Annotated in this window: 51 protein-coding genes, 1 tRNA gene and 2 pseudogenes; 19 read left to right on the top strand and 35 right to left on the bottom strand. The window is 59.1% G+C overall.

What is annotated here, in order from left to right; genetic code table 11:
• Window positions 1–375: 375 nt before the first annotated feature.
• Together J2W46_RS17300 and J2W46_RS17305 are read right to left on the bottom strand one after the other, a co-directional pair.
• Complete coding sequence (locus J2W46_RS17300; RefSeq protein ID WP_310355264.1) at window positions 376–849, bottom strand: hypothetical protein; 474 nt, start codon at window positions 847–849, stop codon at window positions 376–378.
• Between the two features lie 256 nt (window positions 850–1,105).
• Window positions 1,106–2,488, bottom strand: coding sequence for an MFS transporter (locus tag J2W46_RS17305; protein ID WP_310355266.1), 1,383 nt, complete (start codon window positions 2,486–2,488; stop codon window positions 1,106–1,108).
• Between the two features lie 141 nt (window positions 2,489–2,629).
• Between J2W46_RS17305 and J2W46_RS17310 the strand changes: the two genes are divergently transcribed.
• The 3 genes from J2W46_RS17310 to J2W46_RS17320 all read left to right on the top strand — a co-directional run bounded on the left by J2W46_RS17310 (window position 2,630) and on the right by J2W46_RS17320 (window position 4,958).
• A complete protein-coding gene (locus tag J2W46_RS17310) occupies window positions 2,630–3,382 on the top strand; it encodes an ArsR/SmtB family transcription factor (protein WP_310355268.1) in 753 nt (250 codons plus the stop codon).
• A 270-nt stretch (window positions 3,383–3,652) separates the two neighbouring features.
• The gene (locus J2W46_RS17315; protein WP_310355269.1) at window positions 3,653–3,844 is read left to right on the top strand and encodes a hypothetical protein; all 192 of its coding nucleotides are present in this window, start codon (window positions 3,653–3,655) and stop codon (window positions 3,842–3,844) included.
• Between the two features lie 406 nt (window positions 3,845–4,250).
• A complete protein-coding gene (locus tag J2W46_RS17320) occupies window positions 4,251–4,958 on the top strand; it encodes a DJ-1/PfpI family protein (RefSeq protein WP_310355270.1) in 708 nt (235 codons plus the stop codon).
• Window positions 4,959–5,174: 216 nt separating this feature from the next.
• On the opposite strand, the gene J2W46_RS17325 is transcribed toward J2W46_RS17320, so the two are convergent.
• The 4 genes from J2W46_RS17325 to J2W46_RS17340 all read right to left on the bottom strand — a co-directional run bounded on the left by J2W46_RS17325 (window position 5,175) and on the right by J2W46_RS17340 (window position 8,672).
• Window positions 5,175–6,371 carry an aminotransferase class V-fold PLP-dependent enzyme gene (locus J2W46_RS17325; protein ID WP_310355271.1) on the bottom strand — a complete coding sequence of 399 codons (1,197 nt, stop codon included), beginning with the start codon at window positions 6,369–6,371 and terminating at the stop codon, window positions 5,175–5,177.
• A 35-nt stretch (window positions 6,372–6,406) separates the two neighbouring features.
• Window positions 6,407–6,880, bottom strand: a complete 474-nt coding sequence (locus J2W46_RS17330; protein ID WP_310355272.1) for a RidA family protein — start codon at window positions 6,878–6,880, stop codon at window positions 6,407–6,409.
• Window positions 6,881–6,975: 95 nt separating this feature from the next.
• On the bottom strand, window positions 6,976–7,896 hold the full coding sequence (locus J2W46_RS17335; RefSeq protein WP_310355273.1) for a LysR substrate-binding domain-containing protein: 921 nt from the start codon (window positions 7,894–7,896) through the stop codon (window positions 6,976–6,978).
• A 251-nt stretch (window positions 7,897–8,147) separates the two neighbouring features.
• Window positions 8,148–8,672 (bottom strand): AAA family ATPase, encoded by a 525-nt coding sequence (locus J2W46_RS17340; RefSeq protein ID WP_310355274.1) that lies wholly within the window; start codon window positions 8,670–8,672, stop codon window positions 8,148–8,150.
• 185 nt (window positions 8,673–8,857) lie between these two features.
• On the opposite strand from J2W46_RS17340, the gene J2W46_RS17345 reads away from it, so the two are divergent.
• Window positions 8,858–9,049, top strand: coding sequence for a hypothetical protein (locus J2W46_RS17345; RefSeq protein WP_310355275.1), 192 nt, complete (start codon window positions 8,858–8,860; stop codon window positions 9,047–9,049).
• Between the two features lie 245 nt (window positions 9,050–9,294).
• On the opposite strand, the gene J2W46_RS17350 is transcribed toward J2W46_RS17345, so the two are convergent.
• Window positions 9,295–10,518: an MFS transporter gene (locus tag J2W46_RS17350; RefSeq protein WP_374726842.1), complete on the bottom strand. Its 1,224-nt coding sequence runs from the start codon at window positions 10,516–10,518 to the stop codon at window positions 9,295–9,297.
• A 278-nt stretch (window positions 10,519–10,796) separates the two neighbouring features.
• On the opposite strand from J2W46_RS17350, the gene J2W46_RS17355 reads away from it, so the two are divergent.
• Window positions 10,797–11,195: a VOC family protein gene (locus J2W46_RS17355; protein ID WP_310355277.1), complete on the top strand. Its 399-nt coding sequence runs from the start codon at window positions 10,797–10,799 to the stop codon at window positions 11,193–11,195.
• A gap of 205 nt (window positions 11,196–11,400) precedes the next feature.
• Here J2W46_RS17355 and J2W46_RS17360 read toward each other — a convergent pair whose 3' ends face one another.
• From J2W46_RS17360 to J2W46_RS17390, 7 genes and pseudogenes are all read right to left on the bottom strand, one after another.
• A complete protein-coding gene (locus J2W46_RS17360; protein ID WP_374726847.1) occupies window positions 11,401–12,312 on the bottom strand; it encodes an alpha/beta hydrolase in 912 nt (303 codons plus the stop codon).
• Window positions 12,313–12,403: 91 nt separating this feature from the next.
• Entirely contained in the window at window positions 12,404–12,895 is a 492-nt protein-coding gene (locus tag J2W46_RS17365; protein ID WP_310355279.1) for an NUDIX hydrolase, read from the bottom strand.
• A 229-nt stretch (window positions 12,896–13,124) separates the two neighbouring features.
• Window positions 13,125–13,511 carry a glutathione S-transferase family protein gene (locus J2W46_RS17370; RefSeq protein ID WP_310355280.1) on the bottom strand — a complete coding sequence of 129 codons (387 nt, stop codon included), beginning with the start codon at window positions 13,509–13,511 and terminating at the stop codon, window positions 13,125–13,127.
• A pseudogene (tnpC, locus tag J2W46_RS17375) lies at window positions 13,444–14,362 on the bottom strand (IS66 family transposase); the annotation flags it as partial. The gene J2W46_RS17370 and the pseudogene tnpC, both read right to left, overlap by 68 nt.
• 177 nt (window positions 14,363–14,539) lie before the next feature.
• Window positions 14,540–15,436: a ParB/RepB/Spo0J family partition protein gene (locus J2W46_RS17380; protein ID WP_310355281.1), complete on the bottom strand. Its 897-nt coding sequence runs from the start codon at window positions 15,434–15,436 to the stop codon at window positions 14,540–14,542.
• Complete coding sequence (locus tag J2W46_RS17385; protein WP_310355282.1) at window positions 15,433–16,347, bottom strand: ParB/RepB/Spo0J family partition protein; 915 nt, start codon at window positions 16,345–16,347, stop codon at window positions 15,433–15,435. The genes J2W46_RS17380 and J2W46_RS17385 overlap by 4 nt, the downstream gene beginning before the upstream one ends.
• Complete coding sequence (locus J2W46_RS17390) at window positions 16,340–17,842, bottom strand: recombinase family protein (protein WP_374726848.1); 1,503 nt, start codon at window positions 17,840–17,842, stop codon at window positions 16,340–16,342. The genes J2W46_RS17385 and J2W46_RS17390 overlap by 8 nt, the downstream gene beginning before the upstream one ends.
• 197 nt (window positions 17,843–18,039) lie before the next feature.
• On the opposite strand from J2W46_RS17390, the gene J2W46_RS17395 reads away from it, so the two are divergent.
• From J2W46_RS17395 to J2W46_RS17410, 4 genes and pseudogenes are all read left to right on the top strand, one after another.
• Window positions 18,040–18,381 (top strand): helix-turn-helix domain-containing protein, encoded by a 342-nt coding sequence (locus tag J2W46_RS17395; protein ID WP_310355284.1) that lies wholly within the window; start codon window positions 18,040–18,042, stop codon window positions 18,379–18,381.
• A gap of 580 nt (window positions 18,382–18,961) precedes the next feature.
• Window positions 18,962–19,575: pseudogene (locus tag J2W46_RS17400) on the top strand (hypothetical protein); the annotation flags it as partial.
• Window positions 19,572–19,919: a hypothetical protein gene (locus tag J2W46_RS17405; protein WP_310355285.1), complete on the top strand. Its 348-nt coding sequence runs from the start codon at window positions 19,572–19,574 to the stop codon at window positions 19,917–19,919. The pseudogene J2W46_RS17400 and the gene J2W46_RS17405, both read left to right, overlap by 4 nt.
• Window positions 19,919–20,143 carry a hypothetical protein gene (locus J2W46_RS17410; protein ID WP_310355286.1) on the top strand — a complete coding sequence of 75 codons (225 nt, stop codon included), beginning with the start codon at window positions 19,919–19,921 and terminating at the stop codon, window positions 20,141–20,143. The genes J2W46_RS17405 and J2W46_RS17410 overlap by 1 nt, the downstream gene beginning before the upstream one ends.
• On the opposite strand, the gene J2W46_RS17415 is transcribed toward J2W46_RS17410, so the two are convergent.
• The 4 genes from J2W46_RS17415 to J2W46_RS17430 form a co-directional block, all read right to left on the bottom strand.
• A complete protein-coding gene (locus J2W46_RS17415) occupies window positions 20,144–21,085 on the bottom strand; it encodes a hypothetical protein (RefSeq protein ID WP_310355287.1) in 942 nt (313 codons plus the stop codon).
• Window positions 21,082–22,170, bottom strand: coding sequence for a DUF3696 domain-containing protein (locus J2W46_RS17420; protein ID WP_310355288.1), 1,089 nt, complete (start codon window positions 22,168–22,170; stop codon window positions 21,082–21,084). The genes J2W46_RS17415 and J2W46_RS17420 overlap by 4 nt, the downstream gene beginning before the upstream one ends.
• Window positions 22,167–23,351, bottom strand: a complete 1,185-nt coding sequence (locus J2W46_RS17425) for a DUF262 domain-containing protein (protein WP_310355289.1) — start codon at window positions 23,349–23,351, stop codon at window positions 22,167–22,169. The genes J2W46_RS17420 and J2W46_RS17425 overlap by 4 nt, the downstream gene beginning before the upstream one ends.
• 157 nt (window positions 23,352–23,508) lie before the next feature.
• Window positions 23,509–28,362: a DEAD/DEAH box helicase gene (locus J2W46_RS17430; protein ID WP_310355290.1), complete on the bottom strand. Its 4,854-nt coding sequence runs from the start codon at window positions 28,360–28,362 to the stop codon at window positions 23,509–23,511.
• Between the two features lie 984 nt (window positions 28,363–29,346).
• Between J2W46_RS17430 and J2W46_RS17435 the strand changes: the two genes are divergently transcribed.
• From J2W46_RS17435 to J2W46_RS17445, 3 genes are all read left to right on the top strand, one after another.
• On the top strand, window positions 29,347–29,943 hold the full coding sequence (locus J2W46_RS17435) for a hypothetical protein (protein ID WP_310355291.1): 597 nt from the start codon (window positions 29,347–29,349) through the stop codon (window positions 29,941–29,943).
• Window positions 29,940–31,073, top strand: coding sequence for a helix-turn-helix domain-containing protein (locus J2W46_RS17440; protein WP_310355292.1), 1,134 nt, complete (start codon window positions 29,940–29,942; stop codon window positions 31,071–31,073). Before J2W46_RS17435 ends, J2W46_RS17440 begins: the two co-directional genes overlap by 4 nt.
• A gap of 143 nt (window positions 31,074–31,216) precedes the next feature.
• The gene (locus J2W46_RS17445; protein ID WP_310355293.1) at window positions 31,217–31,603 is read left to right on the top strand and encodes a hypothetical protein; all 387 of its coding nucleotides are present in this window, start codon (window positions 31,217–31,219) and stop codon (window positions 31,601–31,603) included.
• Between the two features lie 142 nt (window positions 31,604–31,745).
• Here J2W46_RS17445 and J2W46_RS17450 read toward each other — a convergent pair whose 3' ends face one another.
• The 8 genes from J2W46_RS17450 to J2W46_RS17485 all read right to left on the bottom strand — a co-directional run bounded on the left by J2W46_RS17450 (window position 31,746) and on the right by J2W46_RS17485 (window position 39,506).
• The gene (locus J2W46_RS17450; protein ID WP_310355294.1) at window positions 31,746–32,204 is read right to left on the bottom strand and encodes a hypothetical protein; all 459 of its coding nucleotides are present in this window, start codon (window positions 32,202–32,204) and stop codon (window positions 31,746–31,748) included.
• A gap of 1,771 nt (window positions 32,205–33,975) precedes the next feature.
• Window positions 33,976–35,463 (bottom strand): YfjI family protein, encoded by a 1,488-nt coding sequence (locus J2W46_RS17455; protein WP_310355295.1) that lies wholly within the window; start codon window positions 35,461–35,463, stop codon window positions 33,976–33,978.
• Window positions 35,464–35,647: 184 nt separating this feature from the next.
• Window positions 35,648–36,346 carry a hypothetical protein gene (locus J2W46_RS17460; RefSeq protein ID WP_310355296.1) on the bottom strand — a complete coding sequence of 233 codons (699 nt, stop codon included), beginning with the start codon at window positions 36,344–36,346 and terminating at the stop codon, window positions 35,648–35,650.
• A gap of 521 nt (window positions 36,347–36,867) precedes the next feature.
• Window positions 36,868–36,943, bottom strand: a tRNA-Ala gene (locus J2W46_RS17465).
• 63 nt (window positions 36,944–37,006) lie between these two features.
• A complete protein-coding gene (locus J2W46_RS17470; RefSeq protein ID WP_310355297.1) occupies window positions 37,007–37,357 on the bottom strand; it encodes a c-type cytochrome in 351 nt (116 codons plus the stop codon).
• Window positions 37,354–38,145, bottom strand: coding sequence for a BON domain-containing protein (locus J2W46_RS17475; RefSeq protein ID WP_087751703.1), 792 nt, complete (start codon window positions 38,143–38,145; stop codon window positions 37,354–37,356). The genes J2W46_RS17470 and J2W46_RS17475 overlap by 4 nt, the downstream gene beginning before the upstream one ends.
• A gap of 25 nt (window positions 38,146–38,170) precedes the next feature.
• Window positions 38,171–38,758 (bottom strand): phosphoheptose isomerase, encoded by a 588-nt coding sequence (locus J2W46_RS17480; RefSeq protein ID WP_020067187.1) that lies wholly within the window; start codon window positions 38,756–38,758, stop codon window positions 38,171–38,173.
• A 238-nt stretch (window positions 38,759–38,996) separates the two neighbouring features.
• A complete protein-coding gene (locus tag J2W46_RS17485; protein ID WP_310355298.1) occupies window positions 38,997–39,506 on the bottom strand; it encodes a YraN family protein in 510 nt (169 codons plus the stop codon).
• Here J2W46_RS17485 and rsmI point away from each other — a divergent pair.
• Window positions 39,505–40,383: a 16S rRNA (cytidine(1402)-2'-O)-methyltransferase gene (rsmI, locus tag J2W46_RS17490; RefSeq protein ID WP_020067189.1), complete on the top strand. Its 879-nt coding sequence runs from the start codon at window positions 39,505–39,507 to the stop codon at window positions 40,381–40,383. The genes J2W46_RS17485 and rsmI overlap by 2 nt on opposite strands.
• Window positions 40,384–40,519: 136 nt before the next feature.
• On the opposite strand, the gene J2W46_RS17495 is transcribed toward rsmI, so the two are convergent.
• Window positions 40,520–41,125 (bottom strand): septal ring lytic transglycosylase RlpA family protein, encoded by a 606-nt coding sequence (locus J2W46_RS17495; RefSeq protein WP_374726843.1) that lies wholly within the window; start codon window positions 41,123–41,125, stop codon window positions 40,520–40,522.
• A 644-nt stretch (window positions 41,126–41,769) separates the two neighbouring features.
• On the opposite strand from J2W46_RS17495, the gene J2W46_RS17500 reads away from it, so the two are divergent.
• The 3 genes from J2W46_RS17500 to J2W46_RS17510 all read left to right on the top strand — a co-directional run bounded on the left by J2W46_RS17500 (window position 41,770) and on the right by J2W46_RS17510 (window position 43,589).
• Window positions 41,770–42,414, top strand: coding sequence for an MBL fold metallo-hydrolase (locus tag J2W46_RS17500; RefSeq protein WP_310355300.1), 645 nt, complete (start codon window positions 41,770–41,772; stop codon window positions 42,412–42,414).
• Window positions 42,411–43,040, top strand: a complete 630-nt coding sequence (locus J2W46_RS17505; protein ID WP_020067193.1) for a 3'-5' exonuclease family protein — start codon at window positions 42,411–42,413, stop codon at window positions 43,038–43,040. Before J2W46_RS17500 ends, J2W46_RS17505 begins: the two co-directional genes overlap by 4 nt.
• A 90-nt stretch (window positions 43,041–43,130) precedes the next feature.
• Window positions 43,131–43,589, top strand: a complete 459-nt coding sequence (locus J2W46_RS17510; protein WP_006050474.1) for an Lrp/AsnC family transcriptional regulator — start codon at window positions 43,131–43,133, stop codon at window positions 43,587–43,589.
• Window positions 43,590–43,739: 150 nt separating this feature from the next.
• Here the strand turns inward: J2W46_RS17510 and J2W46_RS17515 are convergent, their stop codons facing one another.
• From J2W46_RS17515 to J2W46_RS17525, 3 genes are all read right to left on the bottom strand, one after another.
• The gene (locus J2W46_RS17515; RefSeq protein ID WP_310355301.1) at window positions 43,740–44,978 is read right to left on the bottom strand and encodes a cation diffusion facilitator family transporter; all 1,239 of its coding nucleotides are present in this window, start codon (window positions 44,976–44,978) and stop codon (window positions 43,740–43,742) included.
• A gap of 297 nt (window positions 44,979–45,275) precedes the next feature.
• The gene (locus J2W46_RS17520; protein WP_020067195.1) at window positions 45,276–45,578 is read right to left on the bottom strand and encodes an H-NS histone family protein; all 303 of its coding nucleotides are present in this window, start codon (window positions 45,576–45,578) and stop codon (window positions 45,276–45,278) included.
• Between the two features lie 397 nt (window positions 45,579–45,975).
• A complete protein-coding gene (locus tag J2W46_RS17525; protein WP_310355302.1) occupies window positions 45,976–46,638 on the bottom strand; it encodes a HugZ family pyridoxamine 5'-phosphate oxidase in 663 nt (220 codons plus the stop codon).
• A 234-nt stretch (window positions 46,639–46,872) separates the two neighbouring features.
• Between J2W46_RS17525 and J2W46_RS17530 the strand changes: the two genes are divergently transcribed.
• Window positions 46,873–48,084, top strand: coding sequence for an MFS transporter (locus J2W46_RS17530; protein ID WP_027804492.1), 1,212 nt, complete (start codon window positions 46,873–46,875; stop codon window positions 48,082–48,084).
• Between the two features lie 105 nt (window positions 48,085–48,189).
• Here J2W46_RS17530 and J2W46_RS17535 read toward each other — a convergent pair whose 3' ends face one another.
• Entirely contained in the window at window positions 48,190–49,335 is a 1,146-nt protein-coding gene (locus tag J2W46_RS17535; protein ID WP_020067198.1) for a branched-chain amino acid ABC transporter substrate-binding protein, read from the bottom strand.
• 444 nt (window positions 49,336–49,779) lie between these two features.
• The gene (locus tag J2W46_RS17540; protein WP_310355303.1) at window positions 49,780–50,880 is read right to left on the bottom strand and encodes an NAD(P)H-dependent flavin oxidoreductase; all 1,101 of its coding nucleotides are present in this window, start codon (window positions 50,878–50,880) and stop codon (window positions 49,780–49,782) included.
• Between the two features lie 305 nt (window positions 50,881–51,185).
• Here J2W46_RS17540 and J2W46_RS17545 point away from each other — a divergent pair, with 305 nt between their 5' ends.
• Together J2W46_RS17545 and J2W46_RS17550 are read left to right on the top strand one after the other, a co-directional pair.
• Window positions 51,186–51,884: a dienelactone hydrolase family protein gene (locus J2W46_RS17545; protein WP_087751730.1), complete on the top strand. Its 699-nt coding sequence runs from the start codon at window positions 51,186–51,188 to the stop codon at window positions 51,882–51,884.
• Between the two features lie 207 nt (window positions 51,885–52,091).
• Entirely contained in the window at window positions 52,092–53,630 is a 1,539-nt protein-coding gene (locus J2W46_RS17550) for an amidase (RefSeq protein WP_310355567.1), read from the top strand.
• A 279-nt stretch (window positions 53,631–53,909) separates the two neighbouring features.
• Here the strand turns inward: J2W46_RS17550 and J2W46_RS17555 are convergent, their stop codons facing one another.
• The 3 genes from J2W46_RS17555 to J2W46_RS17565 all read right to left on the bottom strand — a co-directional run bounded on the left by J2W46_RS17555 (window position 53,910) and on the right by J2W46_RS17565 (window position 56,703).
• Window positions 53,910–54,221 carry a high-potential iron-sulfur protein gene (locus J2W46_RS17555; protein WP_020067203.1) on the bottom strand — a complete coding sequence of 104 codons (312 nt, stop codon included), beginning with the start codon at window positions 54,219–54,221 and terminating at the stop codon, window positions 53,910–53,912.
• 155 nt (window positions 54,222–54,376) lie between these two features.
• Window positions 54,377–55,483: an NAD(P)/FAD-dependent oxidoreductase gene (locus J2W46_RS17560; protein ID WP_310355304.1), complete on the bottom strand. Its 1,107-nt coding sequence runs from the start codon at window positions 55,481–55,483 to the stop codon at window positions 54,377–54,379.
• Between the two features lie 242 nt (window positions 55,484–55,725).
• Window positions 55,726–56,703: an AAA family ATPase gene (locus tag J2W46_RS17565; RefSeq protein WP_310355305.1), complete on the bottom strand. Its 978-nt coding sequence runs from the start codon at window positions 56,701–56,703 to the stop codon at window positions 55,726–55,728.
• Window positions 56,704–56,846: the final 143 nt, after the last annotated feature.

Genomic DNA, 56,846 nt, shown 5'->3' on the forward strand with positions numbered 1-56,846 from the left:
GCGTTGAAATATCGCTCGCCAAGAGCGTTCCGTCGCGCAATGGATTCAGCAACCTTAGTGTGACGCTGTGTCCGGGATTACAGGGTCAACTCCAGAAGGTATGTGCATTATCCATGGCCGGAGTTAGGAACAGCGTCAGATTGTTATCGATCCTAGGCGCGCTCTCGAATGTCCCAAACAGCCAACGGCTGCCTTATGCGGTCCGCATAGACGACTGCGCGCATGTTCTTGCAGCGATCCACAGCGCGCGACCCTGGATGGTCCCTTAGTCCCCCGCGTTGCGGACACTCGACTCGATACGCTTGGCGACAGGGGAATAGACGCGTTCAGGCCCATGCTACAAGCTGCTTCAATTTTTAAAAGCAGTATGCCGCCTCAACTGTCCGGAAAGCGGCGAAGACGCCATGCGAAACGAACGAAAGCCCAACACACAAAACCACCTACAGCGCCAATGGGCATCACCACCCGGATCAATAGCGGATAAGGCGTCCTGTCAATGGCGCCGTGAGGTCCAGACAAGTAGATTGCCATCACAATACCCGTTGATACCATGGTGCCTAGTGACGAGAAGTAAAGCCAATGCCGAATCCGGAACTTGTTGGCGATTAGCATGCCGCAAGCGTAGAACGGCAGTACTGGAACCGAGAAAACGAAGATCCCCATCATGACTGCGCCTGCTTCTAACTGAATGGAAGCCGAAGCGTTCGAAACAAACCCTTTGCCCGGAAACATAGGCTGCCAGCGTCCGAACTCGAGAAATGGGAAAAATGCCATCGCACCCGCAGTCATTGCGAGCGGATAAGCGATAACTGAGCGCCACAACGTGACGAATCTGTCCTCACTATTCATTGCGCTCCTCTAGGGCAGGCAGCTATCGCTGCATCAATGGGGCACCCGTGGGCAGATGTAAATTGGGGCTCGAATTCCTGACTCAATTGTCGACGATTCTGACACTGGAGTCGAACGTCTCGTGTTGGCCGACCGGCGCCTCACGATCCAGTGCGACGGCCGCCTCGGGCGTGCATCTGATGCAACACACATAAGCCCACCCGCAAGGGACGTTCAGTTTCTCGACATCGGCCATTCATTTGGCCCTTGTAACGACTTAGCGGACGTCAAGTGCGTTGGCGTCACGGGCGCCGTGGCGTGATGCTGCGCGCCAGCATACGGCCGCTGTAAGCGACAGTCCGATCGCGAGGAGGACGGCCATGAGAACGCCTTGCCCGGGTGTCCGCGCCGTGCTCATCAACGCGCCGAAGATCGCCACGCCGAATGCAGAGCCGCTCTGCCTACCCGCATTTAGCACTCCAGCCGCGATTCCGGCACAGCTTTTCTCGACAGTGCTCATCACTGCAACCGTGACAGCCGGCGTTATCACGCCCGCGCCAAACCCGACCGCAGGAAAAAACAACGCCACGCGCCAGTATGGCGTATTGTTCGCCATGCCAAGCAATCCTGAAAAACCTATTACGTAAAGCAGAAATCCCCCGACTACAACATGGCGCGCACTGTAAGCGCTGCAGAGCCGACTTGCTGAAAAACTGCCGCCCGCCACCAGCACGGTAAGCGGCAGAAAGGCGAGACCGGTCTGCCAGGCCGGCCAACCACAGCTCTCCTGAAAATGAAGGCTAAGCAGAAACAATAGTCCATAGAAAATGAACGCCGACACTATCGAGACAAAGGCAGACGCGGAAAACACCGGCACGCGGAACAGGCTGAGTGGGAGCATTGGCTGCATGTGTCGGCGCTCGATCACAACGAAACATAGCCATGCCGCCGTGGCCAGCGCGATGCCGCACAGAATGGGCGCCGATCCCCACCCCAGATTCGCGCCTTCGATAAGGATTGCAATTGAACTTCCGAGCGCGACGATTGCTGCCGCCTGGCCGCCAAGGTCCATTTGCGAACCACCACGACGATCCGATGCGCGCGGGATGCGCAAGGTCAGCCACGCACCGCCCATGGCAAGTGGAACGTTCACGAAAAACATGCTCCGCCAACCGAACCAGTAAATCAGTAGGCCGCCTGCAAGCGGGCCCGCTGCCATGGCGACGCCGCCACAACCAGCCCATACGCTGATCGCGCCAGCCCGCTCCGTGGCGTCACGATAGCCGGTGCTGATGAGGGTTAGAGAACATGGGACCAGAAGCGCCGCGCCGACGCCCTGCAACGTGCGTGCAGCCACTAGCGTCGCCAGATCCGGCGCGGCGCCACACACCGCCGACGCGCCTGCGAACACCAGCAACCCTGTCATACACACGTTCTTTGCACCAAGACGGTCGCCTAGCAGGCCGCCCGTTAGCAATAGGCCTGCGAACGTCAGCGTGTATGCATTCACGACCCACTGCAAACCCAACAAGTCTGAACCTAACGTGGCGGCGATACGCGCGAGCGCGATGTTGACGATTGACGTGTCGAGTATGACAACGACATAGCTAAGGCTCGTCGCCCACAAAATACGCTTCTTGTACTTGACTGTTTCATTCATGGAATGAGGTTCCCGACACAATAGGCTGTTGACTATATGGGGGACGCCATCAACAATGCTTCGACACGTGTCGAAGTATGTTCGAATCACGCGTATCGCGTCGAGAAGCGGAAAGAACCATCGCGTCGATTGGAGGGCGCAGTGAGCCAGCACAACATTTCCACAGTCGCCCACCTGATAGCAGAACCGGTCCGTGCCGTGATCCTGATCACGCTGGCCGACAACTGTGCCCGCGCGGCGAGCGCGCTCGCCGAAGTCGCTGGCGTCACGGCACAGACCGCAAGTTCGCACCTTGCAAAGCTTCTTGACGGCGGCTTGCTGAAGGTGGAGGCCAAGGGTCGGCACCGTTACTACACGCTTGCAGGCCCTCACGTTGCCCGCGTGCTGGAGAGCCTCGCGTCCGTCGGCCCGGTCAGTCAGGCGTGGCGCACAGCGCCGAACAGCTCTGCACGCGAACTGCGTTTCGCGCGCTGCTGCTACGATCATCTCGCGGGCCAGATAGGCGTCGCCGTCACGCGAGGCATGATCGAGCACGCCTATCTTGTTCAGCGCGATGAATACGCGTATGAGTTGACACCGCGCGGGAAATCATGGCTGCAGAAACTCGGCGCGGACGCAAGCGAGCCATTCGCCGATCGCGTTGAACACGCAAACCGTTGCCTGGACTGGACAGAGCGGCAATACCACATTGCCGGTGCTCTCGGGGCCTACCTGATGAACGTATTTCGTTCGAATGGATGGATGACGCGGTTTCATAAGACCCGCGCTCTGACAGTGACGCCGGCGGGCTGGGAGGCACTGCGTCAGCAATTGGGGATTGAGCGAAATGATGAGTTGGACGCGCAGGCGAAGTTCGACACGCTGCCTCTTACCAAGTATCGGGATACCGCTTAACCGTCGCTGCACATTGCTGACGATCTAAGCCATGACGTCTTTATGCGATCGCATAAGCCGGGGGGCATGGCGCTGGTGGCACTGGCAGCGTAGTGCCAGGATTTCGTCGCTCCCGGCGGGTGCCGCCGATTATTAACACTGGGGGAACTGCCCGCTCCTGGCCAGCTACCCCCCGACTCGATCGGCGGAAGCCGAGCCAAATAGCTATCGTTGATGCCCGTGTAGCCGCTGCTACAATCATTCGCTTCCGAATTCTCGCTAGCCGACCCTATGCAATACCGCGTCGCCTACGAGCACAGCCTGCGAAGCGCACCGGACGACTTCATCGTCCACGTCCCCTCGCAGCTCGTCGACAACATTCCAGCGAACATCCCGCGGGCGCTGCTGCCCGAATACATCACAGACATCATTCTGAAGCGCTCATCGCAGATCGCCAAGATCCGCAATCTCCGAATTCTCTGAAGACCAGAACGCTGCTGGTTGCAGCCAGCGTTGACCGTGACACGCGACCGCGCTACCGTGAGCCTACTGCCGCCTCGCGTCAGCGGTTAGCTCAAGGGCAATGCCAGACGCAAACCTTCCCCCCTCGCCGTCTAATACGCGCTCACTCATGGGCCCAGCTCGCCGACCTGCAGCCTTCATTTCATCGTTCTGATGCCCACTTGCTTGATCTGATGGAATCAGACTGCCGACTCCGCGCGCCTATGAACACGCGGTCGGTAGCGCGCGCAACACTTGGCTCTCGCCGACACGAGCACTGGAGGACGGCTACGTTCAGTGCGGTCCGCATCCACAAGCGTGCGGCCTGGCGCTCGCAAGCGATCCGGGACACGCGTGGCCGTTACAATGGGTGCGAACCCCACTGGAGATGATCGTGATTGGTGAAAAAATCCGAGTTGGTCTCGTCCTCTTTCCCGAACTGACACAACTTGATCTGACGGGGCCGGCAGAGGTGTTTGGGCGTATACCCGGTGCTGAAATACATCTGCTGTGGAAAACTCTCGACCCCGTATCGTCCGACCGGGGACTGAGAATTCTGCCCACCACGACATTCGCGGCCTGTCCTGAGTTAGACGTGATCTGCGTTCCAGGCGGCCCGGGCCAGATCGCACTCATGGACGATGAAATTACACTGCATTTCCTCAGGACGGCTGCTGCCCATTGCAAACTGGTTACGTCGGTCTGCACTGGATCGCTAGTTCTGGCAGCCGCGGGCCTGCTCGCCGGCTACCGGGCAACGTGCCACTGGTCCTCTATCGACCAGTTGAGTTTGCTCGGCGTTGAACCCGTACATGAGCGCGTTGTGCGGGACCGCAACCGGATTACGGGCGCTGGCGTGACCTCTGGCATCGACTTCGCCCTGACTGTAGTGGCAGATCTCGTAGGTCATCAAGTCGCTCAGGAAATCCAGCTTCAGATGGAGTACGATCCCGCCCCGCCGTATCAGACAGGATCACCGCGCACCGCTCCGCCAGCACTGACTGAAGCAATCCGCCAGAAAAATGCCTCCTTTATCGAACAGCGCAGGTCTGCTACGAAGCGCGCGGCAGAACACCTTGCGAAGACGCTGGAGTAAGCCCGAATCGCGCGGCTTGCTTGCGATCTTTACGGAGCGTCGAGCGTCCGAAAGTGGCCAGTTGCCGAGGTCCGCTATTCAAGCGACACGCGTCCCCATGCGACCGAGGCTGGAACTTCCGGACGCCATCCACTGGGGCCCTTCAGATCTGCCGGAAGCTGCCGCTCCATCTAGCAGGCACACTGACGCCCTCTGCGCGCCCAGGCACCGCTTGAGTTAGTGCACCAATGCTCGTATTCCCTCAAGTAGTTTGCCGATCTCCACTTCCGTGGTCAGGTAGCTGACCGAGGCGCGCGCGATCTGTTCAAGTCCTCTGGATGCCATATCCATTGGGGTGTAACCGACGCCATTGCTGCCTATCGAGACACCCCGAGCCGCAAGACTGCGCTGCACCGATTGGGCATCCAGCCCCACCACATTGAATGCCACCAGACCGGATAGTTCAACGCCTTGATCGAGCACCGTCACACCCGGAATGTCGGCCAGTTGTATACGCAAGACCTGCGCGATGGCGTCGATCCGCGCGCGGATATTGTCAATCCCGATTTCGAGGGCTTCCTGCAACGCATTGGCAAGTCCGCAGCGCAGCGCCAGCGACGCTTCCGCCGATTCGAACCGCGCAGCATCGTTTCGCAAGACGGGTTCGCCGTTCAGATCAAGTGGAGCGGACCGCCTGTCAACGAACGCCGGCGTCAACCGGGATAGAAAATCCTGCCTGACATACAACAGGCCCGTGCCTCTCGGACCACGCAGTGCTTTCCGACCCGCACCGCTCAGAACATCGCAACCCACCTCAACTACGTCGACAGGGAGTTGGCCCACTGCCTGTGCGGCGTCGATAAAGTACGGGATGCCGTGACGGCGCGCCACCCGCCCGATCGCCGCGGCGGGATTGATCAGGCCGCCGTTCGCCGGTAACCAGGTGAGTGCAATCAGGCGCACCCGATCGTCGAGCATCGCTTCCAGCGCGTGGGGGTCCACTGCACCGCTAATATCGGAGGGAATGGCCTCGATCGACGCGCCCGAGCGCTGAGCGACCAACTGCATTGCGGCGAGATTACCGCCCCACTCATGGCGTCCGACGAGGATGCGATCGCCGGGTTGCCAGGACCCCAGCGCGGCAAATGCGGCCCCCCACCCCGGCGAATTGCCCGTAGTCATCGCTATCTCGGAAGGCTGGGCGTTTAGCAGTTTGGCCGCAAGCAGACGAGCTCGCTCCGTCTGCTCGCTCGCGGCCACCCCCGCCTCCATCGGCCCCAAGGTTGCTTCGCGCCACAGGTGGGCATGAATTGCCTCCAACGTGGCCGAGGACGGCAGCGAAGCGCCCGCGTGATTGAAATGTGTGATGCTTTGCGCGCCAGGAGTGCTTGCACGCAATGCGTCCACGGCAGTTGGCGAAAGGCTGGTAGACATAGGCGGATTCCGGTGGTACGTGGTGAGGATCGGTTTCACGGCTGCGTAAGCGAGACAACGGCCTCCACCTCCACCGCCACGCCTGCGGGCAACGACGCGACACCGACAGCGCTGCGCGCATGACGGCCGACATCGCCGAATACCTCAATCATCAAGTCGGACGCGCCGTTGGCGATTGCGCTTTGGCGATTGAATTCCGGCGTACTAGCCACGAACACATCCAGCCGCACGACACGCGCGACGCGGTTCAGACGATCACCTGTAGCGGCAGCAATCTGGGACAGTACGCCCAACGCCGACAGGCGCGCCGCTTCGATCCCGTCATGGTCGGAAATGTTGTCGCCGAGACGGCCCACGTAAGCCGGCTGATTACCCTTCCGGGAGATCTGGCCTGAGATATAGAGGAGATTGCCGTCCTGCGCGAACGATACGTAGTTGGCAGCAGGAAAGGCGGCGGGCTCAAGCGTGAGTCCCAGTTCGGCAATGCGAGCGGAAATTAATAAGGTCATGGTAGAAGCGTCCGCTCAAGATGGAAGAAGCCCCCATCCTAGTGACCCAGCCATCACGTGACCAATCAATTTTCACGCGCTACTCATGAATAAAACTAATACGTCCGCCCAAGCACACCCTCGCGGGCGGTTTTAGTGAGCCAGGTGCAGAACCCCGAAGCGGCCTTGCTCATGCCAGCCTTCGGCGTCACGAGCCACCAACCGATTCGGGGCTCGTCCAGTACCGTATCGGGTAGCGCCTGAACCAACGCCCCACTCGCTAACTGCAGGCTGATCAGGTTGTGGCGCCCCATGGCGATACCCTGTCCGGCCAGCGTGGCTTCCACGACGATGTTGTAGTCGTGCAGTTGTACCGTCCGTGCATCGCGCAAATCCACGCCGAAGCGATGCGCCCAGGCGTCCCATTCGAATGGCTGTCTGGAATGTGAAGTCAGCACGGGGAAGCGCAAAAGATCTCGCGGCTCACTTGGCGGGTTCGCACCGACAAGCAGGGCGGGCGCACAGACCGCGGACAGACGTTCGGGCATGAGCTGTTGCGCGTGGACATCGGACCATCCTCCGCGGCCATAACGGATTGCAACGTCCACCTCACCGCCGGACACGTCGGCAAGCGAAATTTCCGGCAGCAGTTTTAGGACTATGTTGGGATGGGCCGCATGAAAACTTTCCAGGCGCGGAGCCAACCAACGCGTCGCGAAAGAGGCCAATAGTCCGACGGTCAAGGTCGTCAGTTTGGTCATTGGCGCACGGGCCTCCTGCGTGCCTTGCCGCAGTAGTTCGAACGCTGCGTGAACTCTCGCGTAATAGGTCTGCCCAGCCACCGTCAGTGCGATCGCACGCGCGCGGCGTTCGAATAATGCCACGCCAAGATCGCCTTCCAGCTTCTGAACCTGATGGCTGATGGCACTTTGCGTTACGAACAACTCTTGCGCCGCCAGACTGAAACTCAGGAGTCTCGCAGTTGCTTCAAATGCACGCAGAGATAAAAGGGATGGTAGCTGAGGTGTGGTACGCATAAGGTCCGCAAAATGACCCTGAGTGCGCCATGTAACGCTGATCGTCCCCAGCTCAGCGTACAGTGGTGCTTTGCTCCGAGATTGTCTACGATTCAAGCTCGCGAGTTAAACGCCCTAACTGGCCGAGGCTGCGAATAAACTCGAGCCTGGTCAGGCAGACGGCGCTCCCCCCCTTCCGAACCGATTTTAAGCCCGTACCCGGCGGTCTGGAAAGCCGAGTTCGTTGACCGGCTCGTTCGGCGTTCTTTGCGCTAAACAGTTCGTCCCCCAGGCGGGGTAAGCGGCAGTTGTTGCATGATTCCTTCGATGGCCTGCTCGACCGAACACATTGCAGTGTCGACGACGAGGTGGGGACATTCCCATGGGTCGTATTGACGTTCGAGCACGCTTTGCCATGTCGGCAACTCAAGACCGGGGCTATCGGCCTTTCGCACCTCAACCCTGTGCCGGTGCATTGACGCATCCGAACAAACCAACTCAATTTCGAAAATCTGCACACCTGCGTCGAACGCTACATTTCTCCAGGCGCTACGCGTAATCCGCAACGGGTTGACGGAGTCCGCGACGACAGTCGACCCCAGCCGTAAGTTATCGCAGGCAACCGCATATGCGGCCACATAGCCAGCAGCCTTGGTGTCCGCTCCGCCGCTGTTGCACGACCTGATTGCCTGCTCGAAGGTATCTATGCGTAGATAAACCGCAGCGAGCTTGCGGGCCAGTGTTTGCGCTACCGTCGTCTTGCCAGTGCCGGGTAGTCCGCCGAAGGCGATCAACACTTTCGATGCTCCTCGATCAGTAGACGGAGACACATTGTTACCGCTCCAGGTCACGAGGTCGACTGTGTCCTTGGGGCTCGACTACGGCGCGACGCGATCGGCGGAAGCCCCGCGCCAGGTTGCCATCGTCAATGCTGGTTCAGCTACTACTACAATCATTTGCTTCGAGATCCCTCTGCCTTGCCATGCAATATCGCGTCGCCTACGAGCACAACCTGCGAAGCGCACCGGACGACTTCGTCGTCCACGTGCCGTCGCAGCGTGTCGACGACGTACCGGCCAACATCCCGCGGGCGCTGCTGCCCGAGTACATCACAGACATGATTCTGAAGCGCTCATCGCAAATCGCCAAGATCCGCAATCTTCACGTTCTCTGACTATCGAAACGCCGCTAACGGCAGCAAGCATCTGACATAGCCGGCACGCTCAGATAAAAGAGTTTCAGACGTCCATTTGCTGCGCGCTCTCGGTCTTCCTGGCAGATCGGGATGCGGGGGCCTAGTCCAACAGGCGGGTAGCAGCGCCCCCTGCACTGCCCACGAACCAGAACGTCTGACGTCGGCCGAGGGTCGCGCCTACATATGCCAAACGATAGGCGACAGTTCGAGCATGGCTTTAAATGTCATGCGGCCGGCGCGGCGTTATTCAGCCCAGGGCGCCGACGTGTGAGAACCAACAGCAGAATCAATGCAGTTCCCGAACACAGGATCGCCGCCTCTAATAAGGCTGAGCTTCCAAGCCGGGTCAGTAGTGCAATGAAAAAAGGCGGCGCGGCGGCGCAACTCATGTTCAGAGGTAACGCGATGCGCGATGCTGCCAACGCGTAGTCCGCCTTGTCATAAAACACCAAGGGTATCGTTGCGCGTGCGACCGCGAGTGCTCCGCTACCCAGACCGTAGAAGAGGACAAAGATCGCCACAGCAGTATGCGAACCGTGCTCCAACATGAGCAACACCATCGAAAGTGGAAGAACGATTCCGGCAAGGATTCCCGTCGAAATGCCATCCCATCTGGCTCCGCCCAGGAAGTCTACCGCCCTCGCGCCCACCTGGATTACTCCGAGTGCGGAGCCAAAGGCAACCGCTTGCATCGAAGGCAGTCCTGCCGCTTTGAGTAGTTCGAAAAAAATTGCGCTGAAGCCGAAGGTTACAAATGCATTCAATGTGATCGCCGCTGCAATCAGATAGAACGTACCTTTCCGTGTCGGTGCTCCGACTGTCTCGACGACAAGGCGCCGATTTTGATTGACCGGTGCCGTCGTCGCTGGAAGCCCAAACACATAAAGCGGCAGAGATATGAACATCAGCATTGCAGCATAAACCGTACAGATCGCCTGCCATCCAACCGCGGTGGCCAGTAGTGATGCGATTGGCCAGAAAATGCTGTTCGCCAATCCGGTAGCCAGCATAAGGCCACCGATAGCGCGTTTCGCCCCCTGGCCGTAGAGCTCGTTTAGCATGATGTAGGCTGCCGTTGAGAGCGTGGCACTACCCGCTGTTCCGAGCGTCACCCAGCCAGAGAAATACAACAAAGGCCCGTGACACACGGCCAGCAGGAGGAAACCGAGGGCAGAGAGAATCGTGCCCATGATCATGACGCGCCTCGCACCAAACCGGGCAAAGACCTTGGCCAGAAGTGGAGCCCCAAGCCCCATCACAGCATACAGAACCGAGTTGGCGGCGAAGACAGACGAAATGTCCATCTTCAAATCGTCGGCCATCCGCCTTCCGACGATCGATGGCAAGCCTACTGTTCCCCACCCGATGATCTGCGTTACAGACAACACAAAGAGTGGGATCGCGACCCTTCTGTCAGATAAAGGTATGCGCATCGACTTGTCCGTCATCAATGGGTTTGTGACTAACCGGTTTTGAGCACGCTGGACGCATATTGTCGACGATCCGGAAAATCGTGTCGAACGTCTCTAGTTGCCGCCGATCACCGCCTCATGCAAACGGCATCGAACGCTCGCATCTCACGTCGCCGCGATCGGCAGCACGCAACCGAAAGAGACGCTCGGGGTGTCCGATAGCAGCCATTCATCCTCGATGTCATAGCGGGTGCCGAACGTATCTTGGCCGTGGTAACGTGCAAAGACATCGCGGCCTGAACAGGAAGATCAAGATGATTTCGCATGTTTTCGTGGGCGTTAATGACTTTGACCGTGCCTTCGAATTCTATTCGGTCGTCATGAGCGAACGCGGGCATGAATTGAAGTTTTGTGAGCCAGCTAAACCGTGGGCGGGTTGGATGGCTGAGGGTGCGCCGCGTCCGCTCTTCCTTATCGGCAAGCCATATGACGGTGACTCAGCAGAACGCGGAAACGGTCAAATGATGGCGTTGCTCGCGCCTGATCGTCGTTCAGTCGACAATGCATACGCTTGTGCATTGGCAAACTCAGGTTCTTGCGAAGGCCCTCCCGGCTTACGAACACACTACCACCCCGACTATTACGGGGCGTACGTCCGCGACCCGGACGGAAACAAGATTTGTGTTTGTTGTCACGATCCAGTGAAGCAGTAAATTTTTGCGCGTTCCGTCAAAATGGCTGTTATCGAAACACCCCGGCGACCGTCTCTTGGCCGTGCACTGACTCATGCAAAACGCATCGGCGGCTCGCCCTCCGTTGATCTCGATCGACGCCAGGCGACCCACTTCTGCCACTTGCATTTCTTGAACGCGGACGCTCAGAGGCGGTCCGCCCTCGCCGTCATAGCGGCGAGAGCCATTATCGTGGACTTACCGACGCGCGCTGCAGGAAGGTCGAAATCACGTCTACGACGCCGTCGGCCAACGGAAGATCTGGGTTGCTGTACGTAGAGATGTTTTCTTCTCTGTCGTCCGTTCGAACCGTTTTCAGAACATGATTGGCGTTTGTGACAAGCGCAAGCTCAGCTTGCGGGTTCGCATGCTTTAGCCGCTCTGCATCGCCACGTTTAACCTGAATATCTCGCAGTCCCTGCACAATGAGGACCGGCTTTGCATAGTCGGCTAGCAGTGCAATTGGATCAAGCGTCAGTTCGCTCATTAGAAAGCGCTGTACACGCGGCCTGAACAAAGGCATCAATGCGGGATCGATCTTTGTAGCACTCACCGCTTGTCCAGCTTCGAGGGATTTGAGCACCAACATTGCCTTACCCATGATTGGCGTATTTGCCGGATTCGCTAGCAGCTGTTCCTTCAGCACATCCCCCAAAGGACGTCCCGCTGTCGAAACCAGGATTAGACCGCAAATATCCACCGCGCTCTGTGCTGCCACCAGCGCGACCAACCCGCCTTCGCTATGACCCAACACCCATACGCAGGAAACGCCAGTGCGCTTCCGGATGGTAGTCACCCATGAGCGCACGTCAGTCGCGTAGTCGCCAATTGTCACGTCGTCCGCATCGGATATAGCTGGCGCGCTACCGTACATACCTCTTTTGTCGATGCGGACCGTCGCAATGCCACGGCTTGTCAGCCCCTCGGCCAATAGTTGATATGTCGAGGCATGGAGATCGTTTGGGCCGTTTCCATTCCGATCAGTCGGACCTGAACCAGGAACGATTAGGACCACAGGGACATGATTTACCGCTGGTGACAGCAGAGTGCCCCGCAGCGGACCTGACGGACCCGGCGCAATAATCTCCGTTCGAACGATCTGCGACGAGGCTCCAGAATGGATAGCTGCAGCCATTGCGATAGCGCCAACAATGGTCATACGCAGTAATGGGCCAGCGAGGTGCGCCCGCTCAGTAAGAGATTTCGAAATGCGATTCCCGCTGGATCACGTGTGCCAGCGCGATATGCTCGGCCTGAAGCAATTGACGAAGGAAGGTGGGTCTCACTTCAATTTCAGACAACCGTTGCCGAGAAACCCACGAGAACGTAAGGCGTTTGTTTCCCTCCGAGCCATGATGCGAAACCGCCAAATCTAGCAACGGCGATCCAGATTCTAGGCGTGCAACGAGATAGAGGCCAATCTCATGATTTGTCCGCCCGTTATGGGTGAAGAAGTTCTCGACGACACAGAGCGTTTTCTCGATTTGGACGGAAGCGCCAATCTCCTCATGCATCTCACGGACGACCGTCTGTGCAGCATGCTCGTCAGGCTCGACCCGGCCTCCTGGAAGACACCAGAAGTCATCGCCCTCCACCTGATGAAGTAGCACGTATTCGTCTTGAAAGATGACGGCGGCCGCCCTCAGATTGAAACGATGACTACCGGTGTCAAACGAAATCATGATCTTGAGTTCGAAGATTTGTGAGGCGCCATTTTAGGCTGAGCATATCGGCGCGCGGTCGAATGTAACCGATCTTGGTCCACACGTCGAACGTCTCATGTTGGCCGGGGGTGAGGCAGTTCCCCCGGCAATTTGCTCTCCGGAAACCGGCCATCGCGGGAGTGAGGGCGAGACCTCGGCTCTTAAACTGCACGACGATCTCACAGGCGGCTCATGGCCGCTACGTGCCTCACGCCCGTGTCCGGCACATGCTGCCCCGGGCGGCGAATCGCTGCCACCAGTCGGTCAATTTTTTGTGCCCATTCATCAATAACGTAGACTCGTCCGCTTGCATGAAGCACGCGAAGATAGGCGCGGCGTATAGATCGGCCAATGTCACGGTGTCGCCGATCAAAAATCTGCGGTCATCGGACAGCCGAGTTAGCTCGGACAAGCACACGTCGTCACGAGGCATCGCAGCGGCAATTTTCTGCTCATTTGCTAACCGGCCTTCGCGAGTTGAAACGTAAGCGCGGCACCAGCAACGTCTTGACTGGAGATCGCGATCTTCAGACTGTGGTGCGGAGCTGAGCGGCAACGACCCACGGTGCAAGTTCGTCGATGCGATTGATCGCATGGTCGGCGATGCGTGCAAGCACGTAGCGCAGATACGCCTGAGGTTCGATGCCGTTGAGTTTTGCGGTCCCGATGAGGCTGTAGATCGCGGCGGCACGTTCTCCACCAGAGTCCGCACCAGCGAACAGGTAGTTGCGGCGTCCGATGGGCACACCGCGCAGTGCGCGCTCGACCGCCAGGTTGTCGATCTCCAAGTGTGCATCATCGCAGTAGCGCGTGAGCGCCTCCCACCGGTTCAGGGCATAGAGAATCGCCCGGCTCGTGTCGGACTTGCGCGAGAGCGTCTCCACCATGGCGCTGAGCCACGCATGGAGTTGATCGAGTAGCGGCCAGGCATGGGCGTGCCGATATACGCGCCGCTCATCGGGCGGTTTGCCCCGGACCGCATCCTCGACCCGATACAACGCGCCGATGCGTTCGAGTGCTTCGGTATTGAATGCATTCGGTCGTGCGGCATGCAGTTCGTAGAACTGACGGCGTGCATGCCCAGCATGCTGCTTCAACAACGCGGCCCGTTTCGTAGATGGCCTGATAGCCGCCATACGCATCGGCCTGCAAGGTGCCGCCGAACGATTCAAGATGCTGCTGCGGAAGAATGCCTTTACGGTCGGGGCTGTACGCGAACCATACGGCAGGCGGCGTGATGTCACCCGAGTTCCGGTCATCGCGCATGTACACCCACAAGCGACCGGTCTTCGCCTTGCCGTTGCCCGGCGCGAGCACCGGTACCGGCGTGTCATCGGCGTGGAGTTCCGTTGCCGCCATCACGTGACGACGCAACGCATCGACGAGAGGTTGCAGGAGCGTCGCGGCGTGACCGACCCACTTCGCGACTTGCGAGCGATCAAATGCATAAAGAGCGGCGACCACCTCCTTCAAGGTGGTCGCCGCTTCAGATAGCAGCACAATCCGTCCCGCACTTTCACGTATAACCACAAATAGGCGCTTTAGCATGCGGACCACGCACGCGCAAACGGCATAGATTGCATCAGCGAGACTGCCGGAAACGCGACCAGCGCGAACGTCCTCTCATTCTTGCTCTGATATGCGTTGGTCCGCCGAAATCGCGTCCATTGTCGAAACCAAGCTAGCCAGAGAGTCGCCATGGAAACGTTTAAGGTGGGCGTGAACAGCTTCGTTTCGAATCAGGCGCGTCATGAAACTTTTGGCCACGACAAGTGTGAGCATCGTGTCGCCCACCTCGTCCTCCACTGACTGGCAATCCTGCCGAAGCCGCTCCATCTCGGCCTCCATCTTGGCGAGATCTTCAGGGTTGAAATCCCCTTTCTTTTTTTTTGCGCTGTCGATTAGACCGTCGGGGCGCGTGGTCAACAGTATTGTTGACGCGTAATTCGCCGTGAACTTGTTGGCCGCGATCATCATCTCTGCCGCTTCTATTTGGCGGAACGGCTTCATCTTTTTCAAGGCACGAAACACATGGGGCGCGACTTGTCGATCCTTCAAAAGTGTTGCCACCTCCGGCGCTATTCCGTCAAGCAACGCGACCCGCTCTTTAATTGAGCGCACATCCATACTCAGAACCTCCGCAATCCTTTGTTCCGAGGCGCCCATCGAAAGAGTCTTTCGAATCATCCTGTGCTCTTGAACAACCGCTATGCGCCCGACGTGGCGATTGAATGTGAATGCTTCATCGTCGCTGGACACCATGCACGGCGCAGTCGTTCGTCCAAGGCGCTTCAACGCTTCGAGCCGCAGCCTGCCGTCGAGAAGATCGTAGTCCCCCGGATGCTGCGTCGAAGGAAACACCGCCAGAGGTTCGATCACTCCGAGCTCTGCAATCGAGCTCATGATCGTTCTGAATTTGGCAGTCTCGATTGCCGTCGGCGACAACTGGGAGCCGGGGATGATCGTCTCAATTGCGATCTCAATGATCTTCTGCTCGAATGCATGCTTGATGTGGCTCATGGCATTAGCTCCGGTGGCAAGCGCGTAGCAACAGCCTCAGGAATATCTCGAATGTCTTCCGCTCTAAGTAAAGTTCGAAAGTGTTCATCTGCGAGGAACTTTTTTAATGCCGAAACAATCAGCAAAAGTCGCTGCTGCTGAATGTTCGCGTTTTGCACGATCATTCGTTGTTTGCGCGCCTCGTTTTGGTATGTGCGCAACAACTTTTGGGGGGTGGGCTTGTCGCGGGTCGCGCTGCGCGCCGACAGTTTCTTTCCGCTTGCCTCGCGCTTGCTCAGAATCCGGCGAACCCTCAGCAGCTGATCACCGTTCAGGGTTCCGCCTTCATAAGCGGCAAGCATGGCCGCTTGTACTTCCGCGCTCGGCAAGCGAGCCACCTCGACGGCGAGCCACAAAGGCATCGCGCGCCTTTCAACCGCCTGGATCAGTTTCTCTTCTCCCTTTGCGAGCAGCATCAGAATTCCGCTGACATAGGACGATTCGAGGTTTGTCTTTCGCGCAATCTCTTCGGATGAGTATCCCTTGTTGCGCAGCTCCTGCAACTTGCCCAGCAGCTCAAAGGCGCGGTGCTGGCGCCGAGCGAGATTTTCCGCCAAGGTGATGAGGTGCCGGTCCGCCGCGCTTGCTTCCACCACACAGCAGGGGATCATGGTTTCGCCTAGCGCCCTTAAAGCCTCTAGCCGTCCCTGTCCGCACAAAACCTCATGCCAGTCGCCCTCCACGTCTCGGCCGCCAAAAGCAACCGTGATCGGACGCTTCAACCCCACTGAGGCAATGTTTTCGACCAGTTGGGAGAAGAAGTATTGGTTTCGGACACGAGGATTCAGCACTCGTAGCCGGTCTGCCGAAAGAAGCGTGATCTTGTCGCTGCGCGGGAGCGTAGCGACAAACTTCTCTATGCGATCATTCATAGCCAACTCCTTTGATCAAAGGAACACGGCGCGCGATGCGGCATAGCATCGACAGATCGTCGTATCGATAGCCGTCCAGCCCAAAATCGTTGTGCTCCCCAATTCGCACGAGGTCCGAATGGAAATCTATTGCCGGCAGTAAGTAGTAGTCGCGGATCGTTTTTGCGTCAGCGTCCATTCGAACGGCGACAGTGATATCGGGTCGCAAAGCATTGTCAAAGCGGATAATCCAACGATTCCCGCCCCACTCGGTTCTCCGACAACGCGAGAGCACCAAAGACACGAAGAACTCGCTGTTGACGAGAAGCAGGCCTGGCGCATCTCCCCGCTCCACCGTAGCGCCGACGTCCCTTATCGCGCGCTCCGTGCCTTCAACAACGCCCGGGTGTAGCTCGCGCAGGTGTTTGTTGATCTCCACGTAGGAGTAGTCGCGAGCCGGCGTGTATCCAATCAGGCTGTATGTCCTAAGCAAGCTGCCGAACCGGCTCATGTATGCGCTGCTTGACGGGCAACCCCGCGCTTCGTCGATCACCATCCCCGAGAGGTAGCCGTGCCGCCATAAGACCCGGCGCAGCACTTCGAGCATTTCGGCATCGCTCATTCGATAAGACCGCGCCAAAATCACCTGCCGGGCCGCATCGAACATTAGCTTTTCGACGACAGGCTCAAACGCGTCTTCTTTTCTGATCCATGCAGCCGGCGGATTGCGAATCCGTTCTTGCTTTAACTTAAAGGAAACGCGATTCCAAACGTTGTGCCCGACGTATTTCTCATTGATAAGGATTTGATGGACTGTTCCGCGCGTCCAGGCTGTCCTGCGATCGGTCACCACTCCTCGTTCGTTGAGCTCCGCCGCGATCTCTGATTCGGTGAGCCCGTCCTCGACGAACGAGCGATAGATGCTGCGCACGGTCGCCACCTCGTCAACCGGGCCTGGGACGAGAATCACCCGATCGGTTTGAAGGGCTTTGTGCTCTCCGCGCCCAAGCTCTTGTTGAGGCGCGCCGGTTTGATCCACTCGCATGCGTCTCAAGCCGTATCCTGCCGGACCGCCTTGGCGATGCCCCTCCCGAATGTGTCGGCATTGGCCAGCGTGGACTTTCACGCTCAGCTCCCGGCTGTATTCGCCAGCCATCGTTCGTTTTACGCTTTTTATGATGCTGGAGATCGGGCTGCCATCGTTCTCGAATTGCTCTGCACAGTAGAGGATCTTCACGCCTGCCTGCTTACAGCGGATCTCGTAGCTAGCTGCCATGTCGGGATCTTGGAAGCGCCCCCAGCGGCTTACGTCGTAGACCAAGACAACGGCGAAATTTGCGCCGCCGGATTCGACGTCTGAGATCAGCCGTTTAAGAGAATCCCTGCCGTCCAGGCGCAAGCCGCTTTTCCCTTCATCAGCGTAGACGCGGACAATTTCCAAACCTCGGCTGTCGGCAAAGGTTCGAATAACGTCAAGCTGGTTTTCAGTCGAGTATTGTTGATGCTCGGTCGACATGCGCACATACGCCACCGCCCGGCCGCCGTGGCCGTCTTTCTGGGTCTGCTCTTTGCGCGTCGATCGATTCACACCACCTCCCGACGAAGGCGATGCGGGCGAACGCGGCCGCTCATTTCCAACTCAACATGGATCTGAACGCTGCGCCTTCTATCCGGTGCCTACGTTCAGAAATCTTAGTTTTGGAGGCGCGAAAAATGTTGCCGAAAAACAGCAAAAAGTTGCGCAGCGGTCCAGAAATCTGCGCGGAATATCCGGCTGTCATCGCATTGGCGCTGGCCAGAGAAGTGGGAGACTCGAAACATGCTGTGAAAAGGCTCGCGCGGCTAACCGGTGCAAGCGAGCGCACCGTCCAGAACTGGCTGACCGGGGTGCGGGGACCGAGCGGGCCCCACCTCATCACGCTTTCGATGTATTCGACGGCTGTTCACTGGGCCTATCTGTCGTTGTCCGAGCGTATAGAAGACCCCACTCCCAACGCGAGCGCCTTGGTTGGGCTGCTCAAAGAGGCGCTTGGTCTCCTGACAAATCAGACGTGATATCAATCGTTGTCAACGTCGGGCGCAATTTCCCCTGTCGAAGCAAAAGTCCCCAACTTTGCGAACGGTGATCAGCCGGCGTCGTGACCAAGTAAGCTTCTATGGGGGCGGCCCGGTCGCCGGCGAGCGAGGCTAAGCGGACACGGACTTCATTGACGATGGGCGGTTGCGCGGGGGTCGTGCGGGTATTGGCATGCTCACGCAGGCGATACGACGAGCCCTCAATTTGCACGACGATGCGAGCAGGATATGCCGCATTAAGTCCGGCATCAGTAATTGCCGGCCTGCCCAACAAGCACCGCCAGCCGCGTTAGCGACCAGTGTTGCAGATTGTGAGAGCAACCTGCGCTCGGCATGTCGGAACCACAAACATTTGCATTGATCGTGATGCTCCGTTGACTGCTTTAAGGCGAGCCAGGGTGAAGTGCACCCCGGCCTGTCTTTTTTGTTCCGTCGACGACGAGCCCTCGTCGGACTGCGTCGCCCGGGGCTCCTATACGAACGTGCTCCGCAGTTCCGCGAGCCTCTTCTGCGTCCCCTCAGCCGATTAGTTGTTAGCGCCGATGAAAAATGACCCACCGATGGTTCCTGGACGAGCTGGCTGACGCCCGCGCAGTTGCATCCCTCGTACAACCTGTCCGCGGTCGGTTCGAAGCTGGTCGGTACCGGTCCGACCACCAATGATCAGGTCACGGTTTCGTACCGCATAACGGATGTAAGCGGTCAGCCCCTGTCGCGCGCACTGCAGATCGACTATCGCATTACCGTGCGCGGGACGATGAGAGCAGCAAGTCGGGATGCAACTACAGCAAAGTACCGCTTTCGCTCCCGGTCACGGGCAACTGGTCCGCCTACCCGCGCAATGCCAACGTCATCACGATCTCCCTGCCCAAATGCATCGGCGTGCCGACCATGCCGATTGATGACGATCTCAAGGGCGCGATCAACATGGGCGGCTCGCTGGCGGTCGGTCTGATGAATGGCAAGCTCATGGGCGGCTTCGTGCTGCCGTCCAGTCAGCCATTGACGGTCGCGCAGTTCCCGGCTGCCGTGACCGACTCCATCGCGGCGTCGATGCGGGCCGCGGCTTCCAGCCTTGGCATCCCCCAAGAACCCGTAAGGCAATCCATCTTAATGTTCGCTTCCGGACTTCTCTCCCCGGAAGCGAATTCTTTTTTGCACCCCATCTCATGAACCAGAATTTCTGCCTCCGCGCCACTTCCATTGCGCTCGTCACCGCCGTGACGCTCTCCGCATGCTCGAGCGGTCCCTCCGAAAGCGAAGCAAAGGCCGCCGTCCAGACATCCTTTGGGGATTGCGAGTACCTGTCGATCGGTAGCTTCGAGAAAGTCAACGGCACGCCGCAGGGCCACAACCATTATCTCGTCGACGTGAAGTACACGATCAGGACGAAGCCAACGCCCGACATCAAGGCATACGCCAGCGAAAAATATGCGGCGGAGGTCGACAACCTGAAGCAGCTAGTCGCACACGCACACGACGTCGAGAGCGCATGGAAAGCCGCCGAGCAAGCCTGATGCAGGCCAACCCCGGCCAGGACGAGAGCGCGTACGAAGTCGCCCATCAGGACGGCTGGGCCAAATATCAGAAAGTGATGCCTTCGCTTCTCGGCGGCGATCAACTCGTTAACAATGCGCCACGAACCGCCAAGGCTGCCATGGAGCGCGCCCCAGCGCCCGCTCTGCAGCTGAAGCAGCCTCAAAGATGGGGTTCAACTGCGAGCTTGCAGCTCTACGAGTAATCACTTAAGGTGTCGACAAAAGATCCCGATCAGCAACCTTTCGCCCGTATGCAGGCCATCCGCAGACAGGTGAATACGGTCACAATGGCGTTCTAGCTTCGTATGCCAGAGAAATTCGACGTCTCTTCCATTGATTTCCTTCGTGCGCTCGTTGAGAGCCTCTTTGTCGCTCTTCGTGTTCCCATTTTCGTTTGAAATGTCCACACCCAGTGCTCCAAATTCCGCCGCAATCTGTTCTCTCGGTCCGGAGAATATCCTGGTGCCGTGATCAGACAGAGCCGACAGGTGGTGAACAAGCGGCTTCGCAAGTTCTCTATACGGTTTGCTCATGTCCTTGATACCGCCAAAGCATTCGGCTCGGAATTCCAGGTCTGGAAATGCCGAGTGGCTCAATGCTTCCATTTCGGCGGGACTATCGCTGAAACGCTCGATCAATGCCCTGAAGTAGTTGTTATAGCTTTGACGGGAACTGACGAACCACATATCGCATGTACGGTTTTCGACGGTAACCGGGTAGCACCCAGCCGCCCGGACGGGTTCGAAAACGAGACACGCTGGACCGTTATGCGGCTGATCTGCCGACTGTGCGTGAGCCCAAGCGATAGACGGCGCGAATTCGACGGCCCCTGCCGCGACACAAACATCAAAGCTGTCTGGCAACGACAACTCCTGCCACTTTGGGAGGCGTCCAAAGATACTCGCAATTCGCTCGCGCACGTCGGCAGGAATGAGTAACGGACTGTCCGCGCCACAAAGATCAAAAAAACGTCTGTCGCCCAGTACGTAGACGTCAAAGAGATCCTCGGAGTAACACGAATCGTGGCCCTCAGCGTAAGCATCGTCGATCCTATCCAATAGGACCTCCAGCGCCTCCAGGCAGTCAGGTGCTGATATGCCGTCAAATCGCCAACTGGTCTCCTCGACTACGAGTGTTATTGTCACCGGGGCCTCCGGACGCGCGTCAGAGCAGCGACATCGATCTGATATTGGTCGAAGAACCCACGTGGCCACGCGTCCATACCGCCCGTTTCTGTGAAAGAGAGAAGTCGTGGGGGCGTATCGGCGGCGTCAAAAAAATGCACCACGGCGTCCGGTGCGGCCAGTATTCGATGCTCGCCAATTGCGCGCCGAATCCCGTTGATCAGGTGATCCGAATGCGTTTCGACGACCACCTGAACACCAGCTGCCGCCATCGTTGCGAGGAAGTGGCCCATTTGCGACTGCCCCATTGGGTGCAAATGGGCTTCTGGATTTTCAACGACAACCATGCCACCGAGGCCAGCTGTAAGCGCCGCCACGATGACAGGTAACGCATAGGTCACGCCAAACCCCATATTCGGCGGACGCACCCATTCACTTCCGGGCACACGGAAACGAAGTGCGCTGACGGTTCCGATTGGTAGCGACTCGACATCAATCTGCACTGGTCTCGCGATCCGCGATAGCCAGCGTTCTACCTCAAACTTAAGCAAGGGAGCGGCATCCTCTGGCGCTCCCGGGCACAGCCGCTCTTCTGATACGATTTCGTTGCCGAGCACCTGCAAAACCTGAGCGCAATATTCCCCGTGACTGCCGACTTCAAGGAGTTTCGCCGGAAGTGCAGATGCACCGAGCACGCTTCTCGGCCCGAATCGCTCCGCCGACAGGTACTGGAACATCCGCCCGCCTGCACGGAAGCCTGCGGGAATGGTCTGCGGCGCTTCGATCAGTTCGGCAAACAGAGCCGTCTGACTGCCCTGGAATTTCCAGCGGGACAACACCTCTCCCGTTTCAGTCATCTCAAAGAACATTTCATCAGATGCGTCCCAGTTCTGTATGTCTTCGTAGATGCCGAGATCTAATCCATAGGGACCATTCAGTGGCACCACGCCATCTGAGCGGCTGGAAGCGAGATGCAACAGGACGAGCGCATGAATGACCGACGTCTTGCCAGTTCCGTTCATTCCCGCCAACACCGTGAGCGGCGCGAACTTGAACGGCTGTTGGGCAAAGCGCTTGAACCCGCTTATCTGTAGTTGTTCGATCACGAGATGATCTCCCTCAACATTTCGCGAGGCCGGGTCAGGCGAATGGCAACCTTCAGATAGTCGCCCGTACCATAGCGGACTGCAGTGTCGTACACGGGGTCGGCAAACAGCGCCCGAAAACCCTCTTGAATTCTTTCTTTGTGCGACAACAGCTGGCCAAGCTGGTAATCGGCGAGCGCGACTGCCTGCGATTCAAACACCGCGCGGTTAAGTGGGCCGCGTCGTGTTGCTCCCGGCAGCCAGCGCCGGAAAGCCCCCTTTCCCAGTATCGCAGAAGCGTTTTCCATCGCACGCTGAAACGCTGCATCGAGGGCGACCAGATCGACGGGCGTATGCGAGCGTACGCTGGGTTCATCTATCCGGCGTGTAAAGTCGAGCAAGAACGAGTCGAGGCTGCTCGCCTTACTGTAGTCTTCAATTGGCACCGTATAAAACGCGCAGAATCGCAATGCCATCTCTCTGTCTGACATCCGTCGGTTATCTCGCGCAAAATGGCCCGCAGCGTCCTTACTCCAGAAAGACATGTCGGTTGCCTTATCGAAACTGGAACTCTCGACGAGGCTTCGCAGGAAGTCCCGCGAAAGGGCTTTGCTCATGCAATGACGAATCTCTTGCGCCGTAAGTGGACTTCCGCCGGTGTTCACGCGATTGAATATGTCGTACTTCACTTCGTCCGGGGTCTGCGGCTCGATCACGTGCGCGACAATCTGTGTCCCAGCGAAGCGCCGCCGGGTGGCCGGGTCAAGAGTCGAAAAACGCATCCCCTCCAATACGCGAAGGTATTCGAGATGCGCTGAATCGAGGACAAGCCCATCTGACATGAAATGCTTGATAGTTGTCAGCCGTTGCACGCCATCGATCACCTGATGCGCGCCGGTCTTGTCCTGATTGAAATAGAACGCGGGCAGCGGTATTCCCAGTACGATGGACTCAACAAGTCGAATCTGTTGCCGATCTTTCCACACGAAACTCCGTTGAAAATCCGGTGCCAGGTCCAGATCGCCATCTTCTATCTGGATAAAAATCTCCCGGATGGTGAACGTCTTCGTAGTGATCCGGATGTCCTTCGGGTCCCACGGCTTTGTAACCAAGTCGGTGCCAGATACATCTTCTTCTTCTAGCGCCCCATCGAAGTCAAGCGATGGCTCCGCGTCGCTGAGCCTGTCTTGGGAAGACGACATTCTCCACCTCATTGTTGTGCAGCAGCTAGACTCGCCGCCTGAAATCTGCAAATAACGCGGACTAAACGAATGTGACTGCGTGACACATCCGTGCGTGCCCTGAGTTTTCATCAATGTCTGATCGCGGAACGTTGACCGATCCGCGGTCGAGCATGGTCTACGCTACGCTCCCAAAGATGTCCGCTTCTTCCTGCTTTGCGAATAGGACATGCTCCTCTAGCGGCGGCAAACCCTTTATTATCCGTACGGTTTCGACACTGACGCGCACGATCCGTTTAAGCAAGTCGACAATGTAACGAGGGTTGTCGGACCACGTGTTGGGATCATTGTCGATGCCGCTCACTTTGTCTTTGGTGACGGCGTACCGCTCCATGACCCACTCAATTGCAGATTTCGCATTAACGACATACTCATAGGCCTCGAGCGGAATTTCGCGAAGAACGAGGTTGCCGTTGTAGACGATCACCCGTCTGTCCTGCTTCCCGTCCTTCTTGCCGAAGGTCATTTTGGTCACGCGGTAATCTGCAGCTTCCATCACGAGGCGCTTTGACTCTTCCGTGAGCGGAAACGGCTCGACGGCCTCGTATTGCAGGTGCCAATGCGCCAGATTCCGTCCCGCCTGGCTGAATGCTCGAAAATCCCTTGCAAACGGAATTCGAGGCAACATCTTCTTCAGGTCTGCCGCAAACCGTTGCTTGTATTCGGGCGAGTGCAGCACACCGTAGACATAGTAGAAGAGATCCTCCTTGGTGAGTGCAGCGTCTCCGTAGTGCTGCTGGAACTGACTGAGCGCCCAGTCGCTGATCGCATCACGACGGACATAGCCGTGATCATCGGGTTGTACATGGGATGCATCGAAGAGGCCGGGGGTAGTCGCTTCACCCGCCGGATCAATCTTCTCGTACCAATACAGCGGGAAGCATTGTCCCGTGTCGGTCAAATGCATATTCGGTACATGATCAGCTATCAACGCCGAATACCCCTTCCGGTCCGCAACGCCAGTGCTGGAGATCACGACATTCTCATGTTCCGGCGTAGGAAAGATCTTCGGAATCTGATAGACCATCTCATTGAAACGTCGATTAAAGTACATCCACTGTTTCGCGAATGGCCGGTACTGGCCCTGCACCATCGAGTCCGGCTCATACTCGAATCGCTTACCGCGTTTTGCATCTGCCTTCAATGATCGCGTCCAGCTAATCCGCTTCGGATCAGCGTCGATCACGCTTTCGATTTCCGGCCACTGGTCCTTCGGCTTGCCCTTACACGCCATAGCAAACCGGTCCGCGTTGTCGTTGAATGCATTAATCATCCGAGCCATATTTGACTCGACAGCGGAATACGCGAAATTGTAGGTCCACGGATCACGGTTGGTTACGACGCCGAGCGAATAGAACGAGAACATCGCCTCGTCGGTGCCCTGATCCTTAGCCCCGAGTGGAACGAAATGATCGAACGCTGGGTCGCGCTGATTGATCCAGTCGCCTTCCTTGTTCGGCGCGAGGCGCTCCCAATCAACGTTATCGATGCTGCCCGCGTGCTCAATAAGAGACAGCTTTTCCTCACGACTGAGATAATCACCGATGTCTCGATAATGCAGCTCACAGTCGCCGACGTGTGTGGGGTCCTTCACCATGATGGTGATCGCCACAGGAGTTCGGGAACCCGATCCAAAAATCTTGCCTCCTTCCTGTCGCGATGCCTCGCCGGATGTCCGTTGGTCCCCACGCAAGTTGAACACGTAGAGGTGGCTAAATTCCTCAGTCAAGCACTTGCGGAGACCATCCATGTTATTGGCATTGAGGAATGAGCCATTGGTGACGAAGGCAACGATTCCCTTGTCGCTGATACGGTCTGACGCCCAACGCATGGCCCGAATGTAAGAATCGTACAGATTCTTGACCAGCTTGGCGCTAGACTGCTCGGCATAGGTACTCCGGATGCGGCCGTCGAGCGTCTCATAATTCAGGTTCTTGTTGTTATCGTTCTCGCTCTCCTGCTGTGCAGAATACGGAGGATTCCCGATGATGACCTGAACGTCCTGCAGTTTCTGGCGATTCACGCGACTGCTGTTCTCGGGAAGCACAACAGTATCGACCAGATCCCGCGTTTCCGTCATCTGGAACGTATCAGTGAGAACGATTCCGTCGAACGGGCGATAGGTGTCGGTCAGCGCATGCTGGGCGCTTTCGATGTTGATCGCCGCGATGTAGTACGCCAACAGTACAAGTTCATTTGCATGCAGTTCATGTTGGAACTTATGCTGCAAATCGTCCGGCCGGATAAGACCAGATTGCAGCAGGCGCACAATGAATGTGCCGGTTCCAGTGAACGGATCGAGAATCTGGACCCCTCTGTCGGAGAGGCAGGCATCGAAATGCTTGCGTAATGCCGCGTCTGCGCTGTGGAGAATGAAGTCCACCACCTCGATTGGCGTATAGACGATCCCCAGCCGTTCGGCCAGACGCGGGAAGGCATTATTGAAGAACGTATCGTAGAGGTTGCGGATAATGTCCTGCCGCGATTTGTCACTCTTGGCGAGGGACACGCGATCCCGTACATTGGCGTAGAACTTTTCAAGCTGTTCTGCTTCGCTGGTTACCGCATGATCGTCCATGAGATCGATTACCGCCTGCATGGACTTCGATACGGCGTTCTCGTCGGTGAACGAATAGCCTTCAAAAAGCGCCTCGAAAACCGGTCGAGTGAGTATGTGCTGGGCCAGCATCTCAATGGCTTCCGCTTCGTCCACCGCCGGGTTCAGATTGTCCCGGAGTCCCTTCAGGAAGCTGTCAAAGGTGGTCCTCGCCTCAGGACGGTACAACAGCTCCCGAATGCGGGTGATCAAACGCTCTGCGATCTGCGCGACACTTTTGGCCCATTCGCTCCAGTATTCCCGGTCGCCCAGCTTCTTCGGAATCGCTGCATAAACGGCGTCGGAGATGGCGTCGATCGGCAAGGCCGGGAAGTCAAGCGGCAAGGTATCGCCTTCGCCGCGTCCCTCACCTTCACCACGCCCTTCGCCACCGTCCACAACTTTGATCTTGCGCCGGAACTCCGCCTCGTCGACCAGCGACTCGTCGTGTGCCCGTAATGCCTTGATAACCTTCCAGATGCCCCGGAACTGGGGGTCGCCGTCAATATAGCTGTTGTAGTCTTTAACCTTGGAGGACGGGATGCCAACCGGAAGGATGATGTAGCCGTACTTCTTGTGGTCGGCTTTTCGCATGACACGCCCGACCGACTGCACAATGTCGACAATGGACTCCCGCGTGTCGAAGAAAATTACCGCGTCAAGCGACGGAACGTCGATCCCTTCAGACAGGCATCGTGCGTTCGACAGAACTCGACAGCCGTGGTCCTCGACTGGCGCCTTGAGCCAGTTGAGCGCTCTCAGACGCTGCAAGGCATTCATCCCGCCGTCGACGTGATCGAGATCGCAACGGACCATCGCCGGCGTAAGGTCTCCGTCGTGGGACTGCGCGTACAGTTCGACCAGTTCGCGAAAGACTTCCGTGGTGGCTTTCGAGTCCTTGATAGAGCGTGAAAAGGCAACTGCCCGACGCATGGCCGCAGTATCTTCGGTAACCTGCTCCTGCTCGCCATCGTCGTCGACAAGCACCAGCCCTTGCTTGGAGAGCCCTTTCCAGCTCCCGACTATCTTGGTCGCGAACCGGGTATCGATGGCCTTCTTCGCATCGATCTTAAATGCATTGTACTGGTTCGCCAGGTCGGCCATCCGGTCTTCTTCCACCGCAACGATTAGCACCTTGTATTCGGTGAGCAAGCCTTTGTCGACGGCCTTGCCGAAACCCAGCCGGTAGAACTCCGGTCCAAACACGTCGGTGTCGTCCATGGAGTAGAGAGTGGCGCTGGTCTCCGATGCCTTGGTCTTCGACGCCTCTGCATAAATCCGCGGAGTCGCGGTCATGTAGAGCCGCTTTTTGCCGCGAACGATTCCCTGGTCATGTACCTTCACAAACTCCGAATCGTCCTCGTTGTCGAGGGTGATGCCGGTCGTGCGATGGGCTTCATCGCAAATAATCAGGTCAAACTCTTCCAGGCCGAGGCGCTGCGCGTTCGAAACAACCTGGACCGACTGGTAGGTTGAGAAAATCACTGTGCGTCGATCAGCCGTTACGGCTGTGGCCGCAGTAGCAAGCTTTCTGGCATCGGTGGTCGCCGGATAGGCCAGATCGTGCGCACGGATATCCTCGTTTTCCTTACCAACCTTGCTGTCTGAGCAAACGACGAAGGCATGGATGGGCTCAACGGCCTCGGCGGTCCATTCCCGCAAGGTCTGTGAGACGAGCGAAATTGACGGGGCTAGAAATAGGATACGAGCGTTCGGCGGAGTCTCACTCTCTACTATCTTGAGTGACGTGAAGGTTTTGCCAGTACCGCAAGCCATGATGAGCTTGCCCCGGTCACGCGAGGCGAGCCCGTCACGGACAGCTTTAAGTGCCTCTGTCTGGTGGGGCAGCAAGTCCTTCTTTCTGCGCAGCCGGATGTCGCGAACATTGGCGAGGCTGAATTGCGACCAGTCGACCGGGCTATCGGCGAGATTCTGCACGCTGATTCGGAAAGTCGGAATCGTCTGGTCTTCCAACGCCTCTTCGGCGTGCTTGCTCCATTTGTCAGTCGTTGAGAATATCAGCCTCTCCTTGAAGCTGATCTCGCCGTCCGTTCCCGCATACTTCTGCCCAGATGCCGTGAAGAACGAATCGATGTCGCTCTTCTCGAGGCGGTGCGACGGATCGTAGAATTTGCACTGGATAGCCCAGTGATCGCCGGTCCCGCGCTCGCGCGCAACGAGATCAATCCCCACGTCGGTGCGATTTCCTCGATTAGGCCATTCGCTCCACAGCCAGACATCGCTCAGGCGATCGGCATATTGGGGATCGGTCAGAAGATACGAAGCGATCAACCGCTCGAATCGCCCGCCAAGATCCGGGTTGGAGGACGCGGCTTCGCGGAATTCTTGGAGGATGCTCTGGATTGTCGTGGTCATCGAATGAGATTTGCGTTCGTACGGGTGACATTATGCCAACCCGCTACCTGCAACGATACCGAGTCCGACGCAGTTGAAATCGCCAGATGTCGACCTATTTATCCACCAGAGTTCGAGACCCGTCCCGTTGAAAGACCAATGGCAATGCTCTGCCCCGATATGCCCGTCCCACACAGCAGCCCCGTTGCCTAACGCCCCGGACGCGAGCCATTTGCCCATCGTCTTCCGCGAAGTAGCGAACCACGTAGTTGACGAATGCGGCCTGCACCGGATCGGCGTAATTCACCGGATCGCTCGCCCACTGCCCGCGCCTTGATCTCAGCCCTGTCCGGCCTCCATGACAACCGAACATCAAACGCTGCCCAAAAGTGACGCGCCGCCAGTGATCACCAATCCGGTACTTCAGCTCGTATCGCCGTGACGCTGCTTTCACGATCGCTTCTGGATCGTTCGTAGCACGCCCGCTACCCGCTCCCGCGCTCTCTGACACGACGGCTCACGACCATCCGCCACGACTAGTTGTGCGATGCAAACCGACACGGCACGTGTAGGCCTGCCGACCGCGCCCCGGCATGACCGCGGGCAAGCCCAGCACAAGGAAGCCAAGGCCTCGAGCCCAATCGCGTTAGGAGGTCCAATAGCAGACTCAGTTGCGCTTCGATCACGCCGACAAAAGCCCCCAGTCGCGACGCCACGGGGTCGGCCGACGCAATTCGCGCAGGGTTTCCGACCGGTCGGCCTAGTCTTGCAACCGGTCTCTTTAGTTTCACCGGGCAAGGAAGCACACGCCAGGTCAGTTCTCGCCCCCTTCGATCGACTGTGGTCGGTCCTTTGACCGCAAGTGCGGCCGGAGCCCCTTTTTGGTATTCAGCACAAAAAGCCGTCGACGAGAACCCAAAAGATTTCAGTTGACGAATTGCGGATTTTGCACAAAAATCCGGTTGACGTTTTCCCCAATCTGCACATTCCTCTAACGGCGGCCCGATGAATCTGCCTCTCCCCGAAGTTTTCCACCCTTCCCTCAGCTCCGATCGTTTAGCGGTCGTCGCAGACATCCTGATTTCGGAACACTTCTCCACTGCGACGGCGCTGCAGAGTGAATTCGACGACGGGTATACGCGTGGCTGCACGCGCTTTGGCCGCCAACGTAACCGGCTCAAGTCCGTCGCACTGTCGGGCCAGTATGAATGGTTGCAACTACTCCATGCCGGCAATGACCTAGTCTTTACGATTGACGGTATCCCTTGCCGTTTTGCCGCCGACGATCCGGCGAACCCCACCAAGCCGGCAGTCCTCGACGCGACGCCGATGCAACAGGGCTTCTTCGACGAAGTGGAAAGCGGCGTACCATGCAAATTCTGCTTCATCCTGGACGGCGGATACGCCGAGGCGGACGACCCCCGCGTCGTATTTGTCGGAGAAGACGTAGCGAGAACCGTGAAGTGCAGGTGGGTGTCTGACGGCGCCAAGTCCATCCATCTCGTCGCCGCCAAGACGCCACCGGCTAAAGATGTCGGCAAAGCGCGCGTCGAGCCCAAACGTCCTGAATCTGGCGAGGCCGCGACGCCCGAAGCACGATGAGGTTTATCGGATCGAACCTGCGCACCGCCCGGCTCTTCCATGGCATGTCGCTACAGGAGCTCGGTGAGCAAATTGGGCGCTCCAAACAGTTTCTCAGCCGCATCGAGTCGGGTGTCGACATACCCACGTCGGCGCTCGTCACGAGCCTTTGCGATAAGCTAGCTGTCCTGCCGGACTTCTTTACCGAACCGGACCCGATGCCGATTGCAGACGAGCAATGCCACTTCCGAAAGCAACTGACGACAAAAGTTGCATTGCATCAGATCGCGCGGGCGAGGGGCGAGCTTTTGAAGCGCATGGTCAACGTCATGGACGAGCATCTAGCCTTGCCGAAATACGACTTCGACGAAGGCGATGCGTCGAGTGCTGAAGCGATTGAGCAGGCTGCGGAGCGAGCCCGCGAACATTGGGATCTCGGCCTTGGCCCGATACAGAACATGACGCGCATCGCTGAGAACGCCGGGGCCGTCGTCATGCCGGTCAACGGGTTGGCGGCGGAGATTGACGCCATCTCGTTCGCGACACGACGCCCGGTGATCGCGATCAATCCAGACGGTCGCTCGGCATGCCGGACCCGTTTTGGCATCGCGCACGAGATGGGGCACTTTTGCCTGCACATTGGCGTACAGACCGGCGATAAGCTTACGGAGTCGCAGGCGAACCGGTTCGCGAGCGCCTTTCTCATGCCGAGGCGTTACTTCGCCGCTGAATGCCGCTCGGCGTTACGTGGCTCGCGCCTTAACTGGACGGCGCTATCCGACATTAAACTGAGGTGGGGCGTCTCCAAGGCGGCCACGCTGTACAGAGGGCGACAGCTCGGGGTGTTCTCCGAAGAGCAGTACCGGACCGGTGTTATCAGCTTGAACCGGCGCGGAGAGGCACGAGGCGAAGACGAAGATGGACAGATCCCGCTCGAAGTCCCTGAGCTGATCGCGGACAGTATGCAGGTCCTGCGCGAAGCGTTCGGCATCTCGCGCGCGGTGTTGGCACACGAGATGAAAGTTCAGGTTGAGCTGCTTGACGAACTCCTCTCTGCACGATTCGCCGCCGGCTCCTTGCCGATACTGCCAGACAATGTCGTAACGCTCGGCAGAGCTTCCGGTGTGCGGTCTCGCCTCAGGTCCACATAGCCAGTTACTCGACGCAAATCATGCGCTTTTGTGAGCAACGAGATGGCCGGGGCGTTCCGCCCCGGCCGTGATCTATCTCGCCTCTTGAAACCTCCCCTTTCGCGCCCAAATGCGTCGCCCGGAAAAATGACTTGGACCGACGCATGAACTTAACTACAAACCTCCGCCGTGTAATTGATGCGCTGATTGAAGCCGATGCTCCGCGCCAAGTACCTGGCGCGGACGGAATCATCAGCAGCATTCACTTCTCATCCGATAGCGTCGCGATGCGAAACGTTCGCTTCGGCGAGCTCAGTCAAATTACTGATCTGCTGAGCGGCCTCGACGATCAGGATCTAGCGATAGTAATGGCGCTCACAACGTACGGCGCAGAAAACCCATGGTCCGCGGAGACATTTCAGGAATTGCTAGACGATGCCCGTCACCGCCTGGATGACGCAGGCGAACGCAATCACACAATCACTTCTCTCAGCGGAAAACCGCTGTCGAAGTATCTGTCTGCCGGACTGAAGCGCGCGGGACTCGACTGAACGCAATTGCTGCAGACGGCCGGCAGCATCGAACGACTCTGACCGGCGTCGCCCAGCGCGATCGCGGGTCGGTTAGTCGGCGGTTGCTGTACGCCGTCAGTACTCAAAGCATGAACGATACGCCTGGCGGCATCGCCACGCCCTAGTTGCTACTGGGGCTCGAGCGACCGTTACCACCCATCAGCCCCCTGTCTAAGCTGCCGTCTGCAAGCCTTCGGCCGAAGCTGCTGCCCATCCTTTGACCCGGCTCACTCACATCGGTAGACGGCTCCACAGCTGAGCCACCGTCTGCTCCTTTGCCGCCGATTCTCTCCCAACAGTGCACACAGGCTGAAGTCTCGCTCGCCCCTTCCATCTTTCGTGAATCCTTTTTGACGCCTTCACGCTCAAGCCCTATTCGTTGAAGCGCCGTTTTAAATCCGTCGAAACCCATCTGAAGCCCCGCCTTCTCGAGATCCTCCCAGACCTGACGCTGGCTGTGCGGGGCAACAAACAGGCACTGCAGGCGGTAAAAGGCTGCGCGTAGCTGATCCATCTCGGACTTCGGCTCCACACGCCCCTCGAACATTTCAAGACGCGCGGTGATATCGACTATGGGCATTGACAGATCCGGACACACAAAGGTTAGCAATAGCACCTGCCTTACGAACCCAATACAATGCTATTTGCATACACTTCGCATCTGCACGAATCCAAAATAAATCCAGATAGAATTCACAGTGCATCGACTCGATCCACCGATGACCCATCGTCAGGGTGCGCAATCTCGCCGCCGGCTTGATCCCCACGATCTGGGCGCGATCCTTCGCAAAGTACTGACTGACGTAACCGGTGAGCATCGTGGCCTGTGTCAAAACACTGCAATCCACCGCGTCGCCGGGACATCCTCTCTGACACCGTGTCCAGGTAATATTGCTCGGTGCGTGATACTGCTAGGTGAAGACAGCATTGTCGTCACCTTCGTAAGTCGGATGCTATATCTTGCTTGCGAAACAATCAGTTTGCGTGGCATGGATTAAGTCCCCGTATTCCTGTCCCTGCCGGGCTCGGTGCCCATCAGGATCGGCACGCAGATCGCCTCTCTAAAGAAAGTATCCCGGGATTGGCCTCCGGCCAAGTCCCGGTTGATCGAGTTTATATCCACCTCCGGCAGAAGCCTGCGGTTGCTATAAACTCTAAAAAAGTGCTGGCGAGGGGTTGTAAATGCCCCTCGCCAGTTAAGAAGGGAAGAGATTATATTCGCCTGACGGCTACTATAATCTCTTTAATAGATCGCTTCGCTCCGCTCGCTCACTATCACACAAACCCCTCCGTAGGTTCCCCTCACGCAATGTGCGTGAGAGAGAAGGTGATGCAACTGCATCGCCCGACCTATATGATAGGTATCTGTTACGATAAAAATCTACTTCGAAACACAAATTCCTTCTGTACAGACTATCAGGCGTGAGCGCCCTATCGTCTGGACAGAAAGAATTCGTTGTGTGCTGCGACAATTCCTTTGAAGGGAAAATCACTGATACTGCCTGAATATTGCTCGCACAATGACATCGCGAGCTATGCGCCATTGAAAGCGCGCACATTACCATGAGGCGACGGCAATCACCTGCATCCGAGGCCGAGCGGCAGGCTATGCACCAAATCAGCATATAGCGCCGCGCCGCTTCCTAGCCGCACCGGTGGCCGTACCCGATCGTCACGGGCCGGCTGGAAGAGGCATATTGGGGCGGCATCAGTGTTGTTGACGTCACCCTCATGGCGCGTGTCACGAGATTGGCGCTGCCCAAGGAGGCCCGTCGTCTTGCGATGACGATCAAGCCCGCTTAGTCGCTTGCTGTGCGGCTGCCTTTCGTCGCCCCGTGAATCCGGCGTCGGTTTGATTCGAAGCAACTGTTCGTCCTCCGCGAAGAAGGTCGCGGCGTCTTAGCTCATCAGCTCGAGCATTTGCGGCCAGATTTGTCGCAGATCCACTGAACACGATCTCCAAAGCGACGAGCAGACACACTCCGACTTCGGGTACTCGACTGTTCGGCATTGTCGTATCAGGATGAGAGTGGCATAGGTAGCCTCACAGCGATCTCGAAGCTAACGTAGATGAGCTACGATTCGAGAGATTTATGCGGCTAGTCGCACGAATCGCGTGAATCGCATGGCTCAAAATGCGTTTCCTAGTGCACGCAAGGCGGCTCTAGGCCTTTGCGTTCGAGTGGCCGCCGGCCCCGCCGTCGTGCCAGATCGATGTAAGCATCGCGTACCTTACCTGCACGGAGTTGACACGAATTGGGCCGAAAAGAGGCAATTGATTCCGGAATAACAACGGGGACCATCGTCCCCGCCGAGCCATTTGTTTTTTGCTAAGGATTCGTCGAACTCGATTACACCCCGGAATAAATTAACTTTTGCCCAAAATACTCTGGATTTAGCTCGATATAGCGCTGCCGATTCACTCCAGTAGATTCCCGCACACGACCCTGAATGCTCAAGTAATTTAACGCAACGTTGAATCTACTTACCGGACGAACTGGCCCGCTCCTGAGAACATCATTTTTTGGCGCAGCGGTCATTCCTCTAATCCAATACACGCGATGAAGGTAATCTTCGAGTGTCTCGGCATCGAGCACACCTTGCGGCACTGCATATTGCGCCGATGAGAAGACGCGCTTGAACTCATGCAAGTGCCACTCGACGACTCGACCAGCGCGGATCAGCGTGTCTACCGAAATCTTGCCTTCCTGCCTCGAGAATTTATGGAACAGCGCAGCAATACGTCCAACGATTTCCATATACTTTGAGGCGAAATCCTTGATATCGCTCAAGTACTGCAACGGCTGCAACTGGGCTTCTATCTCGTTCGACACTCTTATCCATTTCTCGCGTGCGTCATCGTCAAATTCCAGTACTTGTGGTTCAAGATTTTGGTTCTCGCGTCGACGATGGTATTCATCCATCAGTTCGACCATACGCGCGTGAAATTTGGGGAGATGCTCCCACACCGGATCGTCGAAAGACGTGAAGCGGTAACCTTGCGTTGAAGCCGGCCACGCTACCAGATAGCGTGCCCAATGGCCCGAGCCACGGACCACCTTCCCACGGCGGTCGAGATACTCCTTCAGCACCTCCTCCTGCACCATGAAGGACACGGTACCTCGTGCGTTGTACGCGACGGTGCTCCCCGTCCTGCGATCAAATGAGATGACAGCCGCCGCGTCCCAGATCATGTTCAGCATGCCGACTTGGCGCATCGCGTCGCTACGCAGAATGATCTCGCCTTCATTGCTTAGCAGCGCGATCAACTCGCGATCGCCTTCAATCGCGTCCATGATGGCGCGACCTGTCATGTCCTGCCGGATCAGGCGCCGCAGACGCGGCCTTACGGGCTGCGCCTTGAGATGCCTGGCCAGCTCTTCACGAACCTGCTCGATGGGCTTGCCCTGCAAGATGGTCCGTCGGAGGCGAGCACGGATGCCCGATTCAACAGCATCATGGACTGCCTTTTCTGCGTGATATTCCACAATGTCATTCTCGTACTTCTTCGCGTGCAGAGCGTCGCGCTCGTGCACCGGCGCCATCACGAGATTGTCGGTTGCTGTCTTGCGCTCGCCGGAATCGGCAATTACCAGGCTGTTCAGCGACACCGGACGCACCTGCCCCGTCGGGAGCCGGACACTAATCAGGCCCATGCACGACACAGACAATCCCGTCAGGAAAGCAGCACCAACCATGGCATCCGGACCCTGGACATTGCGGACCACCTCTCCAGCAGCACGGCTCACAATAAGGTGAAAGGCCTCGAGCGGATATGGCGGCGGGCCGGGGGGCATATTGCCCTGGGCGGCTGGAACCGGCGAATTTGACTCATTCATATCGGAAGTCTTAGAAAACGTTGCACTGCACTGCCGCCAGCCTCTCCAAGCAATCGAGCCGTATGACGGCGAACAAGGGCAGCGCAAGGCAACAGCGCGCCCCGTGCCGCACTGCTGCTGGTCGCGAATGAAAAAGAGAGATGTGCGTCGTCGGCGTAGCGTCGCCCGATTGTCTTCCGGCGACTTACAGCTCGTGCCGCAACGCATGGGTATTAACTGATTCGCCGGTCGGGCTTGCCTTCGTAATGCGCTCGACCGCATCCAGCGGCCAGGCAAGCCGGCGATTCGGCAACCTGGTCGCTTTAACGCCGCAATAGTGACCGTTCTTCGAGCGCCCCTTCAGTATTGTCTGCGGTTCGACATCGAGCGCCGCCGCGAGCTCTTCGGTCGTCAGATGCTGCCGGTGGGGGTTGACCGTAAGTTTTTGCTGACCGGCATCGCCGGACGAAACGGACACGACAGCGACACGGCGACTCGCCTTGAGTGTCCTTCGGTCGATTTCGTTGAGCTTGTTCAGAATCACTTCCAGAGGCTGCGCCGTCTTCGCTGCGTACAGCGCAACCTCGAACGGCACGTGGCTGCCCGGGTAGCCTGCCATATCCTTGAACACATCGATCCACTGGAAACGACATAGCCCTGCATAGCGCTCCTGGATCTGATCATCCACGCACCACGCGATGAATTCCAGCGGCGTCACATGCGTCGGGTAGTTGTCCCGATCCTCGCACCAGTCTCTCCACTGCTCCAGAATCTTGCCAGCCTCGTAGAAGGGTTTATTGGCAACACCCAGGATCGGCGTGCCGTCCAAAGCAATGCCGCCGTCAGCCGGAATCTCTGTGCAGTCAGACGGGGGATGAATGCCAGCGAGAAGCAGCGCGCCCATCACGGGCGTCCAGCTCTCCATGTCGAGGTAGTGGCGGAAAGTCTCGTGTAGCTTCACACTGAAGTCGATCAGTTCCCGTGGCGTCTTCGTTTGCACCGTGTGGTTCCCCGTTCCGTTCTTGCGATCCGTTGTCGATCATTTTTCCCACGTGAGGATGCCCCCGCCGATCGTTCCGAGAATTCTATCGCGACGAAGTCCGTCACCGAACGGCCTGCGAGAGCACAAGGGGTACGGCGCGAACAAAACTTACATCAGAATCAAGTCCGGGCGCAAAGCCGCCATGCAGCGGCGATCGTCGCGTTGTCCATCGTGCGCCAGTGTTGCCAACCGTGCTCGCCGACTACGCCGGCCGAAGCGCCAGATCAAACGAAGCAGGCAACATGCTGATGCCCAGCAGCGAGGAGAGCAACACATGGATCGACATGGACCGGGCCGGATCAAATCCAGTTACACAGCAATTACACAGCCCGCAGAAACAGAAAAGGGTTACAGGCCAATCACCTGTAACCCTTTGATACTCTTGGTGGAGAGGAAGGGGATCGAACCCTCGACCTTCGCATTGCGAACGCGACGCTCTCCCAGCTGAGCTACCCCCCCAACGTGCAAATTATTCTAGCACAGGCATTTTCCGTTTTGCCAAGCCGCCAACCCGGCAAAAACTCACTTCGAAGGCGCCCCAGCAAGCACCCAATCGACCACCGCGCGAATATCCGTATCGCTCATCGACTGATGCGCGGGCATCGGAATCATGCCCCACACACCCGAGCCGCCGTCCTTCACCTTGCGCGCCAACTTCGCAGGAGCCTGCGCGTCGCCTTTGTATCTGGCGGCGATCTGCTGGAACGACGGACCGACCAGTTTGCGATCCACGGCATGGCATCCCATGCAGGCATTGGCGTTAGCGACCCGCTGGCCGCTCGGCATATCGGCCGCGTAGGCCGTCGATACAACCAAGCTCGCCGCCCCGAACATCAAAGAAGCGATAACAACGCCAACAACCCCGAGCTTCATTGCGGCGCCTTAGGATTGCCAGGATGCACCGCGTTCGAGTTCGTGACCGGTGCCGGCGCCTGCTGCTCGAGCGGCCTCGCGCTAACCGACGAGTCAGGAATCGTTCCAACCGTCGCCGCGGCAGCGTCCGGCTGCGACGCGGCAACAGGCGCTGTCGCCGCAGCCGCATTTGCCGCCGCTGCCTCTTGCGGCTGGATGTACTGGAATACCTTCACCACCTGCGTGACGCCCGGCACCCGGCTCGCGACGTCCGCGCCGCGATTGCCTTCGTCCATCGTGACGAGGCCCATCAGATACACGGAACCGCGCTCGGCGACGACCTTGAAATCGTTCGCCGAAATATCCTTCTCGGCGATCAGCGCGGTTTTCACGCGCGTCTCAAGATACGTGTCGTTCGTGCGCGAGGAGAATGAACTCGCCGGCATGATCGTGAGTTCGTTGACGATCGTATTCACGTTGTTCAAACCACGCACGATACTCTCGGCGCGCTGCTTGGACGCATCCCCTGCCACTTCGCCGGTCAGCAGCACGCGGCGGTTGAACACCGTCACGTTGACGTGCGCCGAATCCGGCAGATTCTGACTGATCTGCGAAAGCGCCTTCACCTGGATCTCGCGGTCCTCGGTCTGCGCGCCGATTGTGCGCCGGTCGGTCGCCATCAACGCGCCGCCGCCCGCCGCGCCCGCAACGGCGAGAAAACAACCTTGCAACGTCGCGGACAACCCCGCCGCAAACCCAACCACCAGCACGGTTCTCACCAGTGTCTTCTTGACGCGGAATACGCTCATCAACTAGCTCTCCTTCGGATCAATCTCAGTCTTCGCCCAGCAACATGGCATCGATGCCGTCGCATAGACAATGGATGGTCAGCAAATGCACTTCCTGGATGCGCGCGGTGCGATCTGACGGCACGCACACGTGGATGTCGGTATCGCTCAATACTTCCTGCATGCGTCCGCCGCCCTTTCCACTCAACGCGACGACAATCATCTCGCGCTCGTGCGCGGCTTCGATTGCAGCAATCACATTCGCGGAATTGCCCGACGTGCTGATCGCGAGCAGGACATCGCCCGGCTGGCCCAATGCCCACACCTGCTTCGAGTAAATCTGCTCGAACGAATAATCGTTAGCGATGGCGGTGAGCACCGACGTATCGGTACTAAGTGCGACGGCCGGCAAGCCAGGCCTCTCGCGTTCAAAGCGGCCAATCAATTCAGCGGCAAAATGCTGCGCGTCCGCCGCGGAACCGCCATTGCCGCACGCAAGAATACGGTTGCCATTGGCAAGCGCGGCAAACATCGTGTCGATTGCTGCGGCAATCGGCATCGACAAGGTTTCCAAAGCTTCGAGTTTGACTGCCGCGCTATCGCGGAAGTGTTGTTGAATGCGTTCGACTGACATCGAGTCTCTATCTTCTACCGCGAGTAAGCCGCGACATGCGGCCGTGTTGTGAAGTTGTATGAATGAAGTCTTGCTGCAAGCAATAGCGCTCCACCGACCTTTGAGCGCAACGAACCGTGTGCGTTTCGACACCTCGCAAAATGCGCTGTGAAGCACGCTGAAATCTCACCATTTCGCCCCGTAGCTCGCACGCGAGCGCAAGTTTATCGCACTAACCCATGTTCTCCGCGCAATTGCGTCACACTTCGTCGGCGCGGAAAGCATCGCGTAACCAGACGAGGCGCCCCGCTTCGAACGCAATGACGTCGAAGCGGCAAGCAGGCTGATCCCGCGAATCCGAACGCTGAGTCGCAAGATAGTGCTGCGCGGCGCGCACGATTCGTTGCCGCTTCTGCCAACCGATGCTCGCAGCCGCGCCGCCATATTTGCGTTCCGCGCGCGCACGAACTTCGACGAATACAAGCGCGCCGTCGCGCTCGCGCATCACGAGATCGATTTCCCCGCCGCGGCAAGACACATTGCGCGCCACGAACCGCAAACGCTGACGCTGCAAAAACTCCTGCGCACGCAACTCGAACGCCGCGCCGACGAGTTTGGACCCCGCCTGTCCGGAAAAGTTGTTCGTTATGGCGACGCTTGCGTTCGGCTTCTTCGTCGCCGCGTCGGCATTCCTCTCGCCGGCCGGAACGCGCGGCGCTGCGTGGCACAATGACGGCCTCATTCCGTCCGTTTGCGTTTTCTGCCTCATGACTCCTCTCTCTGAACTCGCGCAAGGACAGCAGTACCCCGCCGCCGCGCTGTATGTGGTGGCCACGCCGATCGGCAACGTCGCCGACATCACGCTGCGCGCGCTGCATGTGCTCGGACTCGTGGATCGCATCGCCGCGGAAGACACGCGCAACACCGGTCAGTTGCTCGCGCGCTATGGCATTTCGAAGCCGCTCATCGCGGTTCATCAACATAACGAGCGAGCCGCCGCGCAACGCATCGTCGAGCATTTGCAAGCAGGCGAGCGCGTCGCTTATGTGTCCGACGCGGGCACACCCGGCATCTCCGATCCGGGCGCAAAGCTCGTCGACGCAGCTCGCGAAGCGGGCTTCGCAGTGATTCCGCTGCCGGGCGCGAGTGCACTTGCCACCGCGCTGAGTGCGGCGGGGGATTGGGTCTCGACGTTCTCGTTCCTCGGCTTCCTTCCGCCGAAACCTAAAGCCCGCGCCGCCGCGCTGCAAACGCTCGCGCAGCATCCGCACGCGATGGTCTTTTACGAAGCGCCGCACCGCATCGTAGAAACAGTGCAGGCTTTGGCCGATGCATGGGGCGGCGAGCGCAAGCTGCTCATCGCGCGAGAACTGACGAAGTTACACGAAGCCTTGCATTGCGGCACCCTGGCCGAAGCGCCAACGTGGCTCGCCGCCGATCCAAACCGCCAACGCGGTGAGTTCGTACTGGTGGTCGAAGGCGCGCAGCAGGAAACGGCCGGCGAGCACGATCACGACGCGTTGCTCGAGATGTTGCTGGAGGAGTTGACGGTGAGCAGCGCGGCCAGGATCGCGGCGTCGATCACCGGCGCGTCGCGCAACGCGCTGTACACGCGCGCACTGGCGCTCAAGAAAGAAGACGATTGAGAGAAACGGCAGCGCCTGACACGCAGCAGCAAAGATCAAACAAAAAGGGCCGCCCATATACATGAGCGGCCCTTCTTTTTTCTGCAGGCGGACGTAGTTCGCCATACCGACCGACGCAAACAGCGCCCTGCGCCTATTACTTCTGCGCGATCGAACCCGAATCGGACGCCAGCGTTTCGTCACGCGCCTGGCGCGCTTCGTCCTGCGTCACACCTTCGATTTTCACGCGCGCGGTGCCCGCGTGGCGCATATCGAGAACATTCGCTGCCGCCATCGACAGATCGATCACGCGGCCGCGAGCGTACGGGCCGCGGTCGTTGATCCGGACGACGACGGAACGCGAAGTGGCGGGATTCGTCACTCGCACATACGAGCCGAGCGGCAACGTGCGATGCGCGGCGGTCAGCGCGTGCATGTCGTAACGCTCGCCGTTGGCGGTGCGGCGGCCATGAAAGCCGCGGCCGTACCAGGAGGCGCGTCCGGTCTGATGAAAGTCCGAAGCACCGGTACCGTCATCCGAAAGAGGCTTTGCATCGGCCAGCGATGGCCCTTGCGCGGCAGCATCGGCGGACGCCGGCGCGCTGCCGTAGGCTTGCGGTCCGAAAGACGCAGCTTGCGTGTTCTTTGTGCGGAGCGGCACGGCGCTTGCGACACTGTTGTCGACGCCGGGCGGCGTGGCGCAACCGGCCAGCACAAAAAAGGCAAAAAGTGTCCCCAGACTACGGGATAACCGAGTTTTCATAAGACGTGCAATCAAATTGTCGAGCCGCATCACGCGTAGTTGAGCGTGTTGCCTGCGACTCCGGCGGCAAAGGACGACAACGCGCCGCGCAGACGAGCGCAGAACGTCAAAGCCCGGATGCGGCTCATTCAGCCGCTACCGCACGGTTAATTTTCACGTCTGGCGCAACCTGTCCCCGGCAGCCTGACCAGACCCCACATGCCGCCATCGAACGTGGCAAACACGTTCTTGCGCGCGAGACTCAGCGTGCAGGAACGGCGGCGTAGGCCCCACCCAGCGTCACGACCGTAAGAGTCATAGCAGGCGCGTGGCGCCTGGCTGGGCAAGACGTGTGCATCGAAAGCTCGATACCTGATGGCCGTCCAAAACCGCGACAGCCCATACTTGAGTGGCGATCCGCGCTCCTATTTGTGATAGGGACGCATCGCCTTGTGGCAGCACGATTCCTCGTGCATGGGGTCCATTATACCCAAAACAGAATTCTGTGTTGCTAAGCGACTGAAAACCTTGATGAATCTTCACCATTGCTGCAAGAATGAGCAGACGAAACGCTGCGCCGCAAGCATTCGCGGGCGCCGGCGAACGTCGGCGCGGCGCGTCGAGACGCCGGTACAATCAACGTTTTCCCCGCGGCGCCGTCAATCATGAAAGTCACTTTGATCCCCGTCACGCCGTTCCAGCAAAACAGCTCGTTGCTCGTTTGTGAGGCAACCGGGCGCGCGGCCGTCGTCGATCCGGGCGGCGATCTGGACGTCATTCAGGCTGAGATCGCGCGCCAGAACGTGAGCGTCGAGAAAGTCTTCCTGACGCACGGTCACATCGACCACTGCGCAGGTGCAAAGACACTTGCCACGCATTACGGAGTGCCGATTGAAGGCCCGCATCCTGACGAACGCTTCTGGCTCGACAAACTGCCCGATCAAAGCACGCGGTTCGGCTTTCCGGCAGCCGATGCATTCGAGCCCGATCGTTGGCTCGACAATGGCGACACCGTGCAATTCGGCGACGAGTCGCTCGAGGTCTATCACTGCCCCGGGCATACGCCCGGCCACGTCGTGTTCTTTAGCCGTGCGCATCGGCTAGCGCTGGTCGGCGACGTGCTGTTCGCGGGTTCGATCGGCCGCACGGATTTTCCGCGCGGCAATCATGCGGATCTGGTGCGCTCGATTCGCGAAAAGCTCTGGCCGCTCGGCGACGACGTCACCTTTGTCCCGGGCCACGGTCCGACGTCGACTTTCGGCGCGGAGCGGCGCAGCAATCCCTATGTTGCCGACGGAGTCGTCGCATGAGCAGCGAAATCTATGTCAGCACCGACGTCGAAGCGGACGGTCCGATTCCCGGTCCGCATTCGATGCTGAGCTTCGCGTCGGCGGCCTATACGGAAGACAAGCAACTCATCGCCACGTTCTCCGCGAATCTGGAGTTGCTCGAAGGCGCCGCGCCGCATCCCGTGCAAGAAGCGTGGTGGAAGACGCAGCCGGAAGCCTGGGCAGCGTGCCGAAAGGACTTGCAGCGTCCGGAGGCCGCGCTCGCGGCGTATGTCGACTGGGTCGAGGCGCTGCCCGGCAAACCGGTGTTCGTCGCGATGCCGGCCGGCTTCGACTTCACCTACATGTTCTGGTACATGATGCGCTTTGTCGGCCGTTGCCCGTTCTCGTGGTCGGCGCTCGACATCAAGACACTCGCGTTCGCAATGACCGGCTTGCCGTATCGCAAGAACATCAAGCCGCGCTTTCCGAAACACTGGTTCGACGAACATCCGCATACCCATGTGGCGCTAGACGACGCTATCGAGCAGGGCGCGCTTTTCTGCAACATGCTGAAGGATCTGCGCGCAATGCAGGCGGCAGGCTCGGCGGCCGGCGTAGAAGGGGACGCGTCAGGACAAAATCCCGCTGAGGAACCGGCAAATTAGGTAATCTCCCTCGCTCAGGCCGTTTTGCATTGCGTTTCGTTTTCGCGCCCTCTACCATGCGGTGATACGGCGACGCCAACGGAGGCGCAGTTGACACTCGATACGTTCTCTCAGAAAATCCTGCGCCTTTTGCAGCTAGATGCACGCCGCTCGGTGCAAGAAATATCCGACCAGGTCGGTCTGTCGAGCACGCCTTGCTGGCGGCGCATCAAGGACATGGAGCAATCGGGCGTGATCCAGCGCTACACGGCGCTGCTGGATCGCGAGAAGCTGGGACTGCACGTGTGCGCGCTCGCGCACATTCACCTCACGCGTCATACCGAAGGCGGCGTCGAACAGTTCGAGCGGGAAATCGCCACTTGCCCGGAAGTGACCGAGTGCTACAGCACCACCGGCGAGTCCGATTACATCCTCAAGATCGTCGCACCGGACATCAAGGCGTACGACACGTTCCTTCACGAACGCATCTTCAAGATTCCAGCGGTTGCTCAGGTACGCACGAGCGTCGTGCTGCGCGAAATCAAATTCGATACGCAACTACCGCTGTGATATGCGCGGACGTGCGCTGAGGTTCGCTGTGTTGGATAGCCGCGGGCTGTTTAGTTGCAGCACAAACCGGTGCGGCTGCGTGCGGTGGCTCGTTCAACGAGGCTTGCAACGGCATTCGACGCGTCGCGTCGAGTTGCATCCTCTCGCGCCTTAGCTGGTGCCGTGCGGGACCGTGCTCTTGTGACGATCCGCACCCGCGCCGGCCTGCGTCGGCGAACCGCTTTGCGCCGACGGCGTGTCGACTTCGCGCAGTAAATCGAGCTTGCGCGCGCCAAGGCGGCGCTTGAGCGCGGCGAGGTCAACACGTTCAAGCGCCCCCATGCTTTCGCTGTTGTCATGGCGCAAGGATTGTGCGGGCAATACGACTTCGACGTCGAGCCCGGTGCTCAGATAATGAATGTTGACCGCCGCGGCCTTGAGGCCGCCCGTCGCCAATGCCGCGTTCACGTCGGCAACGATCCGCTCGCGCGAAGGCAACCCGACCGGCGGATGCGCGACCGCATCGTTCTCGGGATCGACGTGGATCAGCGCGTCGAGCACACGGTTGTCGCTCAACACACGCAAACGTGCACTCTCTGCGATGTAATGCCCTTCGGACACCGAGATCAGCGGATCGACCAGAATATGTGCGTCGACCAGCGCGAAGTCGCCCATTTTTCGCGTTCGTAGTTCGTGGACGTCGCGCACGCCCGGCGTCGACAGCAACAGTGCGCGCATGTCGGCAGTGGCGGCTTCGTCCAGCGCGCGGTCCGACAGATCCTGCAGCGCGTCCCACCCGAACATCCAGCCCATACGCGCTACCATGAAACCGACGATTGCGGCGGCGATGGGATCGAGCAACCGCACGCCGGCGAGACTGCCGAGAATACCGAGCGCGACCACCAGCGACGACGCCGCGTCCGAGCGCGCATGCCACGCGTTCGCAATCAGCATGGCCGAGCGCACGCGCTGCGCCTCGCGCAGCATGTAGCGGAACAGTCCTTCTTTGGAAAAGAGCACGAGCACTGCCACGAACAGAGCGCTCAGATGAACGGCCGGAATGTTGTCGAGATCGGCGAGGCGAGTGCCGGCACGCCACAACATGCCGACGCCGACTGCAATGAGCAGCGCGCCAAGAAATAACGAAGCGACCGTTTCGTAACGGCTATGCCCGTAATTGTGATCCGCATCCGGCTTTGCGCCGCTGTGCCGATTGGCAAACAGCACGACAAAATCTGAAATCAGATCGGCAAGAGAATGGATGCCGTCGGCCACGAGTGCCTGTGAGTGCGCGAACACGCCGATGGCGATTTGCAGCGCCATCAATACGGCATTCAGCGCAATACTGACAAACGTACTTTTGCGCGCGACGCGGTGTTTCTCGGCGGACTCAACGGCGGCGGAGGGCATCTTGAAGAAAGCAGGAGTTCAATGCCTACATTCTACCCGCCGGGCCTTCTTAAACTGCGTTGACTCGAAAAACATCCATAAAAATCAGCTGCTTATCAAAACGAAAACTATTCGCATTCCAATTACGCGAAGTAGGCGCGTGCGGCAACTTTGGATGGTTTAGGCGCGACAATGAAAAGGTCGCGTTCCGAACAACACGCGACCTTTCATGACGAGGCAGCAGCGCTCGCGCGACCGGCTCGTATTCGTATTACATTTAATGGGGCAGCCATTTACATCTGAGTAATTCCGAGGGAATTACTTTTGAATCAGAAACTTCTCACGATCGAGACCGGCAATCCACCGCGGCGGTTTGCCGCGTCCGGACCACGTGCTGCCGGATTCCGGGTCACGATATTTCGGTGCAACGCCAGCGCGCGGACGCGCGGCTTTGGCGCCTTTAGGTGCCCGGCCGCCGCCCAGTTCGCTAAGCGAGATGCCGTAGTCGGCCATTTTCTGTTTGATTTCGTTCAGCACTTCCGCGTATTCGCGCGACTTAGCCTCTTCGATCTGCTTTTCAAGCTTCTCTCGCTGCGCGAGTAGTTCCTTGTAGGAAGACATAGGTTCCCTTGTGGTTTGAATTAACGACTGCCAGTCTTAAGCCAGCTTGCCCTTTGAAGGTGTTCATGCCTCGGAATTTGAACGCGAGATTAACACAAAATAGAAAGACTACAAATGCATCGGCGTGAAACTAATACTTCTTCGTTTCAAAAACTTTCCGTTTGGCGCGGTGTCCACGTGTTCCCTTTCATTTGGCTATGTCCGCATTTTGCAGCGGAAGGCCTTGTCGTGTCGGTAATTATGGGATTAATTATCAGCAGATGAAAATTAAGATACGTTTCAACGGCCGAACATGTCATTTCATGAAAGCTTTGATATGAGACCACGTAACATATTGCGATAGAACTTTTCCGCCGTCTTTTCTGCGATAAGGTCTTTGGCAATCGGCAATAAACGCCTAATCTGTTTGTCTCCTCATGCAATCTTCTAGCGCCGCGTGCAAGGTTTCCCGATCTGGCATTCCGCTGTCGAATGGAAAACGTTTGCGAAGCCCGTCTTTTCTTAAATCAGCGCCATACCGGTCCACGCCGATGAGCTGATAACCGGATCGGTTAAAAAACGCATCGGTGAATTCACCTATGAAAGCCTCTTCCTGATCGGATTCCAGCGCGGGCAGCGGGTCCAGTTCGTCGCCGCCAAGCCACCCCATCGCACCGAACCCGCCGATATAGCGCAGGCGGTCGAGCGTCATGGTCCAGAACGTAAAGTCGCCGAGAACGAGGTAGCGCTCCGCGTCAGGGTGATAGCGCAGATAGCGCGCGACGAGTTCCGGCGCCGGATCGACCGGTTCAAACGTTCCCAGCAAGGTGACGCGCTGACCATTGAGTACGTCGCCGTCGGGCGCGTCGACGACGAGAAAGCCGGCCCGCGGGTCCGCATGCAGGTTGTGCGTATGCTCGGCGAGCCGACTTATCAGAATCGTAGGCCGGTGGCGCGCGTCTGGCGCGAATGGCAGCACGGACGGATAAGGGAAACCTTCCGGCTGGCGAGCGTGCGTCGCGAGGGTACCGACGGCGGAGGTATGCAGCAGGTGCAATGGCGCTTGTGCGGGAATGTTCAATTGCTTTCCTTGTTGAATGATCTCTTCTCGCCGGAGACTTTAAAGCGCAGTTGCGCGGGGACGCCTAGAGCTATCGCCCGCCGCCGGCGCGAGCGCTTGCAGTCGGCGCCGATCGCCTCCAGACGCAATCTTTCATGGTCTTGAGCGCTTCAAGCATAAGACAGCGTGCCTGGTTAGAATCGGAAATTCGCTTTCAGTGCGCTTTCTCCCAGCATCTTTCTCCACGAGACTTCCGTGTCCGACCGCTCTCCCGACTTCGCCGCCATCCCCGCCGCTCACCGAGACCTGTCCTACACAGTTCGTCAGCGAGCCCGCATTGCGACCATGGCAGTGTTTTTCATCGCCGGGATGGTGTACGGGTCGTGGGGTGTGCACGTGCCAACCGTGCGCGACCGTTTCCAGCTTAGTCCAGCATTGCTGTCGCTGGCGCTTCTCGCCGTCGCCGGCGGCTCGATCGGCGCGATGGCCGCCAATGCGTCGTGGATCGCCCGTGTCGGCACACGCCGCGCCTGCCTGACCGGCGGCCTCGTGATGGCGGTCTGCGCCGCATTGATCCTGGTGGTGCCGTATTACTGGCTTTTGCTGATCGTGCTGGCAACGTTCGGCGCGGGCATGGCCACGCTCGATGTCGCCATGAACGCTGAGGCCAGCGCCGTTGAGAAAGCGTTGGGCAAGCCGATCATGTCGTCGTTGCACGGCATGTTCAGCGTCGGCGGGATGTTCGGTGCGGCGGCGGGCGGCGCGCTGCTCGCGCACGGCATGGCGCCGGCCGTGCATCTGGCGTTGGCGGCCACCGTCAGCGCACTGGTGCTGATCGCCGCGTGTCCGGCAGTGTTACCGCATGTACCGCACGACGATCATCCGGATTCCGCGACGCCGCGCGCTAACCGTTGGCGCTCGCCGGCGTTGTGGGCGCTCGGCACCATGGCGCTCGTCGCGCTGATCGCAGAAGGCGCAATGTACGACTGGGCGACCGTCTATATGCGCGACGTCGTCCTCGCCACGCCCGCGCTCGCGAGCGCTGCGTATGCCGCGTTTTCCGGCGGCATGGCGGCGGCCCGTTTTGCCGGCGACGCCGTGCGCGCACGCTTCGGCGCTCCGCAACTAGTAATGGGCAGCGCAACGCTCGCGCTCGCAGGAATGATCGGCGCGCTCCTGCTGCCGACGCCGGTCGCCGCGCTAGTCGGCTTCACGTTGATGGGCCTCGGCTTGGCCAACATGATGCCAGTGCTGTTCGCGGCCGCGGCGAGCGTAAAGGGCATTCACGCAGCCGAAGGCCTCGCGCACGTCGCCGGGCTCGCGTATTTCGGGCTGCTGTTCGGGCCAGTGGTGATCGGTGCAGTCGCGCAGGTGACCAATCTGTCGATCGGGCTTTCCGTTGTCGCCGTGTGTTGTGCGTTGATTGCGTTCGCGGGCCCGAAAGTACTGCGACGCCTGAAAATCTAGCAACAACGCGCGGCATCAAAAGAAAAGGCACGCGACCTGACGGTACGCGTGCCTTTTTTAATCATGCGTTCACGGGCAGCGCAAGCTGCCCGCGTACATGCGCTCTTACATCTTCACCACGTCGAGCAGCGTCTTCTTGCCCGACTTGTAGTTGTACAGCGAGATCACGCCGTGCTTCAGGTCGCCCTTCGAATCGAAGGTCGTCTGGCCGATCACACCCTTGTAGTCGGTGTTCGGCATTGCAGCCAGGATCTTCGCCGGATCGGTCGAGCCAGCGCGCTTCATTGCGTCGACGATGATGTACACCGCGTCATACGTGAACGGAGCGTAAATCTGGATCGGCTGGCCGAAACGCTTCAGATACTTTGCCTGGAACGCCGGGCCGCCTTCCATCTTCTCGAGCGCCATACCGGCTTCCGAGCAGACGATGTTGTCGGTTGCGTCGCCGGCCAGATCGGACAGCTTGTCGGTACACACGCCGTCGCCTGCCAGCACCTTCGCACGCAGGCCGAGCTGCTTGGCTTGCTTCGCGAACGGGCCGCCGGTTGCGTCCATACCGCCGTACATGATGGCGTCAGGATTCTCACCCTTGATCTTCGTCAGAATTGCGCGGAAGTCCACAGCCTTGTCGTTCGTCGCGTCATGCGACATCACGTTCAGACCCAGCGACTTTGCGGTCTTTTCGAATTCGTTCGCGAGACCCTGGCCATAAGCGGTCGAGTCGTCGACGATCGCGACGCTCTTCACTTTCAGACCCTTGGCTGCGTAGTTAGCCAGTGCCGGACCTTGTTGCGCATCGGTTGCGACGACGCGGTACGTCGTCTTGAAACCTTGTTGCGTGTAGGCCGGGTTCGTTGCCGACGGCGAGATCTGCACGATGCCTGCATCGCTGTAGATCTTCGAAGCCGGAATCGACGTGCCCGAGTTCAGGTGGCCGACCACTGCGACGACTTTATCGTCGACCAGCTTCTGCGCGACCTGCGTAGCAGTACGCGGGTCGGCTGCGTCGTCTTGTGCGTCGAGTTGCAGCGTGATTTTCTGGCCGCCAATCGTCAGGCCCTTCGCGTTGATTTCTTCAACCGCGAGGCGAGCGCCGTTTTCGTTGTCTTTCCCCAGGTGAGCGATACCGCCAGTCAACGGTGCAACGTGACCGATCTTGACGACCGTGTCAGCCGCAGCCGATGTTGCCAACGTCGCGAACAGCATCGCCGCAGCGCTGATCGGCAACAGCTTTTGAATCTTGATGTTCATGTAAGTCTCCAGTTTCGGTCCCAAAAACAACGTAATCGCCCTGTGCCCCCGCTTCCCCTACACGTGTCGCTCAGTCCCGTGGACGACCACGCCGGTTGCATCGTTCATGCACTTGGCCAGCACGTTCGCCGGACTGTTTGTGGCAGGCGGCGACCCGTACTTGCGCGCAAGTGTAGGCTATCAAATTAATTTGTGGGACTTTTTTGAGGAAGTGGGATGAACACTAATAGCGTTTATCCAACAGCGACCGTTTCCGGCTTGCATGGCGGGCCGGAGAACTCCAGCCCATGCGGGTTTCCGCTATGTAAAGCGTTCATTGAGGAACCCGGCCTCAAGCTTTTAGCGGGTTAAACCGTTAATGGTTCGAATAAGTTTCGAGCGGCTTTTGATTGTGAAAACGACGTGCATCGCAAGCGGGGGCGATGCACGCCTGACTCATGCCGATCAGCGCCCGAATGCCGCGATACGCGCGCTTGCCGCACGCCATTCCTGCTCGAGTTGCTCCATCAGTTCAGCAGCGCCGAAGTCTTCGCGTCGCGCACGGCCCAACGGTGCGCCCTGCCCCGACCACAGCGACAGATAGTCGCCGTTCTGCGCGCAGGCGGCTGTTTGACGCAACTCTTGCGTCAATGCGTTCTGCACCGGATACGGCGCGATGTTCTGCGGCGTATCGCTCAAACGCTGCATCAGCGGATTACGTATGCCGCGGGCATGCCGGCCTGTGATTGCACGCGTCACTGAAGTCGATGTGTCCGTGATCGAACGCAGCCGCTCTTTCCATGCCTGCGGTATCGCGCTCTCGCGGCTCGTCAAAAACGCGGTGCCCATCACGGCGGCTTGTGCGCCGAGCGCAAGCGCGGCGACGATCCCACGTCCGTCCATGATGCCGCCTGCAGCCAGCACCGGCAGCCCGGTTGCATCGACGAGTTGCGGTACGAGCGCCATCGTGCCGACCAGCGCTTCTTCAAATGAGCCGATGAACGTACCGCGATGCGCGCCTGCCTCCGATCCTTGCGCGGCGATTGCGTCGGCGCCGGCGTCACGCCACGCGACACCTTCGGCGACGTGCGTCGCAGTGCCGATTACATATTGACCGTTGGCATGAAGCCGCGCGACGTCCTCGCTCGACAGCACCCCGAAAGTGAAGCTGACCACCGGCACGCGCGACTCGATCAGCGCCTCGAGTTGCGCGCGAAAATCGGGCGCATAGCGTTCGAGCGGCCGGCCCGGCGGCAAGCCGAGATCCGCGCGCACCGGGTCGATTGCTTCGAGCGCGCGGCGCACTGTGGAGTCGTCCGGCGAGGCCGGTTCCAGTACAAACAGATTGACGCCGAACGGACGATCGGTGAGCGCGCGAATCGCCGCGACATCGGTTGCAATCTTCTCCGGCGACAGCGCCGCGCCCGCCAGCGTCCCCAGGCCGCCAATATTCGATACTGCGGCCACCAGCTCCGGCGTGGTCGCGCCCGCCATCGGCGCCTGGACGACCGGCACCCGCATTTCAAAACGCTCGGCAAACGGCGTCACAAAATTGACTTCACCCATGATCGATTCTCCTTCGCGCGACCCGCTCTTCATTACGGCAAACCACTACCGTGGACTCTACCGGCACCACGCGCAACGGAAAAATGAATTATCGAGAACGTTTCAATCGCCTTACGAGATTGCCTTCCGAAGGCGCGTCGCCCGAACTCCCGAAGGCTGCGCGCAAGGCTGCCGGACCCCTGACTGCAGCGGCTTTCGTTTGATGGCAAACTGACCGCCCGCTTCAGGCATTCGAGCCTCTTGCGTTGACCTGGACTCAATCCGCAGACTCACCTCGTGCGCAACGCGCGACTATGGAGAACATCATGAGCACCACTTCCCGATGGATCGACATCCCTGCCGGCAACGACACGTTCGGCGGCTATCTGGCGTTGCCCAAAGGCGGCAAGGGACCGGCCGTCATCATCATCCAGGAAATTTTCGGCGTGAACAGCCATATTCGTTCGGTCGCCGATCAGTACGCGCAAGACGGATATATCGCGCTCGCCCCGGACGTGTTCTGGCGGGTGCAGCCGCGCGTCGAGTTGACGTATGAAGGCGCCGACCGCGCAAAGGGCATCGAACTGATGCAAAAGCTCGACGCGAACGAGGCCGCCGACGACATCGGCGCCGCTGCCGCGGCACTGCGCGCGATGCCCGAAGTCACCGGCAAGATCGCCGCCATCGGCTTCTGCTTCGGCGGACGCCTTGCATATATGGCGGCGGCGCGAGGCAGCGTGGACGCCGCAGTCGCCTATTACGGCGGCGGCATCCAGAACCAGCTCGACGAAGCCGCAAAGATCAAGGTGCCGATGCAGTTTCACTACGGCGAACTCGACGAGCACATTCCGCTGTCGGCCGTCGGACAGATTCAGGAGCGCTTCGCGGGTCGCACGGATACCGAATTCCACATCTATCCGAATGCCGATCACGGCTTCAACTGCTGGGACCGTGCGTCGTATAACCAGCGCGCTTCGGCGCTCGCACATGGCCGCACGCTGACGTTCCTCGGCGAGCGTGCTTAAGTCAAGCCAATAGTCGGCACGATACGCGCGGCTTTTCACGTCTGCGCGTAAGTCGGCTACCCTGTCAAGAACGGCGCGTCGCCAGCGCGCCGTCTTCTTTTGTGCGCGTTCATGAGCGGCTCGAATATCGCGGCGCCCTGTTTGCCGCAGCCGCTGGCGCGCATGAATATCCGGTATTCAACATTCGGCAACGAGGGCTCTTCCGTCGTGCTATCAGACTATCTTGCCCATGACGCCATCGGCCTCGCCGAACTGGTGCGAACTCGTGAAGCGAGCGCGCGCGAGCTGATCGACACAGCGATCTCGCGCACCGAAGCGGTCAATCCCGCGATCAACGCGATCGTGCTGAAGGACTATGACGCGGCCCGCGAACGCGCGTCGCGTTACGACGCAAGCATGACAAACGGAGCGAATCCCGCAGACACCGGCAGCAACGGAACGACGCCGAGCGCGCAGACTGCGCTCGCCGGTGTGCCGTATCTGATCAAGGATCTCGGCGCTCCCGTTGCAGGACTGCGCATGACAATGGGCAGCCGCCACTACCGTCATTTCATTCCCGGCGACGACGCGCCAGTCGTCGCGCTTGCCAAGGCCGCAGGGATGAACATCTTCGGCAAGACGAGCACTTCCGAGCTGGGCCAGATGCCTTATACGGAGCCCGAACTGTTTGGCGCATGCCGCAATCCGTGGAATCTCGACCATACGCCGGGCGGCTCCAGCGGCGGGGCGGCAGCGGCAGTCGCCGCCGGAATCGTGCCGCTTGCGCACGCGTCGGACGGCGGCGGTTCAATCCGCATTCCTGCATCGTGCTGCGGCCTCTTTGGACTGAAGCCGTCGCGCGGACGCGTGCCGCGCATGCCTGCTGCGGTCACGGCCGGCGAACTCGGCATCGATCACGGCGTATCGCGCAGCGTGCGCGACAGCGCGGTGTTGCTCGACCTTCTTGCGGGTAACGCCGACCGTCCGCTCGGCGCGCCCGGTACGTTTCTCGGCGCGAGCCGCGAGCCGTGCAAGCCGCTGAACATCGCTTACGTCACCGAGCCGATGCTCGCGCCGTCCCTCTCCGCCGATGCGCGCGCCGCACTGGATGACGCCGCGCAACTCGCAAGTTCGCTTGGCCATAACATCGAGCCGATTTCGCTTGGCATCGATTTCGCGGCTGTCAGACACGCATTTCTCACACTCTGGTCCGTCACCGCGGAAGATCTCGTGCTGAACGCCGAGCGCATCACCGGGCGCAAACCGCTGCGCGACGAGTTCGAAATCTCGACGTGGGTGATGGCGCACGTGGGCCGCAAGCTCGGTGAACGCGGCTTGCCCGCTGCGCTCGAAGAACAGCGCCGCATCACCGAACGTTTGACGGGTCTGCTGCAGCGTTACGACGTGATTCTGTGCGCGACGCTTGCGAGCGCGCCAATCAAGATCGGCGAGATGCAGCCAACTTCGACCGAACGCATGCAAATGCGCGCCGTCAGCGCGATGCCGCTTGAGCCGCTGCTAAAGAAGCTGCTTGCCGAAGCGTCGAATAAAGCATTTGCGTGGGCAGGCTGCACGGAGTTGTTCAATCTGAGCGGCCAGCCGGCTATGTCGATACCGCTTTACTGGAATGCACGTGGGCTCCCGGTGGGCGTGCAGTTCGCCGCGCGCGACGGTGGAGAAGCGACGCTGTTGCGCCTCGCCGCGCAACTGGAAGCGGCGCGTCCCTGGTTCGACAAACGGCCGCCGCTTATCAAGGCGCGCAGCTAGGTGACGCAGTTGCTATTCGACTCGGGCTCAGCAGCTTTGACGCGCCCGGCGTTGGGGTGAGCCGCGTGAAGAGCGCCAACGCCATGCGGAAATCGCACCTCCGGAAAGTGTCCCGTGATGTTCTGTGTGAGCGTCAATTTGCGTCCGCGCGGTGAAGCCACAAAAAGGGCGTCTGCCGCGCATGGCGGCAGACGCCCAAGTGACAGGTCATTGAACGTGCGCCGCATTATTTGCAGCGCTATTCACTTCACATGTCAGCACGACATGTGAGGCACGCGTTCACGCCTTCTTGTTATATGCGCTGCACCAACCCTTGGCCGCGACCTGCTTGCCGGCGAACATCGGGCACGGCGCGTATGGGTCTGCCGCCTTGCCCTGATAGAAGCTGCAATTGCCGCAGTCCTGGCCCGGCGCGTATTTGGCGAACTTCGCCTTGTCGACCTTGCTGGCGTCTTCCTTGTAGCCGAGCGCTTGCGCGGTCGGATCGCTCTCGGCGACCTTCGGCGCATCGGCGAGCGCCTGGCGGGACAGCGCGAGCGATGAGGCAACACCGATACTGGTGATCAAAAACGTACGACGGGAAGCTTTCATGGGGACTCACTCCATTTATATTGAACTGATCGCCGTTCTATCGACAGCGGTCCCCAAGCATAGCAATGAAGCCGCCGTACGTGACGGCTCAAATGATAGAGATAAGCGAATCGGTACGAATTGACGCAGCATGGCGGCAGACGCAGCCGCCCTCGTCACGCGCGCACGCTCAACTCGCAGACCCGTTGCGCGATCGCGAGCGAAGCAGTCAGTCCCGGCGATTCGATGCCGAACAGATTGACCAGTCCGCGCACGCCATGCGCGGCGGGCCCCTGAATCACGAAATCGGCGGCAGGCTCGCCCGGACCCGACAGCTTGGGACGGATGCCCGCATAGGCGGGCTGCAACGCATTGTCGGGAAGCGCGGGCCAGTACGCGCGGATCGCCGCGTAGAACGATTCGGCGCGCCGTGGATCGACGTCGTAGTTGATTGCATCGACCCATTCCACGTCGGGACCAAAGCGCGCCTGGCCACCAAGATCGATTGTCAGATGCACGCCGAGTCCCGCTTCGTTGGGCATCGGATAAATCAGCCGGCTGAACGGTGCGCGCCCCGAGATACCGAAGTAGTTGCCGCGCGCGAGATAAAGCGGCGGCACGTGCCGCGCGTCGAGTCCGCGGATCTTGCGGGCCAGCGCGTTCGCGTGCAGCCCGGCGCTGTTGATCACGCAAGCCGAACTGATGGTGGCCGGCGCGTCACCGCCCACTTTGATGATGAAGCGGCCATTACTCGCTTCGATTGCCTCCACAGGCGAGTGGAACGCGAACACCGCGCCATCGCGCTCGGCGTCGCCCTGCAACGCAAGCATCAGCTGATGACTGTCCACAATGCCGGTCTGCGGCGAGAAGACCGCCGCCACGCATTCGAGCGCCGGTTCGAGCGCCTGCGCCTGGTCGCCGGTAATACGCATCAGGTCAAGCACGCCGTTCTCGCGACCTTTGTGCATGATGCTTTCCAGCTGCGGAATCTGATTGGACGACGTCGCCACAAGCAGTTTGCCGCAGCGCGAATGCGGCACGTTATGCTCGACACAGTAGTCGTAGAGCATCTCGCGTCCTCGCACGCATAGCGTTGCCTTGAGCGAACCGCGTGGATAGTAGATGCCCGCGTGAATCACTTCACTGTTGCGCGAACTCGTGCCTACGCCAATGGCCTCGGCCGCTTCCAGCACGATCACTTCCCGCCCGCGCGTCGCGAGGGCGCGCGCTACCGCGAGCCCGACCACGCCCGCGCCGATTACGACACATTCGATTTGGTCCATGTCCCTCGACGCAGCCAACTTCGCCGCGCGCCGCCTCGTTCACCAATATAGATGACGCCAGCATGCAGCCAACGAGCGTCTTACACCGCTCGCTGGCGAACGCACTGCCGTTTCGCAACCCGCTGCGTGGAATTGTACGACGCCGCACAGAGCTTGATGCCCTCCGTGGTTCCCGAGGCGGCGTTAAGCGGGCATCGGCGCCGGAACTAGCGCACAGAAGCGCAGAGGAGCGCGCAGGAACGTTAGAAGCCGATCGGTCTGCGACGGTTGCCGTAGTCGAGCCGGATGTCGCCACCGCATATCTCGTCGCGCCCGTCGATCCGCGCAGCGCCGAAGCCGTTCAGAATCGCGCGGCGCATTTCGCGTGGCGACGCATTCTTCAACGCCTCCAGGGCGCCCTCGCCGATCTGCTCAGGAAAACGCAGACCCCAGTTGTGTGCGCCGCGAATTTCCGCGTAGATGGATTGCGCGATCCGGCGCGCGCCGTCACGGTCCGGCGGCGGAATTTCGTACACATTCATCCGGTTCATGATCGGCTCGGGAATCGAGCGCTCGTCGTTGGCTGTGGCGATCCAGATCACATGGCCGGCGTTAATGGGAACTTCGGCGAATTCGTCGATGAAAGTCTGCGCCGTGTCGTGCTCCAGCAACGCGTACAGCGCGCCAAGCGGATCGTATTGCGAGTCGCCGGTAGCCTTGTCGATTTCGTCGACCGTGATAACAGGGTTTGCATAGCTGCCGTTCACGAGCGCGTCGAACACTTTGCCCGGCTTCGCATTTTTCCATTGCGACGACGCGCCGGAAAGAATCCACCCAGCCGTCAACGAACTCATCGCGACGTAGTGGTAAGCCGTGCCGAGCAGGCGCGCTAACTGCTTCGCGAAATGCGTCTTGCCGATGCCGGGGTCGCCGAGCAGCAGGATCGGCATCAGTTCGAGGCGGTCTTCCGTCTCGAGACAGAGGGCGACCTGCTTTCGAATGTCGTCGAGCGGGTCGGCAAAGTTCGGCAGTGCGTCGATCAGATCGTCGATAGACGGCATGCGGTTCGGCTTGACGCAGAAGCGCAGATTGCCGGTTTTCAGCATCTTTTCGTAGGTTGTACGCAGCGCGTCGTTGGCGCCTTCGCCGAGATCGTTCAGAGCGGTCTCGACCTGATCGAGGTCGTACACCTGACTGAACGATGCGACGGCGATTTCCTGTTTGACCATTGCTGTTGTCATTGCTCACCCCGTTCTGGCTGGCCTTGCTCGGCGGCACCCCAGGCGGGCGCCGTTTCAGGTTCAGTTTAACGAGGACAAATCGGCACGCAAGCCAGCAGTCGCGCGGCTCTGCTGCTAACAGCCGGTCATTTGAGACGGGCGCG

The organism is Paraburkholderia strydomiana (genome assembly GCF_031456815.1).
In the GTDB taxonomy this organism is placed as follows: Bacteria; Pseudomonadota; Gammaproteobacteria; order Burkholderiales; family Burkholderiaceae; genus Paraburkholderia; species Paraburkholderia caledonica.

Bases quoted from the DNA above. Each gene is read 5' to 3' on its own strand.
- J2W46_RS17395 (WP_310355284.1), top strand. From the start codon at position 18,040: ATGTTGCCGAAAAACAGCAAAAAGTTGCGCAGCGGTCCAGAAATCTGC.
- rsmI (WP_020067189.1), top strand. From the start codon at position 39,505: ATGACTCCTCTCTCTGAACTCGCGCAAGGACAGCAGTACCCCGCCGCC.
- J2W46_RS17540 (WP_310355303.1), bottom strand. From the start codon at position 50,880: ATGGGTGAAGTCAATTTTGTGACGCCGTTTGCCGAGCGTTTTGAAATG.
- J2W46_RS17485 (WP_310355298.1), bottom strand. From the start codon at position 39,506: ATGAGGCAGAAAACGCAAACGGACGGAATGAGGCCGTCATTGTGCCAC.
- J2W46_RS17430 (WP_310355290.1), bottom strand. From the start codon at position 28,362: ATGACCACGACAATCCAGAGCATCCTCCAAGAATTCCGCGAAGCCGCG.
- J2W46_RS17435 (WP_310355291.1), top strand. From the start codon at position 29,347: ATGAATCTGCCTCTCCCCGAAGTTTTCCACCCTTCCCTCAGCTCCGAT.
- J2W46_RS17505 (WP_020067193.1), top strand. From the start codon at position 42,411: ATGAGCAGCGAAATCTATGTCAGCACCGACGTCGAAGCGGACGGTCCG.
- J2W46_RS17345 (WP_310355275.1), top strand. From the start codon at position 8,858: ATGCAATATCGCGTCGCCTACGAGCACAACCTGCGAAGCGCACCGGAC.
- J2W46_RS17325 (WP_310355271.1), bottom strand. From the start codon at position 6,371: ATGTCTACCAGCCTTTCGCCAACTGCCGTGGACGCATTGCGTGCAAGC.
- J2W46_RS17560 (WP_310355304.1), bottom strand. From the start codon at position 55,483: ATGGACCAAATCGAATGTGTCGTAATCGGCGCGGGCGTGGTCGGGCTC.
- J2W46_RS17355 (WP_310355277.1), top strand. From the start codon at position 10,797: ATGATTTCGCATGTTTTCGTGGGCGTTAATGACTTTGACCGTGCCTTC.
- J2W46_RS17520 (WP_020067195.1), bottom strand. From the start codon at position 45,578: ATGTCTTCCTACAAGGAACTACTCGCGCAGCGAGAGAAGCTTGAAAAG.
- J2W46_RS17335 (WP_310355273.1), bottom strand. From the start codon at position 7,896: ATGCGTACCACACCTCAGCTACCATCCCTTTTATCTCTGCGTGCATTT.
- J2W46_RS17445 (WP_310355293.1), top strand. From the start codon at position 31,217: ATGAACTTAACTACAAACCTCCGCCGTGTAATTGATGCGCTGATTGAA.
- J2W46_RS17300 (WP_310355264.1), bottom strand. From the start codon at position 849: ATGAATAGTGAGGACAGATTCGTCACGTTGTGGCGCTCAGTTATCGCT.
- J2W46_RS17495 (WP_374726843.1), bottom strand. From the start codon at position 41,125: ATGAAAACTCGGTTATCCCGTAGTCTGGGGACACTTTTTGCCTTTTTT.
- J2W46_RS17410 (WP_310355286.1), top strand. From the start codon at position 19,919: ATGCAGGCCAACCCCGGCCAGGACGAGAGCGCGTACGAAGTCGCCCAT.
- J2W46_RS17385 (WP_310355282.1), bottom strand. From the start codon at position 16,347: ATGAATGATCGCATAGAGAAGTTTGTCGCTACGCTCCCGCGCAGCGAC.
- J2W46_RS17350 (WP_374726842.1), bottom strand. From the start codon at position 10,518: ATGACGGACAAGTCGATGCGCATACCTTTATCTGACAGAAGGGTCGCG.
- J2W46_RS17405 (WP_310355285.1), top strand. From the start codon at position 19,572: ATGAACCAGAATTTCTGCCTCCGCGCCACTTCCATTGCGCTCGTCACC.
- J2W46_RS17315 (WP_310355269.1), top strand. From the start codon at position 3,653: ATGCAATACCGCGTCGCCTACGAGCACAGCCTGCGAAGCGCACCGGAC.
- J2W46_RS17545 (WP_087751730.1), top strand. From the start codon at position 51,186: ATGAGCACCACTTCCCGATGGATCGACATCCCTGCCGGCAACGACACG.
- J2W46_RS17565 (WP_310355305.1), bottom strand. From the start codon at position 56,703: ATGACAACAGCAATGGTCAAACAGGAAATCGCCGTCGCATCGTTCAGT.
- J2W46_RS17475 (WP_087751703.1), bottom strand. From the start codon at position 38,145: ATGAGCGTATTCCGCGTCAAGAAGACACTGGTGAGAACCGTGCTGGTG.
- J2W46_RS17390 (WP_374726848.1), bottom strand. From the start codon at position 17,842: ATGTCGACCGAGCATCAACAATACTCGACTGAAAACCAGCTTGACGTT.
- J2W46_RS17535 (WP_020067198.1), bottom strand. From the start codon at position 49,335: ATGAACATCAAGATTCAAAAGCTGTTGCCGATCAGCGCTGCGGCGATG.
- J2W46_RS17320 (WP_310355270.1), top strand. From the start codon at position 4,251: ATGATCGTGATTGGTGAAAAAATCCGAGTTGGTCTCGTCCTCTTTCCC.
- J2W46_RS17380 (WP_310355281.1), bottom strand. From the start codon at position 15,436: ATGAGCCACATCAAGCATGCATTCGAGCAGAAGATCATTGAGATCGCA.
- J2W46_RS17440 (WP_310355292.1), top strand. From the start codon at position 29,940: ATGAGGTTTATCGGATCGAACCTGCGCACCGCCCGGCTCTTCCATGGC.
- J2W46_RS17365 (WP_310355279.1), bottom strand. From the start codon at position 12,895: ATGATTTCGTTTGACACCGGTAGTCATCGTTTCAATCTGAGGGCGGCC.
- J2W46_RS17455 (WP_310355295.1), bottom strand. From the start codon at position 35,463: ATGAATGAGTCAAATTCGCCGGTTCCAGCCGCCCAGGGCAATATGCCC.
- J2W46_RS17555 (WP_020067203.1), bottom strand. From the start codon at position 54,221: ATGAAAGCTTCCCGTCGTACGTTTTTGATCACCAGTATCGGTGTTGCC.
- J2W46_RS17370 (WP_310355280.1), bottom strand. From the start codon at position 13,511: ATGCGATCAATCGCATCGACGAACTTGCACCGTGGGTCGTTGCCGCTC.
- J2W46_RS17305 (WP_310355266.1), bottom strand. From the start codon at position 2,488: ATGAATGAAACAGTCAAGTACAAGAAGCGTATTTTGTGGGCGACGAGC.
- J2W46_RS17515 (WP_310355301.1), bottom strand. From the start codon at position 44,978: ATGCCCTCCGCCGCCGTTGAGTCCGCCGAGAAACACCGCGTCGCGCGC.
- J2W46_RS17480 (WP_020067187.1), bottom strand. From the start codon at position 38,758: ATGTCAGTCGAACGCATTCAACAACACTTCCGCGATAGCGCGGCAGTC.
- J2W46_RS17500 (WP_310355300.1), top strand. From the start codon at position 41,770: ATGAAAGTCACTTTGATCCCCGTCACGCCGTTCCAGCAAAACAGCTCG.
- J2W46_RS17460 (WP_310355296.1), bottom strand. From the start codon at position 36,346: ATGGGCGCGCTGCTTCTCGCTGGCATTCATCCCCCGTCTGACTGCACA.
- J2W46_RS17425 (WP_310355289.1), bottom strand. From the start codon at position 23,351: ATGTCGTCTTCCCAAGACAGGCTCAGCGACGCGGAGCCATCGCTTGAC.
- J2W46_RS17450 (WP_310355294.1), bottom strand. From the start codon at position 32,204: ATGCCCATAGTCGATATCACCGCGCGTCTTGAAATGTTCGAGGGGCGT.
- J2W46_RS17330 (WP_310355272.1), bottom strand. From the start codon at position 6,880: ATGACCTTATTAATTTCCGCTCGCATTGCCGAACTGGGACTCACGCTT.
- J2W46_RS17470 (WP_310355297.1), bottom strand. From the start codon at position 37,357: ATGAAGCTCGGGGTTGTTGGCGTTGTTATCGCTTCTTTGATGTTCGGG.